We start from the raw sequence: 57,283 nt of genomic DNA, 5'->3' as shown, positions 1-57,283 counted from the left end.
ACCGGATCCTGGACGCCGCGCTGCGGTCGTTCGAGACCTACGGGCCCCGCCGCACCACGATGGACGACGTCGCCCGCGAGTGCGGGCTCGGCCGCGCCACCATCTACCGCCGCTTCCCCACCAAGGGCGACCTGGTCACCGGCGTCCTGCTGCGGGAGGCGCGGCGCTTCTTCGCCGAGCTGGACGAGGCCGTCGCGGCCCTGCCGACCCTGGAGGAGCGGCTGATCGAGGGCTTCGCCGTCACGCTGCGGATCAGCCGGGAGCAGCGCCTGATGACCCGCCTCATGGTCGTCGAGCCGGAGCTGTTCCTCCCGCACGCGACGGTGCAGGCCGGCCCGCTGCTGGCGGCGGCCCGCGGCTACCTCGCCGGGCGCCTGCGCACCGCCCAGCGGGCCGGCGCCGCGCCGCCGCACGTCGACCCCGAGGTCGTCGCCGAGATCCTCATCCGCCTCACCCACTCCCTCATGCTGACCCCCGACGGGCACATCCCCCTCGACGACGAGGGCGCCCGGACCTTCGCGCGCCGCTACCTGCTGCCCATCATCCGCGACGCGACCCCCTAGCCGTCGCCGCCTGGAACAGGGGCGGGGAGGATGATCGTCAGAGTGGTGCCCTCACCGGGCGGGCTGTGCACGGTGACGTCGCCGCGGAGGGCGCGGACGCGGTCGGTCAGGCCGGCGAGGCCGCCGCGGGGGGACGGGACGGCGCCGCCCGCGCCGTCGTCGCGGACCTCGGCGGCGATGCGGTCCGGCCCGGGGCGGACGCTCAGCTCGATCGACCCGGCCCCCGCGTGCTTGACGGCGTTGGTGAGGGCCTCGCACAGGGCGAAGTACAGTGTCGACTCGATCTCCCGCGGGAACCGGCCGGCGGGGATGTCGAGCGAGACCGGGACGGGAGCCCGGGCCGCGACGAGCTCCATCGCCGGGGCCAGGCCGGCGTCGGCGAGGATCGCCGGATGCACGCCGCGGGCGAGGTCGTCCAGCTCGGCGACCGCCTCGGCCAGCTCGCGGCGGCAGATCCGCGCCTGCTCGCGCGCCTGCGGGTCGCCCGCCGCGGACTCCAGTTCCGCGAGCAGCCCCTCCAGTGCCCGGAGCCGCTGCTGGGCGCTGCGCTGCAGGTCGGCGGCGAGCCGCTCGCGCTCGGCCGCCTGGACGCGGACGAGCCGCTCCCCGGCCTCGCGGGCCTGTTCGAGGGTGGCCTGGGCCTCGGCCTCCAGCCGCGCGGTCTCCAGCGCGCGGCCCCCGGCGGTCAGCGCGGCCTCGACGAGCGGCTCGTGGTCGCGGAGCGCGACGTCGACGTCCACGACGGCCAGGGGCCTGCCGCCGGACGTCCTGACCTCGTGCCGCCACCGTCCCGGGGCCTCGCCGGGCGAGGTGTCGACCCGGCGGCCGGTCACGTCGACGTAGCCGCCGCCGGCCCACAGCCACAGCTCCAGGGTGCCGTCGCGCAGGACGCTGCGCAGGGCGTCGCGGACGTTCTCCACCGAGACGGGGTCGGTGAGGCGCTGCATCCGCTCGGCGACGGTCAGCTCGGCCAGCCGGGAGCGCAGCGCCGTGCCCAGGAAGGCCAGCGGCACGGTCGTGGCGAAGACCCCCTGGACGAGGTAGACGCCCATGACGTCCTCCAGCGCCACGCCGTGGTCGATGAGCGTCCCCTGGACGGCCAGGGCGCCGCTGACGCCGACCGTCACGGTCACCGCGACCGGGACGGTCAGCGCGCGGTCCAGCGGCCCGATCCGCGGCAGCCGCGCCACCAGGATGACCACCAGCCCGCCCGCCAGCCCGGCCGACACGGCCGTCAGCCCGCGCTGGACCGCCTGGAACGCCGCGAAGTCGGGCGCCACCGACGGCCAGGCCACCGCGGCGGCGAACCCGTTCCATTCGGGATGCGAGAAGGCGCACAGCAGGGCCTGGCCGCCGACCATGACCACGACGGCCGAGCCCGTCCACGCCCGGGCGGCGAACCCCTCCAGGCGCCCTCCCGGGTACATCAGGACGCCGATCCCGATCGCGGTGAAGAACACCGACTGGGCGAACACCGACACCACCGGGCCCACGCCGGCGTCCCAGGCGGCAGACCAGGTGACCGCCCACGCCGCCGCGGCGGCGACGAACGCCGCGCCCGTCCGGCGGCCGAGCCTTCCGGCGGCCAGCAGCCCGCCCGCGATCGCGAACCCGCCGCAGCAGGCGAGCGTCACCACGGCGGCCGCGGGCGCCCCGCGCCAGTACGGCCAGCCGCACGCCAGCGCGCCCGCCGCCACGGCCGCGCCGGCGAGCAGGGCGCGGCGGACCCGCGCGCCGAGCCACAGGGGCGGCCGCCAGGGAACGGGCCTCACCGCGGTCCCTTCGTGTCGTCCTGGGCAGGGCGTGCCGGTCCTCCGGGCCGGTCCTCCGGGCCGGTCCTCCGTGCTGGTCCTCGGTGCCGGGCCGATCTTCCGTGCCGTCCCGGGCGGGCTCCGTGGTTTCCCCGGATGCGCGCGGCGCGGCCGGGCCGGGAGCATGGGCGTATGCCGGGCGCGGCCCCGGGAAGGGCGGGCCCGGGACGCGTCCCGGTGGCACGCGGGACCGCCCACCGGAACGCTGACGCGGTCCGACCGGCACGGTCAGTGTTCCGCACCCGGAGCGCCGGACGCGAGGGCCCGTTACCCGATTGATGCCCGCGGGCTCAGCGCGCGTCCGCGGCGCGCAGCCAGGTGAGGACGGCGAGCACCCGCTTGTTGCTGTCCTGCGGCCCCGGCGGCCCGCCCGACGAGACGATCTTCAGCTTGGTGAAGATGGCCCGGACGTGGTCCTCGACGGTGCGGGCGGACAGGTGCAGCCGCTTGCCGATCCCCGCGTTGGAGTGCCCCTCGGCCATCAGCGCCAGCACCTCCCGCTCGCGCTCGGACAGCCGGGCCAGCTCGTGCTCCCGGTGCCGGGCCTCGACGAGCCTGCTCACGACGTCCGGGTCGATGACGACCTCGCCGCGCATCACCCGCTCCAGCGCGGACCGCAGGTTCTCCACGTCGGTGACGTGGTCCTTCAGCAGGTACCCGACGCCGCGCGGCTGGTCGCGGAACAGCTCCATCGCCTGCGGCGTCTCGTTGTAGGCCGACAGGACGAGCACGCCGGTGCCCGGGTGCCGGTCGAGGAGGCGCCGCGCGGCGACGACGCCCTCGTTGGTGTAGGTCGGCGGCATGTGCAGGTCGATGATCGCCACGTCGGGCGGGTCGCCCGCGACGCGGGTGACGAGCTCGTCACCGGAGGCGGCGGACACGACGACCTCGATGCCGACCGTGGTGAGCAGGGTGACCAGGGCCTGCCGGAAGATCCCGCTGTCCTCGGCCACGGCTACTCGCATGGCAGGTCCATCCTCACCGTCGTGCCCCGCCCGGGGCCGCCGTCGAATTCCACGTGCCCGCGCAGCGCCCGGAGCCGGCCGGACAGCCCCGGCAGGTCGGCGGGACCGGCGGCCGGGCCGCCCGCGCCGTCGCAGCTCACCTCCGCGACCAGCCGCCCGCCCTCGGCGCCGACGCGCACCAGCACCTCTGACGCACGCGCGCGCTCGACAGCGTACGACAGCGCCTCGCAAAGCGCAGAGTAAAGCGTGGACTCGATCTCGCGGGAGAACCGGCGGCCGGTGACGTCGAGCTTGACCCGGGTGCCGAGCCGTTCGGCGACGACCTCCAGCGCGGGGCCGAGGCCGTCCTGCGCGAGCAGCGCCGGCTGCACCTCGCGGGCCAGCGCCCGCAGCTCGCCGAGCGCCTCCACCAGCTCGGCGCGGCAGGTCCTGGCGTGCTCCTTGACCACGGGGTCGTCGGTCACGGCCTCCAGCGTGCCGAGCATCGCGCCGAGCGCCAGGAGCCGCTGCTGGGCCCCGTCGTGCAGGTCCCGGGCGAGCCGCTCGCGCTCCACGGTCTCGGCGCGGACGAGCCTGCGGTAGGCGGAGCGGACCTGCTCCAGCCCCGCGTGCACGCTGGCCTGCAGCCGCGCGGTCTCCAGCGCCCGGCCGCCGGCGACCAGCGCGGCCTCGACCAGGGACTCGTGGTAGCGGAGCGCGCCGCCGAGCTCCACGACGGCGAGCCTGTCCCCCGAGGCGCTGACCACCCGGTGCCGCCAGCGTCCCGCCTCGCCGCCCGGGTCGATGTCCCGCTCGAAATCCGGGTCGATGTCGGCCGGACGCCCACGGGTGTCGACGTAGGTCTCCTCCATCGGCGCCCAGAACCATAACTCCAGCGTCGGGTCGTGCAGGACGTCGCGCAGCGCGTCGCGGACCCGCTCGACCGACACCGGCGCGGTGAGCCGCAGCATCCGGCCCGCGACGGTCAGCTCGCCGATGCGCAGGCGCAGCCCGGACGCCAGCAGCGTCAGCGGCACGAGGACGACGACCGCGCCCTGGACCACGTAGACCTGGAGGAGGTCGTCCAGCGGGATCGACGCCTCCATGATCGGCTTCTGGGTCACCGCGGCGGAGATGCCGACGAACGCCAGCGCGCCGGTCACCGGGAGGGTGAGCAGGCGCCGCAGCCGTCCCATCCGCGGCAGCCGCAGGAGCAGCACGACGGCGAACGACAAGGCCAGCAGGAGATACAGCACCGCGGAGACCTGGAGCACGGTCTGGAACAGCTCGAAGTCGGGGAACGGCGCGGGCCACCACACCGACTCGCCGCGAAACGCGGCCCATTCCGGTTTGGACGTCACCCACAGCGCCGTCGGGCAGACCAGCAGGATCACGCATGCCGCGGCCGTCCAGATCCGGTCGACCGGGTACTCCAGCCGCCCGCTCGGATACATCAGGACGCCGACGCCCAGCGCGAGGTAGAACTCGGCCTGCGCGTACGGCGACATGATCGGGCCGATGCCCGCGTCCCAGCTCGCCGCCCAGTTGGCCGCCCAGCACACCGACGCGGTCAGGAACAGCAGGCCGGTGCGCCGCGTCCGTCCGCCCGTCGCGAGCAGGACGCCCACCACCGCGAGCCCGGCGCAGCTCACCAGCGTGATCGCCGCGGCCCCCGGATGGTCACGCCAGTACGGCCAGCCGGCGACGAGCGCCAGCCCCGCCACCGCGAGCCCGGCGGCGAGGGCGCGCCTCGTCTCCGCGCCGAACCACGCCGGCGACCTGCGTCTCCGGGGGGCGGAAATCACCACGACCACCCTCTCCATGCTCGGACCTGCGGACACGTCCTGCCACCGGAAACCCACGGTGCGGGGGTCCGTGGTTTCCCGGGGCCGGTACGGCCGTGCGGACGGCGGAACCGGCCGCACGGGCAGTTTCCCCGACCGTCCCGCCTGACCACGGGGGCGTTATCCGATCGATGCGGGACTTCCCCTTACCCGAACGGAATTCACATTGCCGGGAAACGGTCCCGGGAAACCCCGGGACCGTATCCGGGCTCACCTGGATTGCCGATTCGATTCACGAATGCAAGGATCGTTTTCGCTCGGCAGGGGCGCAAGGGGGGAAAGGGGCGCGGGGGAAATGAACGGTGAGACGGTGGTGGACGGGGGGCGGGCGGGGGTCCGCCGCCCCGTCCTCGTCGACGCGTCGGGGCCGAGGCTGCCGGTCCTGGACAGGGCGCGGCTCCGGCCGCGCTACCGCACCATCCTGGCGGTCGACATCGAAGGCTCGACGACGCGCACCGACCCGGTCAAGGCGGAGTTGCGCCACGTGCTCTACCGGTTGCTGGAGGAGGCGTTCAACCGCGCCGGAATCGTGCCGGGACACCGGGAGGAGTACGTCGACCGCGGCGACGGGGTGCTCGTTCTCATCCCGCCGCTGGACGAGGTGCCGAAAACGCTGCTGCTGCACCCGGTCATGCCGCTCCTGTCCGCCCTGCTGGCGGAATACAATGCGGAGCGGCTGATCGCCCCGGGCGGCGACCGCCGAATTCGCATTCGCGTCGTCCTGCACGCCGGAGAGGTGCACAATGACGGGCGCGGCAATTTCGGCGAGGCGCTCGACGTCGCCTTCCGGCTACTGGACTCGCCGGAGGCGAAGCTCGCGCTGCGGCGCACCGCCGCGCCGCTGGTCCTGGTCGTGTCCGACGACATCTACCAGTCGATCGTGCGGCACGGCTACGAGGGCATCCGGGCGGAGTCGTACGTCCCGCTCGTCCGGCTGCGGGTCACCGGCCGGAGCCACCGGGGCTGGGTCCACAGCGGCACCGCGCTGGCGCCCGCCGCGCCGCCCGGCCTCGCCGCGCGGACGCGGCGCCTGCTGCACCGGCGCGCCGGCTGACGGTCAGCGCCGGCGGCCGACGCCCGCGAGGGTGAAGGTCCGCTCCGGATGCTCGACCGGGGGTCCGTACGGGTCGGGCCGCCACTGCGGCGTGTAGGTGAGGCCCGGTTCGAGGAGGTCGAAGGATCCGACGATGTCGAGGATCTCGGCGCGGCTGCGGCCCCAGAAGTGGCCGCTGGTCGGCTTGAACACCTTGCCGACGCCCTCGCCCGACTCCGGCTCCGGGTCCTGGGTGATGTGCGTGAACACCAGGTGGCTGCCGGGCGGCAGCGCGTCGTGCAGGCGCCGGACGGCCGCGGCGGCCTCGGCGTCGTCGTCGATGAAGTGCAGGACGCGGTCGAGCACGCACGCCACCGGCCGCTCGAAGTCGATGAGCGCGCGGACCTCCGGGGCGCGGGTCACGGTCTCGGGGCGCAGCGGGTCGCAGCTCGCCACCGCCGTGCGCGGCGTCCTGGCGAGCAGGGCCCGCGCGTGCACCAGCACGACCGGGTCGCCGTCGGCGAACACGACCGCCGCGTCCGGCGCCACCTCGGTGGCGACCTCGCGGACGTTCCCGCGGGCGGGCAGCTTGCTGCCGATGTCGATGAACTGGCGGACCCCCTCGCAGGCGAGGAGGCGGACCGCGCGGCCGATGAAGGCGTGGTTCTCCCGTGCCGCCAGCCGCGCCTCGGGGATGAGCTCGATCAGCTGCTCGGCCACCTCGCGGTCGGCGGCGTAGTTGTCCTTGCCGCCGAGCAGGTAGTCGTAGATCCGCGCCGTGTTGGGCGTCGTCAGATCGACCTCGGCGGGAGGCCACCTCTCATCGGCCATCGCTGCTCCACTCGTCCCCGGAGCACCGATGGTCTCACGGAGACCGGACGAATCGCCCGCGGGGGCGCGTATCTCAGTCCGGCGGCAGCGGGACGGACATGCCCTGATCACGGCCGAGGAGCACCGCGCGGGTGATCGCCGACGGCCCGAACCGGCCACGGACGCCGTCGACCGCGGCGTCCACCTCCCCCGCCCACGGGACCCCGTCCAGCGGGAGCGCGAGCTGCACGGCCCGGTCGTCGCGCAGGTCGCCGAGCGAGAGGCCGATCAGGGTGAGCCCGCGGCTCGCGATCAGCGGCCCGGCGGCGGCGAGCAGGCCGCGCGCCACGTCCAGGATCCGCGGCGTCTCGGCGGTCGCCTGCGGCAGCGTCCGCGAGCGCGTGGCCCGCGCGAAGTCGCCGAACCGCAGCCGGAGCGTGACCGTCCGGCACAGCCGCCGCGCCGCGCGCAGCCGGCCCCCGAGGCGGTCGGCCAGGCCGACGAGCATGGCGTCCAGCTCCTCCGGCGACCGGGCGCGGCGCCCCAGCGCCCGCTGCGCGCCCATCGACCGGCGCCGGACACCGGTGCGCACCGGGCGCGGGTCGCGGTTGCGGGCCAGGTCGTGCAGGTGGCCGCCGGCGCCGGGGCCGAGCAGCGACACGAGCGTGCTCTCCGGCATGTCGGCGACGTCCCCGACCGTCGTGACGCCGTACCGGGCGAGCCGGGCGGCGGTCGCGCGGCCGACGCCCCACAGGCTCCGCACCGGCAGCGGGCGCAGGAACTCCATCTCCCCTTCGGGCGGCACCACCAGCAGCCCGTCGGGCTTGGCGACACCGCTGGCGACCTTGGCGAGGAACTTGGTGCGCGCCACCCCGACCGTGATCGGCAGCCCGACCTCCTCGGCGACCTCCCGCCGCAGCCGCACCGCGACGTCCGCGGGCGGCGTCCGCAGCCCGTCCACGTCGAGGAACGCCTCGTCGATCGACAGCCCCTCCACCAGCGGCGTCGTGGCGCGGAAGACGGCGAACACCGCCTTGCTCGCCTCGGCGTAGGCGCTCATCCGGGGCTTGACGACGACCGCCCGCGGGCAGAGCCGCCGCGCCGTCCCGCCGCTCATCGCGGTCCGCACACCGTGCGCCTTGGCCTCGTAGCTGGCCGCCAGCACCACCCCCGACCCGACGATCACCGGCCGCCCGCGCAGCCCGGGATCGTCACGCTGCTCGACCGACGCGTAGAACGCGTCCAGGTCGGCATGCAAGATCACAGCACCACCCGACACGAACATATGTTCGCATAGTCCGCGTCCGTTCGCCCTTGCGGGGCCTGCGGCGGGGTGGCTCCGCCGCAGGCCCCGAAGGGGGTCACTCGTTGAAGAGGCGGCCGTAGTCCGCCATCGCCAGGGCGATGTCGGCCTGGGCCCAGAAGCGGTGGTAGGTGAACACCGGGGGTGTGGAGGTCTCGCCGTTGGCGTAGGCCCACACGCGGTCGAAATCGGGGTCGTCCTCGTAGAAGGAGCGGATGGACATGAACGTCGAGTTCGAGTTGATCGGGTCGCCGTTCGGCATGGTGCCGGTCCAGCCCGGCGGGATGTAGACCGGGTCGTTGACGCGGTCGTAGTCGCCCTTCGTCTCCTCGACGGTGACGCCCTTGCCGTCGGTGTGCCGCCACAGGGCGTCGAGGAGGTCCTTGGCGGTCTGCCTGGCGGCCTCGTCGCCGGACCTGGCCGCGTAGTACGTCAGGGTCTTGGCGTACGCGGCGGTGACGCCGACGTCGTCGGTGTGGTCCTCGACGGAGACGTGCAGGCCGGTGTTCGCCGACGGCATGCCGCTCGCGGACGACCAGTCGGCGTCGGGCGTCCCGGACCACCGCAGCGTGGACGGGATCTGGATGGCGCCCGTGGCCGGGTCCACCGTCGTCTCCGACAGCGCCCAGTCGACCCACTTGTCGAGGATCGCCTCGGCATCGGCGTTGCCGGTGACCTGGTACAGCTCGGCGACCCGCTCCATCGACCACGCCTGGAAGCCGAACCACTGGTTGCTCGGCGGGTCGTGGTAGACGGGCTGCCAGTCGTAGGCCATGCCGAAGAAGGTCGTCAGGTTCGAGGGCGGCGTGCTGTAGCTGCCCTCCCAGCTGTTCGCGACCCCGCCCGCGATGGCGCCCTCGGCGGACTGCAGCCACTTGTAGAGCTGCAGCTGCCGGGTGAGGCTGGTCTCCCAGTCGGCCTTCGCCGTCGCGCCCCGCGGGGCGAGCGCCGGGTCGTTCACCAGCGCCCAGGCGGCGAAGGGGTTCTGGTAGCCGAAGTGCGAGGCGCCGTCGCCGATGCGCCACGCCCAGCCGGCGCCGGAGTCCAGCGCACCGCCCCACGCGTAGTACCACGACAGGAGGTAGTGGGCGCTGCTCTTGCCGGTCCCGCCGGGGCAGGACGAGGCGGGGTGGCAGTCGCCGATCTCCTTGAAGTACTTGTCGAAGAACGCGTACCGGAGGTAGTCGCCCAGCTTGCCCGCCTTGGCGACGGTGGCCGAGACCTCGCCGGCCTTGCCCTGCTCGCCGGCCCAGACGTTGGCCCAGTACGCGGCCTGGATGGCGCGGGCGTCGGCGTCGGGCGCGTTGGTGAACTTCCACTGCTCGGCGTAGGAGTCGTCCTCGATGAACAGGTCGAGGAAGCCGTTGGGGCCGCCGTACTCGAACCTGTCGCACGTCGGCTGCGGGACGGTCTCGAACACCGATTCCTGCGAGCCGCGCTGGTAGGTGTTGATGTAGGACGGGCCGTCGGCGCCGGGCCCTTCTTCACAGCCGCCGCCCGGCGTGTTGCCGTAGCCGTAGACGTTGTCCACGTCCTGCAGCCAGTGCATGCCGTAGACGTCGTCGGTGCCGTACGCGGCCTCCAGTTCCGACGCGATCGGGTCCTGGCCGGTGGGGACGCTGTCGTCGATCGGACTCGGGTAGTCACTCGGGTCGGGATGCTCGGCGGCGTACGTGGCGGGCGAGGACGGGTCGTAGAACGAGTTCGTCGGCTGGTCCTCGCTGGTCGGGATCATGTACCTCTCCATCAGCGACCAGGAGTCGTTGAACGGCTGCCAGTTCTGCGTGACCTTGCCGTACATGGCCTCCAGCCAGATGAGGTAGCTGTACGCCTCCGACGTCGTCTGGTGCCCGTGGTCCGGGGCCTCGATCAGGAACGTCTCGACCGAGTGGTACGGGATGCCCTCGGGGCTGAAGTAGCCGTTCGCCGGGTCCTTGATCTTGTTGTACTGGTCGAGGAACCGCTGCGTGTAGGTGCCGCCGCCGGTCTCGACCTGCGTCGCCGTCACCTCGGCGGCCGCGTGGCCGGGCGCGGTGGAGGTGAACGTGGCGGTGCCGGTCCCGGTGTCGTTCGCGGTGATCTCCACGTTGCGGGCGGTGGACCAGTTCTGCGGCGTGAACGTGAGCGTGCCGCCGCCGGTGACCGACAGGCCGCTGTTGCCCGCGGTGCGGGTCGTCGTCACGGTCACGTCGCCGGACGGGGCCTCCGACAGCCGGACGCCGAACGTGGCGGTCGAGCCCTGCGCGACGGTCAGCGCGGCCGGGCTCGCCACGACGCTCGCCTCGGCGGTCACCGTGATGCCCACCGGGGTGGACTCGCCGGTCGCGCCGTTGCTGTCGGTCGCCCTTGCGTAGACCGAGTGGGCGCCGGCCTCGGACGGCGTCCAGTTCAGGCTGTATGGGGCGGTGGTGTCGGCCGCGCCCAGGCTCCCGTCCTGGTTGAAGAACTCGACCTTGGCGATGGACGCGCCGTCTGCGGCCTGGGCGGTCGCCGCCAGCGGCACCGAGGCGCCCACCGAGTACGTCGCACCGGCGGACGGGCTGGTCAGTGCCACGGTCGGCGCGGGCGCGGTCTCGTTGCAGCGCGTGCCGTTGAGGGTGAACACGGTGGGTTCGGCGTTCGTGCCGCTGTAGCTGAACTGCGCGCCCACGTTGACGGTCGCGCCCGTGCCCAGTGACCCGTTCCAGCTCTCGTTCGTGACGGTGATCTCCGAGCCGGACTGGGACCATCTGCCCGACCAGCCGCTGGTCAGCCGCTGGTTCCCCGAGTAGGAGTAGGTCAGCTCCCAGCCGTTGAGTGGGTCGCCCTGGTTGGTGATGTCGATGCTCGCCGTGAAGCCGCTGCCCCAGTCGTTGGCCGTGTAGGCGACCTTGCAGGACGCCGCGGCGGCCTGCGCGGGCACCACGGCGCCCAGGCCGCCGAAGAGCAGCGTCAGCACGGCGCCCGCGGCGGTGAGCGCGCGCCATCGTTGTCGTCTTCTCACCTGTGTTCCTTCCTGTAGAGCCCGTTCTCCGGGCACGGCGGGCTCCGCCACCGGCGGAGTCCGGTGGCGGTGCGGAGAGAGGCGGGACGAGCGGCCCGCGTCAGCCCGGGGTCGTCAGCCGGACTCCCGGATGATCAGCTTGGTGCGCAGCACGACGGCGCGCTCGCCGGCGGGCCGGCCCCCGGTGCAGGCCCGCAGCTCGCGGGCCAGCCGGGCACCGAGGTCCTCGGCCGGCTGCTGGACGGTCGTCAGCCGGGGCCGCACCTGCCGGGCGACCGGGGCGTCGTCGAACCCGACGACGGCCACGTCGTCGGGGACGCGGCGCCCCGCGCGGCGCAGCGCGCTGAGGGCGCCCACGGCCATCTGGTCGGACGCGGCGAGCACGGCGTCGACGTCCGGCCGCCGTTCCAGCAGCCGGCGCATCGCCCGCTCGCCGGACAGCCGCCCGAAGTCGCCCTGGCAGACGAGCCCGTTGACGCCCATGCCGGCCTCCTGTGCGGCGAGCCGGTAGCCGGCCAGCCGGTCCACGCCCGCGCCCATGTCGGGGGGCCCGGCGATCGTGCCGATGCGGCGCCGCCCGGAGGCGAGCAGGTGCCGGACGGCGGCCTGCGCACCGCCCAGGTTGTCGACGTCGACGTACGGGAGCGCGACGTCCTCCAGGGGCCGGCCGGCCAGCACGACCGGGGCGCCCGCGGCCGCCTGCACCAGCGGCGCGAGATGGTCGCGGCGGGCGCCGAGGAGCAGCACGCCCTCGGCCTGCCCGCCGCGCAGGTAGCCGGTGGTCGCCCGCCACTCCTCCGCCCGGCCGGCCATGAGGACGACGAGCGGCGCGCGCCCGGCGAGCTCGCGCCGCACGCCCCACAGCAGGCGCGCGAAGTAGGGGTCGCCGAGGACGCGGCAGCCGTCCTCGCACACGACGGCGGCGATCGTCCCGGAGGAGACGCGGTCGGGGGAGCCCGCCCGGCGGCGGACGTAGCCGAGCCGCTCGACGGCGGCCTCGACCTGGAGCCGGGCGGCCCGGCTCACCCGGGCGGATCCGTTGAGCACGCGGGACGCGGTCGCCGGGGAGACTCCGGCGAGCTGGGCGACGTGCGCGAGGGTCGGGGGGCGGGCGGGGAGGACGGGGTGGACGGGTTCTTCGGTGGGGTGGGTGAGGGTCACGCTTTGGCACTCCCTTCGGGGGTTCCCGGCCTTGCGAGGGGGTGGGGCCGGGTCGGGGAGTAGTGGGAGCGCTCCCAAGAATCCGTTCGGACGCGCGCCCTGTCAAGGGCCGCCGGGACACGGGTTCGCCGCCGCCGCGCGCGCACCCTCACCGCGTGCGCGAGGACCCCGTGAAAGTTCGTGAAAGGAATGGAACAGGTCTTCCCCACCCGCGCCAGACCGTTCTACGTTCACCGTCAGTCCAGGAGTGGGAGCGCTCCCAAGCCGATCGCACCGATGTGAGAGCGGAGATCCGATGAGATCGCTCACCCCCCGCACCGCCGCGGTGGCCGCGCTGGCCGGGGCCCTCCTCACGGCGGGCTCGCTGGTCACCGGCGCCGGCCAGGCCCTCGGCACCGCGCAAGCCGCGGTCGCCTGCGAGGTCGACTACACCACCAACGACTGGGGAACCGGGTTCACGGCCGCTCTCACGATCACCAACCTGGGACCGTCCGTGGACGCGTGGACGCTGACCTACGCCTACGGCGGGAACCAGCGGCTCGCGAACGGCTGGAACGGCCGGTGGTCCCAGTCCGGCGGCACGGTCACCGTCACCAACGAGAGCTGGAACGGCTCCCTCGCGACCGGCGCGGCGGTCCAGGTCGGGGCGCAGTTCACCTACAGCGGGACGAACACCGCCCCGTCCGGCTTCACCCTGAACGGCGCGGCCTGCGGCGGCGAACCGACCGATCCGCCCACCGACCCGCCGACAGACCCGCCCGACGGGACGGCCCCCGAGCTGAGCGTCTCGGGCAACAGGCTCGTGGACGCCGGCGGCGACACCGTCCGGCTCCGCGGGGTCAACAGGTCCGGCGGGGAGTTCGCCTGCGTGCAGGGCTACGCCTTCTGGGACGGCCCGATGGACGCCGCGTCGGTCGCCGCCATCAGGAGCTGGAACGTCAACGCGGTCCGGGTGCCGCTCAACTCCGACTGCTGGCTGGGGCTGGAGAACGTCGATCCCGCCTACCGCGGCACCGCGTACCAGAACGCGGTCAAGGACTACGTCGCCCTTCTCAAGGAGAACGGCATCACGCCGATCCTGGAGCTGCACTGGAGCCGCGGCCTGTGGACGGGTTACGACAGCCACTGCGAGACGGCGGCGGCCGAGTGCCTCAAGCCCATGCCGGACGCCCAGTACGCGCCCGAGTTCTGGAGGCAGCTGGCCAATGCGTTCAAGGGTGACAGGGCCGTGGTCTTCGACCTGTTCAACGAGCCGTACCCGAACAACCTCCAGGTCATGGACTACGAGCAGGCGTGGCAGTGCTGGCGGGACGGCGGGGACGCCTGCCCCGGCCTGACCTTCGAGGCGGCCGGGATGCAGGACCTGCTCGACGCCGTCCGCGGCACCGGCGCCGCCAACGTCGTCCTGGCCGGCGGCAACAGCTACAGCAACGACCTCAGCCGGTGGCTCGCGATGAAGCCGTCCGACCCGACCGGGAACCTCGCGGCGTCCTGGCACTCCTACAACTTCAACTACTGCAGCGACGAGGCCTGCTGGGACGAGCAGATCGCGCCCGTCGCCGCGCAGGTCCCGCTCGTCGCCGGCGAGTTCGGCGAGAACACCTGCGCCCACGGCTACGCCGACAGGCTGATGGCCTGGCTCGACGCGCACGGCGGGTCCTACCTCGGCTGGACGTGGAACACGTGGGACTGCTCCAGCGGCCCCTCCCTGATCAGCTCCTACGACGGCACCCCGACCCCGTACGGCGCCGGGCTCCGCGACCACCTGCTCGCCGCCCCCTGACCCCCACTGGCACGACGCCCACCCCCACCAGAGGAGGAAACCGGATGAAACACCCCCCAGCGCGCAGGAGCCGCGGCGCCCGCCGCGGCCTCGCGGCCGCATCGGCCGCACTCCTGCTCGCCTCAGGCACGGTCGCGCTGGCCCAGACCCAGGCCAGCGCGGCCGCCGGGTGCAGAGTCGACTACACCACCAACGACTGGGGCAGCGGCTTCACCGCCAACGTCGCGGTCACCAACCTCGGCGACCCGATCACCGGCGGCTGGACGCTGGAGTGGGACTTCCCCGGGAACCAGCGGGTGACGTCCGGCTGGAACGGGACGTTCTCGCAGTCGGGCGCGCACGTCACCGTGACGAACCCGAGCTGGAGCAGCACGCTCGGCACCGGCGCGTCCGTCACCCCCGGGTTCCAGGCGACCTACTCCGGCAGCAACGCGGCCCCCGCCCGGTTCACGCTGAACGGGACCGTCTGCGACGGGACGACGGGCCCGACCGACCCGCCGACGACGGATCCGCCCACCGATCCGCCGGGTGACCGCGTCGACAACCCGTACGCCGGCGCAGATGTGTACGTGAACCCCGAGTGGTCGGCCAACGCCGCCTCCGAACCGGGCGGCTCCGCCGTCGCCGACGAGCCGACCGGCGTCTGGATGGACCGCATCGCGGCGATCGAGGGCGCCAGCGGCCGGATGGGCCTGCGCGACCACCTGGACGAGGCGGTCGACCAGGGCGCCGACACGATCCAGGTCGTGGTCTACAACCTGCCCGGACGCGACTGCGCCGCGCTCGCGTCCAACGGCGAGCTCGGCCCGGACGAGATCGACAGGTACAAGGCGGAGTTCATCGACCCGATCGCGGAGATCCTCGGCGACGACGCGTACGCCGGCCTGCGGATCGTCACGGTCGTGGAGATCGACTCGCTGCCGAACCTGGTCACCAACGTGGGCACCGGGGACGTCGCGACCGAGAACTGCAACGAGATGCTGGAGAACGGCAACTACCAGAAGGGCATCGCCTACGCGCTGCAGAAGCTCGGCGCCATCCCGAACGTCTACAACTACATCGACATCGGCCACCACGGCTGGCTCGGCTGGGACGACAACTTCTCCTCCTCCGCCGACCTGCTCACCGAGGTCGCCCAGCAGTCCGGCTCACTGGGCAACGTGGCCGGGTTCATCACCAACACGGCCAACTACGGGGCGCTGAAGGAGCCCCACTTCACCATCGACGACTCGGTCGGCGGCACGTCCGTCCGGCAGTCCTCGTGGGTCGACTGGAACCGCTACGTGGACGAGCTGTCGTACGCGCAGGCGTACCGGCAGGAGCTCATCGGCAACGGGTTCGACCAGGGCATCGGCATGCTCATCGACACCAGCCGCAACGGCTGGGGCGGCTCCGAGCGCCCGGCGGGCCCCGGCCCGACGACGGACGTGGACGCCTATGTCGACGGCGGCCGGACCGACCGGCGCATCCACCTCGGCAACTGGTGCAACCAGTCCGGGGCGGGCCTCGGCGAGCGGCCGACCGCGAACCCCGAGCCGGGCATCGACGCCTACGTGTGGATCAAGCCGCCCGGCGAGTCGGACGGGGCGAGCGAGGAGATCCCGAACGAGGAGGGCAAGGGCTTCGACGAGATGTGCGACCCCGCCTACGGGGGCAACCCGCGCAACGGCAACAACCCGAGCGGCGCCCTGCCGGACGCGCCGATCTCCGGGCACTGGTTCTCCGCGCAGTTCCGTGAGCTGCTCGCGAACGCCTACCCGCCCGTGCAGTAGCAGGTAGCCGGCCACCCAGGGAAACGGCCCCGTGATCCGCTCCGGTCACGGGGCCTCTCCCTGTCCGGGCCGGGATCGGCCGCCCGTCCCCCTTCGCGGCCTGCCGGGAAAAGGGAGCGGCCCGCGGCATCCCCTGTCGGATGCCGCGGGCCACATTCTCTTGTCTTCGGGAGCTTCCGTCTTCGGGAGCCCGGTCCTGGAGCAGTTCCCTTTCAGCGGTGCCGGTAAAACAGCGGCCGGCGGATCAGGTGGTCATGCAGTGCGGGTCGAGGCCGGCCGCCGCGCCGGACGTGTTCACCGTGAACCCGAACGTGGTGGACTGGCCGACCCCCAGCGCGCCGTTCCAGCCGGCGTTGGTGACGGTGAGGTCGGATCCGGACTGGGTGTAGGTGCCGTTCCAGAGGCTTCCGATCGTCTGCCCGCTGGGGAGGGTGATGTGGGCCATCCAGCCGTTGATCGGGAGCGTGCCGGTGTTGGTGACCGTGACCTCGCCCTGGTAGCCGCCGCCCCAGCTGTTGACGGAGCGGAAGGCCGCCGTGCAGACCATGCCCGGGGTGTCCGGCGGATCGGTGGGCGGGTCCGTCGGCGGGTCGGTGGGGTCGCCGTTGCCGGGGCCGACCCCGGTGACCTCGCCGTTGCCGCCGTCGAAGACGACGTCGGAGCAGCTGTAGAAGGTCTCCCGGCTGTCGGAGCGCTCCCACACCGTGTAGATGATGTGGCGGCCGCTCTTGCCGGACGGGAGCCGCGCGTTCCAGTGGTAGTAGGCGTTCTCGTTGCCGGGCGACCCGACGCTGGGCGGGTCGGTGGCGCTGTAGAAGGGCTGCGCTTCGAGGTCGCTCCAGGCGAGCGGCCGCGTCGGGCTCCAGGAGTCCTTGGTGATGTAGGTACGGAACGTTCCCGGGTGCGCGGCCCACTTGTTGTACCGGAACTCGATGTCCGCGCCGGCCGTGAGGTGCGTGACGGGCCAGTCGTTGCGGGCCAGGTCGTAGCCGCTGAAGTCGTACACGACCGCGCCGCCGCTGCAGAGCTCCCCGTCGGGGATGAAGCCCTCGGTGCGGCCCTCGCCGTCCGAGCGCAGCACCGCGAACCAGTTGTACAGCGAGCTGGTGCCGCTCTGCGCGACGGCCGCGGCGCAGGCGGGGTTGTTCGGGATGATCTGCCCGGTCTGGGTCAGGCCGTCCTTCCAGCACAGGTAGGTGCGGCTGCCGGGCACCATCGGCGCGCCGTGCGCGGCCGCCTGCGGCGCGGTCAGCAGCGACCCGGCCACGATCGCCGGGCCGAGGACGGCGCCGGCCAGCAGGGCCTTGTTCTTCCTGGCGGCCCGCTTGCCGGCGGCCCGCCTCCGGAGGGCCGGTCTTCGCGAGGTCGCTCTTCGGGGGGTTCGTGTCCGGGTCGACATCGTCCTCCGTTCACGGGGGTCGGAGAGATAGGTCCACCCGGACGCTAACCCCGGCCGGTGAGGCCGGTGAACAGCCTTTTCACCCTTTCACCGCCGTGTTTCCGCACGCCCGCGCGTGCCGGGCGGCCCCGGTCCTCAGCCCTTGGTGGCGCCCGCGGTGAGACCTCCGATCAGCTGGCGCTCGGCCACGGCGTAGAACAGCAGGGCGGGGATCATCGCCAGCACGATGTAGGCCATGACCATGGCGTAGTCCGTCGAGTACTGCCCCTGGAACTGCTGGATGCCGACGGGGATCGTGTGCCACTTCTCGTCGGCCAGCACCAGCAGCGGCAGGAAGAAGTTGTTCCAGCTCGTCACGATGGCGAGGACGGACACGGTGCCGATGGCGGGCCGCGCCATCGGCAGCAGGATGCGCCAGAAGAAGCCGAACCTGGTGCAGCCGTCCATGATCGCCGCCTCCTCCAGCTCGGCCGGGATCGTCCGGAAGAAGGAGCGGAGGATGATGATCGTGATGGGCAGCGCGAACGCGGCCTGCGGCAGGATCACGCCGAGGGGGTTGTTCAGCAGCCCGAACTGGCGCAGCAGGACGAACAGCGGCAGCACCGCCACCGCCGGCGGGAACATCAGCCCCGCCGCGAACGCCGTGAAGAAGACCTCGCGGCCGCGGAAGGCGTAGCGGGCGAACGCGAACGCCGCCAGCGCCGACACCGCGACCGTGATCGCCGTGGTGAGGACGGCGATCATGACGCTGTTGCCGACCTGCTGCCAGAAGGCGCCGGACGACAGGACGGTGCCGTAGTTGGAGAACATCCACTCGTCCGGCAGCCCGATCGGGTTGGTGGTGAGGGCGCCCGTGGTCTTGAGGCCGGCCAGCACCGCGTACAGCAGCGGGACGACGATGAACGAGCCGAGTACCCAGACCAGCGTGTGCCGGGAGATGCTCCGCGCGATCGCCTGGCGGGTCATCGGCGGCCTCCCGCGGAGGTGACCGCGCCCTGCAGGTCGCGGCTGAGCGCGTAGCGCTGGTACAGCAGGGAGAAGACCATGCTGATCACGAACATGGCCACGCTGATCGCGCTGGCGTAGCCCATCTGGTACCGCTTGAACCCGAACTCGTACATGGTGACGGCCATCGTCTCCGTTGCATGCGTCGGCCCGCCCGTCGTGGTGACCCACACGAGGTCGAACAGCTGGATCGTGCCGATGACGGACAGGAACACGCTGATCCGCAGGGTCGGTGCCAGCAGCGGCAGCGTCACGCTGCGGAACCGCCGCCAGGCCCCCGCCCCGTCGATGGACGCGGCCTCCAGGACCTCCTTCGGGATGCCCTGCAGCCCGGCGAGGTAGATCATCATGTGGAAGCCGAAGTACTTCCACGTCATGACGGCGATCAGCGTGGGCAGCGCGGTGTCGGGGTCGGAGAACCACTTGCCGGCGAGGCCGCCGAGCAGCGGCAGGTCCTCGACGAGGGTGTCGGCGAGCCCGTTGCCCGGCAGGAAGATGATGCCGAACAGGACGCCCGCGATCACCTCGGACAGGATGAAGGGCGCGAAGAAGATCGCCCGGTAGACCGCCCGGCCGCGCATCCGCTGGTTCAGCAGCACCGCGGTCGCGAGGGCCAGCGGGAGCTGGAGGACCAGGGTGAGCACGACCAGCAGGAAGCCGCGCCACAGGTCGCCGCGGAAGACCTCGTCGCCGGCCAGGCCCCGGAAGTTGTCCAGGCCGACGAAGTCGTCGGGGAAGCCGAAGCCGCCCCACTTGAAGAAGCTGGTGAAGAAGGCGACGAGGATCGGCGTCAGGACGAAGCAGAGGAACAGCAGCAGCGCGGGGACGAGGAACCAGGTGCTCGCCAGCCAGCCGCGCAGCCGGGTGCCCGCGGACGCCTTGGGGCCCCGCTCGCGCGGGGCCCGTGCAGCGTGCCGCGGCCGGTCATCGGTCGTGGCGGACAGGGTCATTGGCTCTTGGCCACCTTGGTGACCGCCTGCGTGACCTCCTGGGCCGACTTCTTGCCCGCGATGAGCGAGGCGACGCTGTCATTGACCTCCTGGCCGACGGCGGGCGGGAACGCCTGGTCCAGGTAGAGCTGGAAGCCGGCCGAGGTGTTCAGCGCCTCGGCGACCATCTTGCGGTTCGGGTCGTCCAGCGCGCTCTCGGCGCCCTTGACGACCGGCATGGACGCGCCCGAGGTCACCTGCTCGCGCTCGTTCGCCTCGTTCATGAAGAAGGTGAGGAAGTCCAGGGCCTCCTTCGGCGCGTCCTTGCTGACCGCGAAGCCGTTGCCGCCGCCGAACACGTCGGTCACGGCGCCCGGCCCGCCCTCGACGGTCGGGAACGGGAACCAGCCGAGGTCGTCGCCCAGCTCGTTGCCGGACGCGTCCACCTGGACGGCGGGCGCCCACTGGCCCATCAGCTCCATGGCCGCCTTGCCGGCGCCCATGGTCGCGGCCTGCCCGCCGGGCGTGTCGTAGCCGGCGTTCTGGAACCCCTGCTGGAAGGGCTGCAGGTCGGACAGCTCCTTCAGCTTCTCACCGGCCTGGACGAACGGGGCGCCGCTGAAGTCGTTGCTCTGTGCGGCCTGCTCCATCGCCTGCATGCCGCCGATGCGCATCGCGAGGTAGGACCAGTAGTAGTGGCCGGGCCACTTGTCCTTGCCGCCGAGCGCGATGGGTGTGACGCCGGCGTCCTTGAGCTTGCGGACGGCGTCCATGAACTCGGCCCAGGTCTTCGGCGGCCCGTCGATCCCGGCCTTCTCGAAGTGCTTCTTGTTGTACCAGAAGCCGACCATCCCCATGTCGTAGGGGACGGCGTAGGTCTTGCCGTCGAACTGGTACGGCTTCTTGGAGACGTCGGTCATGGTCCCGAGGACCTTGGACCCGTCGGAGGTGATGTCCTTGACCAGCCCGGCGTCGATCTGCTGCTTCAGGACGCCGCCGCCCCAGGTCACGTAGATGTCGGGCAGGTCGCCGGAGGCGACGAGCGCGGTCATCTTCGACTTGAACGCCTCGTTCTCCAGGTTGGTGGTCTTGACGGTGACGTTCGGGTTCTGCGCCTCGAACGCCTTGACGATCTTCGGGTACAGGCTCTGCGACGGCTCCGTCGTCGCGATGTTCATCCATTCGATCGTGACCTTGCCGCCCGACCCGGAGTCGTCCCCGCCGCAGGCGGCCAGCATGGGCGCGGCCGTGATCAGCACGGCTCCCGCGGAGACTGCGGTGAGGAAGGAACGGCGCGGTAGGTGAGGGATGCCCATGGTGGTCTCCTGGATCGGGGGTGGAGGCCGGTGGCCTGGACGTGCCGACCGGATCGATCTCGGCTCGAAATATTTCGAAAGTCTTCGGGGCTCCGTTGACGTGGAACTCTAAGAACGCGACCCCCTACGGTCAACCCCTCAGCGGCGGTTGACCGCAATTAGGTGCGGAAGAGTTATCGATACTGGGGGCTAGGAGTCTGCGAAACATTGCGATACTGTTCGCAATCGTTTCCTCGGCAAGGAGAAGAGCGTGCCCGTGCGCACCACCGACGAGATGCCGGACCGGCCGTCCCGGCCGACGCTGGCGCTCATCGCCGCCGAGGCGGGCGTCTCCCCCGCCACGGTGTCCAAGGTCCTCAACGGCCGGACCGACGTCGCCGCCGCGACCCGCGAGCGGGTCGAGGCGCTGCTGCGCACCCACAACTACCCCGGGCCCGGCGGCGCCCGGCGCGCCCGCCGGTCCGGCCTGATCGACCTCGTCCTCGCCGGGCTGGACAGCCCCTGGGCGGTGGAGATCCTGCGCGGCGTGGAGGCCGAGTGCGCCGAGCACGGCACCGGCGTCGTCGTCTCGCTGGTGCGGGAGGACGACGCGCGCCCGCCCAGCTGGGCGAACCTGCCCGCACTGCACCACAGCGACGGCGTCATCCTGGTGACGTCCCGCATGACCCGCCGCCAGCGCGACCAGCTGGCGCGGGCCGGGGTGGGGCTCGTCCTCGTCGACCCGGTGAACATCCCGGACAACGACATCGCCAGCGTCGGCGCCACCAACTGGGCCGGCGGGATGTCCGCCACCGAGCACCTGATCGAGCTGGGCCACCGCCGCATCGGCATGATCGGCGGCCCGGAGGACATGCTCTGCACCCAGGCCCGGGTGGACGGCTACCGGACGGCGCTGGAGCGCGCCGGTATCGCCGTCGACAAGGACCTCGTCCGCTACGGCGACTTCCACCACCGGGGCGGGTTCGCCCGCACGCGCGAGCTGCTGGAGCTCCCGGAACCGCCGACGGCGGTCTTCGCCGGCAGCGACGAGCAGGCGATGGGCGCCTACCAGGCGGCCCGGCTCGCCGGCCTGCGCATCCCCGAGGACCTGAGCGTCGTCGGCTTCGACGACCTGCCGACCTGCGAGTGGCTGTCGCCGCCGCTGACGACCGTCCGGCAGCCGCTGGAGGAGATGGGCCGCGTCGCGGCCCGCACCCTGCTCCAGCTGCTCGACGGGCGGCCGCCCCTGACCCCCCGCGTGGAGCTGGCCACCGATCTGCGTGTCCGCGCCTCCACCGCACCACCACCCTCGGAGGAGCGATGACCGAAGCCGTCCCGGCCCCGAGCGCGAGCGCCACCCGTGAACCCTGGCGCGACCGCGGGCTGCCGGTCGCCGAGCGGGTCGCCGACCTGCTGGCCCGGATGACGCCGGAGGAGAAGGCGGGCCAGCTCGCCGGGTACTGGGCGATGCCCGCCGAGCCCGGCGCCCCCGTGGCCCCGATGGAGGACGACTCCCACGAGCTCGCCCCGACGCTGGACGAGGTCATCGACCGCGGCCTCGGCCAGCTCACCCGGGTGTACGGGACCGTGCCCGTCCCGGCCGCCGAGTCCGCCGCCCGGCTCCGCGAGCTGCAGCGCCGCGTCGCCGCCGCGAACCGGTTCGGCATCCCGGCGATCGCGCACGAGGAGTGCCTCAACGGCTTCATGACGTGGGGCGCCACCGTGTTCCCCAGCCCGCCGGCCTGGGGCGCGACGTTCGACGCCGGCCTCGTCGGCGAGATGGCCGCGGCGATCGGCGCGAGCATGCGGGCGGCCGGCGTCCACCAGGGCCTCGCCCCGGTGCTGGACGTCGTCCGCGACCCGCGCTGGGGCCGGACGGAGGAGTGCATCGGGGAGGACCCGTACCTCGTGAGCGTCCTCGGCACGGCCTACGTCCAGGGCTTGGAACGATCCGGCATCGTCTCGACGCTCAAGCACTTCGCCGGCTACTCCGCCTCCCGCGCCGGCCGGAACATGGCGCCCACCCCGATCGGGCCGCGCGAGTTCGCCGACGTCATCGTCGAGCCGTTCGTGATGGCGCTGCGCGACGGCGGCGCCCGCTCGGTCATGCACTCCTACACCGACGTGGACGGGATGCCCGCCGCGGCCGACGAGCGGCTGCTGACCGGGCTGCTGCGCGACCAGCTGGGCCTGACGGGCATCGTCGTCGCCGACTACTTCGGCATCTCGTTCCTGCAGACCCGGCACCGCGTCGCCGCCTCCCGCGGCGAGGCCGCGGCGCTCGCCCTGCGGGCCGGGATCGACATGGAGCTGCCGACCGTGCGCTGCTACGGCACGCCGCTGATCGAGCAGGTCCGGCAGGGCGCCGTGCCCGAGGACCTGCTGGACCGCGCCGCCGCGCGCGTCCTCACCCTCAAGGCCGAGCTGGGCCTGCTGGACGGGCCGCCGGCCGACGGGGACGGCGCGGCCCTGGACCTCGACCCGCCCGAGCACCGGGCGCTGGCGCGGCGGCTGGCCGAGGAGTCGGTCGTGCTGCTGGCCAACGACGGCGGCGCGCTGCCGCTGCGCTCCGGTTCCGGGGTCGTGCTGGCGGGGCCGCTCGCCGAGGACCCGTTCGCGATGATGGGCTGCTACACGTTCCCGAGCCACGTCGGGCGGCAGCATCCGGAGCTGCCGCTGGGCGTGGAGATCCCGACGCTGGCGGAGGCGCTGCGGGACGAGCTGCCCGGCGTGCGGGTGGCGGGGTCCGAGGACGTCCTCGTCGCCGACGACGCCGACATCGACGCGGCCGTGGCGGCGGCGCGCGATGCCGGGCTGTGCGTGCTGGCGCTCGGCGACCGCGCCGGGCTGTTCGGCCGCGGCACGTCCGGGGAGGGCTGCGACGCCGAGACCCTGGCGCTGCCGGGCCGGCAGGCCGAGCTGGCCGCCGCGGTGATCGGCACCGGCACGCCCACGGTCGTCGTCCTGCTCACCGGCCGCCCCTACGCGCTGGGGGACATCGCCGACCGGGCCGCGGCCGTCGTGCAGGCGTTCCTGCCGGGCGAGGAGGGCGGCCGGGCGGTCGCCGGGGTCCTCGCGGGACGGGTCGAGCCGTCCGGGCGGATGCCGATCAGCGTGCCCCGCACCCCGACCGGCCCGCCCGTCACCTACCTGCGCTCGAAGATGGACGGCCCGCACGACTGGAGCGAGGTCGACCCGGCCCCGCTGTTCCCGTTCGGCCACGGCCTGACCTGGACGCGGTTCGAGTACGGCGGCCTGCGGGTCGGCGGCCCGGCCGGCACGGACGGGTCGGTCACGGTCAGCGCGGTCGTCCGCAACACGGGAGACCGCCCGGGGACCGAGGTCGTGCAGCTGTACCTGTCCGACCCGGTCGCGTCGGTGGTGCGGCCGGTGCGCTGGCTCGCCGGATGGGCCCGGGTCCGCCTGGAGCCCGGCGACGCGGCGCGGGTCGAGTTCGACGTGCACGCCGACCGGACCTCGTTCACCGGGCCCGACCTGCGGCGCATCGTCGAGCCCGGCGAGATCGGCGTCCACGTCGGCGGGTCGAGCGCCGACACGCCCCTGGAGGACTCGTTCACCCTGGAGGGCCCCGTCCGCGTCCTCGGCGCGGACCGGGTCCTGTCGGTCCCGGTGGAGGTGACGCTGCTGTGACGTCCGCCGCGCGATTCGAGAACCCGGTCCTGCCGGGGTGCCACCCCGATCCGTCGATCTGCCGGGTGGGCGACGACTTCTACCTCGTGACGTCGACGTTCGAGTGGTTCCCGGGCCTGCCGGTGTTCCACAGCCGCGACCTGGTGCACTGGCGGCAGATCGGGCACGCGCTGGACCGGCCGGACCAGCTCCCGCTGCAGGAGGTCCCCGCGTCCGGCGGGCTGTACGCGCCGACGCTGCGGCACCACGCGCCCCCGGGCGGGGAGGGGCGCTTCTACCTGATCTGCACGCTGGTGGACAGCCCGGAGTGGTCGGGGCACTTCGTGCTGACCGCGTCCGATCCGGCCGGGCCGTGGTCGGACGCGCACCGGCTGGACGGCGAGGGCATCGACCCGTCCCTGTTCTTCGACGACGACGGCCGCGCCTGGTGCACCGGCACCCGGCTCACCGGGCGGTACGAGGGGCACACGGAGATCTGGCTGCGCGAGTTCGACCCGTCCGCCCTCGCCCTCACCGGCGAGGAGCACGTCATCTGGGACGGCGCGGTGAAGGACGCGATCTGGTCGGAGGGCTCCCACCTCTACAAGATCGGCGGGCGGTACTACCTGCTCACGGCGGAGGGCGGCACCGCGCTGGACCACGCCGTGATGGCCGCGCGGGCCGACGAGGTCACCGGCCCGTACAGGGGGAACCCGCGCAACCCGGTGCTGACCCACCGGAACCTCGGCGCCGGCCATCCCATCGTCGGGACCGGCCACGCCGACCTCGTCGAGACGCCGGACGGCGATTGGTGGATGGTCCTGCTCGGGATGCGGCCGCACCACGGCGACCGGTGCGTCCTCGGCCGGGAGACGTTCCTGACCCCGGTGACCTGGGAGGAAGGCTGGCCGGTGACCGGCGGCCGGGTGGAGCCCGACCCGCCGGTCCCCGCCCTCCCGCCGCACCCGTGGCCCGCGGTGCCGCAGTGCGACCAGTTCGACGGGCCGGAGCTGGCGCCCGTCTGGAACGTGCTGCGCGCCCCGCGGGAACGCTGGTGGAGCCTGGACGAGCGCCCCGGGCACCTGCGGCTGCGCGTCCGGCCGGAGAGCCTCGCCGACGTCGCCAGCCCCTCGTTCGTCGGGCGGCGCCAGCAGCACCGCGACTTCGCCGCGTTCACCTCGCTCGACTTCGCCCCCGCCGACGAGGAGTGGGCGGGTCTCGCCCTGGTCCAGAACAACGACTTCCACGTCGTGCTCGTCTCGGCCGCCGACGGCATCCGCCTCGTCAAGCGGGAGCAGGGGATCGAGACGGTGCTGGCCGCGGCGCCGGCCGTCTCCGGGCCGGTCCGGCTCGGGTTCGAGGCCCGCGGCCGCTGGTACCGGGCGTCCTACGCGCCCGGCGACGCGGCCGGGCCGGACGGCTGGACGCCGCTCGGCGACCCCGTGGACGGCGACATCCTGAGCAGCCAGGTCGCGGGCGGTTTCACCGGCGTCTACATCGGCCCGTACGCCACCGCGAACGGCCGCGCGAGCACCAACCACGCGGACTTCGCCTGGTTCGAGTACCGCCCCCTCTAGCGCCCGCCGGATCCGGCCGGCGCTAGAGCAGCAGGGCGGGGTCGGCGATGACTCTTTCTATGACGAGGCCGGCGGCGCCCAGGACGGCCGCGCCCTCCGCGAGGCCGGAGACCTCGACCGGCGGCGCGCCGCGGCGCAGGGAGCCGGAGCCGCCGGCGAGGACGGCCTCGATCGGCGGGCGGATCCAGGCGGCCAGCGGGGAGAACACCCCGCCGAGCACGACGGTGTCCGGGTCGATCAGGTTGACGACGGAGGCGAGCGCCCCGCCGAGCGCGCGGCCGGCCCGGTCCACCGCGTCCCGGGCGGCCGGGTCGCCGGCGTCCAGGCGGCCGGCGAGCGTCCGCACCGGGTCGTCGGGAGCGGTTCCGGGCCCGGCCACCGGCAGCCCCGCCGCGCGCAGGATCGCCTCCTGCCCGGCGACCTGCTCCAGGCAGCCCCGGCCGCCGCAGGAGCAGGGCGGGCCGGCCGGGTCGGCCACCAGATGCCCCAGCTCCCCGGCGAAGCCGTGGGCCCCGCGGAACACCCGGCCGTCCACGACGATGCCCGCGCCGATCCCGATCTCGCCCGAGACGTGCACGAAGTCGCCGAGCCCGGCGCCGCCGCCGAACCACAGCTCGCCGAGGGCGGCCAGGTTGGCCTCGTTGTCGTACTCGGTGGGCAGCGCCAGGTCGAGGCCGGGCGCGCCGGTCACGGGGACGTCGGTCCAGCCGAGGTTCGGGGCGTGCCGCACGACGCCCTCCTCCCGGTCGAGCAGGCCGGGGAGCGCGACCGCCGCGCCGGCGACGGCCAGGCCCTGCGCCGCGACGGCGGAGACGGCCTCGGCCGCCAGCGCGGACAGCGCGGCGAGGACGGCCCCGGGCTCGCGCCCGCGGTGGTCGGTGCTGAGCACGTGCCGGTAGCGCACCCGCTTGCCGAGGTCGAGCACGCAGGCGGCGAGGTAGTCGACGTTGACCTCCAGGCCGAGCCCGGCGGCGCCGTCGCCGCGGACGGACACGCCCACGCCCGGCCGCCCGCGCTCCCCCTCGTGGACGGGCGCGCCGCCCCGCACCAGCCCCGCGCCCTCCAGCAGGCCGACGAGGTTGGAGACGGTCGTCTTGGTGAAGCCCGTCAGCTCGGCGAGCCGCGCCCGGGTCACGGGCTGGTGGCGGGCGATGTGCTCCAGGACGACGGCGAGGTTCCGCTCGCGCATCGTCGCGTGCCGGACGGGGGCGTTCGCGGACTTCGTCATGAATGAACCCTAATTGAAACCGGTGTATAGGCAGGATCGTGCCCCTCTGCTACGTTAATTAGTCCACGCTTTTTACGAAAGGTGGGCGGATGACCGGGAACCTGGTCGCGGGCGTCGACTCCTCGACCCAGTCGACGAAGGTCGTCCTGTGCCGCGCCGGGGACGGCGCGGTCGTCGCCGAGGCGACGGCACCGCACCCCGACGGCACCGAATGCCATCCCGACCACTGGTGGAACGCGCTGTCGCGGGCGCGGGAGCTCCTCGAACGGGCCGACGCGGTCGCGGTCGCCGCGCAGCAGCACGGCATGGTCGCCCTCGACGGCGCGGGCGAGGTCGTCCGGCCCGCCCTGCTGTGGAACGACACCCGCTCGGCGCCGCAGGCCCGCGCCCTCGTCGAGGAGCAGGGCGGCGCCAAGGCGTGGGCGGAGCGGACCGGCAGCGTGCCGCGCGCCTCGTTCACCGTCACCAAGCTGCGCTGGATGGCCGAGCACGAACCCGCCAACGCGCGGCGCACCGAGCGGGTGCTGCTCCCGCACGACTGGCTGACGCTGCGGCTCGGTGCCGCCGAGCCGGTCACCGACCGCGGTGACGCGTCCGGGACCGGCTACTGGTCCCCCGCGGCCGGCGGCTACGTGCCCGGCCTGCTGCGGGCCGCGCTCGGCCGGGACGCCGAGCCGCCGCGCGTCGCCGCGCCGGGCGAGCGGGTCGGCGAGACGGCGTGGGGCGCGGCGCTCGGCGCGGGCACCGGCGACAACATGGGCGCGGCGCTCGGCCTCGGGCTGCGGCCCGGCGACGTCGTGGTGTCGATCGGCACGTCCGGCACGGCCTTCGCGGTCGCGGACGAGCCCGCCGCCGACCCGTCCGGCCTGGTCGCGGGGTTCGCCGACGCCACCGGCCGGTTCCTGCCGCTCGTCGCCACGCTGAACGCCGCCCGGATCCTGACGGCCGCCGCGGCGATCACCGGGGCGGCGCTGGACGAGCTGTCCGCGCTCGCCCTCGCCGCCGCGCCGGGCGCCGGCGGCGTGACCCTGCTGCCCTACCTCGACGGCGAGCGGACCCCGGACCGGCCGGACGCGACCGGCGTGCTCGCGGGGCTCACCACGGCCAACGCGACGCGGGAGAACGTGGCGCGCGCCGCGGTGGAGGCGCTGCTGTGCTCGCTCGCCGACGCCGTGGACCACCTCGCCGCGCAGGGCGTCCGCCCCCGCCGCACCCTGCTGATCGGCGGGGGCGCCCGCTCGCGGGCCGTCCGGACCCTCGCTCCGGCGATCTTCGGGACGCCGGTGGCCGTCCCCGAGCCCGCCGAGTACGTCGCGCTCGGGGCCGCCCGCCAGGCGGCCTGGGCGCTCGCCGGGACGCCGGAGCCGCCCGCCTGGCCGGCGCCGCCGGCGACCGAGCACACCAGCGAGCACACCGGGCAGGAGATCCGCGAGCGCTACGCGGCGCTGCGCGATTCCGCCCCGCAGATCTGAGGAGGTCTCCCATGAGCGACTACACGCCCACGCCCGAGGACAGGTTCTCGTTCGGCATCTGGACGGTCGGCTGGCAGGGCGTCGACGTCTTCGGCCCCGGCACCCGCCCGCCGATGCCCGCCGACCGCGCCGTCCGCAAGCTGGCCGAGATCGGCGCCTACGGCGTGAACTTCCACGACAACGACGTGTTCGACTTCGACGCCGCGCCCGCAGAGCGGCAGGGGGCCGTCGACGCGTTCCGCAAGGCCCTGGACGAGACGGGCCTCGTCGTGACCACGGCCACCACGAACCTGTTCGGCCACCCCGTCTTCAAGGACGGCGCGTTCACCGCCAACGACCGCGACGTCCGCCGGTTCGCGCTGCGCAAGGTCATGGACAACCTGGACCTGGCCGCCGAGCTCGGCGCGAAGACCTACGTCTGCTGGGGCGGGCGCGAGGGCGCGGAGAGCGGCGCGGCCAAGGACGTCCGGACCGCGCTGGACCGCTACAAGGAGGCGTTCGACGTCCTCGGCGCCTACGTCGCCGACCAGGGCTACGACCTGCGGTTCGCGATCGAGCCGAAGCCGAACGAGCCGCGCGGCGACATCCTGCTGCCCACCGTCGGGCACGCGCTGGCCTTCATCGAGACGCTGGAGCGCTCCGAGATCGTCGGCCTGAACCCCGAGGTCGGGCACGAGGAGATGGCGGGGCTCAACTACGCGCACGGCCTGGCGCAGGCGCTGTGGCAGGGCAAGCTGTTCCACATCGACCTCAACGGGCAGCACGGCCCCCGCTACGACCAGGACCTCCGGTTCGGCGCGGGCAACACCCGCGGCGCGTTCTGGGTCGTCGACCTGATCGACCAGAGCGACTACGACGGGCCCGTCCACTTCGACTTCAAGCCGCCCCGCACCGAGGACGACCAGGGCGTGTGGGACTCGGCCGCGGCGTGCATGCGCAACTGGCTGATCCTGCGCGAGAAGGTGCGCGCGTTCCGCGCCGACCCCGACGTCCAGGCCGCGCTGCGCGAGGCCAAGGTGGCGGAGCTGGCGCGGCCGACCCTCGCCGACGGCGAGGACTGGCGGTCCGTGCGGGACGCGACCGTCGACGCCGAGGCCCTCGGCGGCCGCCGCACCGCTTTCGAGCACCTCGACCAGCTCGCCCTCGAACACCTCTACGGCGTCCGCGCCTAGGCCGCTCCCGGTCCGCTCAAGTCCCACCCCACGGAAGCCCGTCCCCACCTCCCAGGGACGGGCTTCCGCCTTCACCGGCGCGTCACGGTGCCGCGATGGCCTCGGCGGGCGCCAGCCGGGCGGCGCGGACGGCCGGGTACAGGCCGGCGGCGCCGCCGATGACGAGGGTGGCGAGGAGACCCCCGGCCATCGCCCAGACCGGGACGACGACCGGCCAGTCCTGCGACACCGCGAAGACCGCGGTGACGGCGGCGCCGAGGACCACGCCGCCGGCGCCGCCGAACGCGGCGAGCAGTTGCGACTCGGTGAGGAACTGCAGCCTGATCTGGCCCCGGGTCGCGCCGAGGGAGCGGCGCAGGCCGATCTCGGCGCGGCGCTCCAGGACCGAGATCACCATCGTGTTCGCGACGCCGACTCCGCCGACCAGCAGCGCGACCCCGCCGAGGCCGAGCAGGAGGGCGGTGAACGTCCGGTCGGCGGCGTTCCGCGCGGCCAGCGCGTCCGAGGGGCGGCTGACCTCGACCTCGTTCGGCGCCTGCGGGTTGGCGGTCGCGGCCAGCCGGTCGCGCACCTCCGCCACCGCCTCGTCCCGGGCGCGGGTGTAGACGGTGGTCGGGCGCCCGTCGAAGCCGAGGCGGTCCGCGGCGGCGTCCCAGCCGACGAGGGCGGCGGAGTCGAGTTCGGGCACCAGCTCGTTCGGGTCCAGGACGCCGACGACGGTGAACCACTGCGAGCCGAGCCACACCTGGACGCCCGGTGCCGCCACGCCGAGCCGGCCGGCCGTCTCCGAGCCGAGCACCACCGCCGGGTACTTCGCCGTGCCCGCGTTGAGCCAGGTGCCGGCGGCCATCGTGAGGCCAGCGGTGCGGGGCAGGTCGAGGCGGGCCGCGAGGACGCTGATCCCGCCGCTCTGCCCCTCCGGGATGCGGTCGTTGCGGTAGACGTTCGCGTCCACCTTCCCCGTGGCCGACGCCGACTCGACGTCCGGCATCCGCGCCACCATGCCGACCGACTCCGCGGGGAGCCGCGAGTCGTCCCCGAAGAAGCTCCGGCCGGGCCCGGCGGTGAGCAGGTCGGTGCCGAGCCGGTCGAGGGTCGTCTGGAGCTGGGCGCGGCTGGACGCCGAGATCCCGACCACGCCGATCATCGCCGCGATGCCGATCGCGATGCCGAGCGCGGACAGGAACACGCGCGCCGGCCGGGAGCGCAGGCCGGCGGCGCCGACCCGCAGCACGTCGCCGGGTCCGAGCCGCGCCGGCGTGCCCCGGGGCGGCCTCTCCGCGGTCACCGTGCGGCCTCCGCCCGTGCGCCGTCGTGGACGATCCGGCCGTCGCGCATCCGGATCTGGCGGGGCAGCAGCGCGGCGACGTCCCGGTCGTGCGTGATCAGGACGACGGTCGTCCCGGCGCCGGACAGCTCCCGCAGCAGTTCCAGGACGCCCGCGCCCGACGCGGAGTCCAGCGCGCCGGTCGGCTCGTCGGCCAGCAGCAGCGCGGGCTCCCCCACCACGGCCCGGGCGATCGCGACCCGCTGCTTCTCGCCGCCGGACAGCTGGTGCGGCAGGTGCTCCAGGCGGTGCCCGAGCCCGACGCGGTCCAGCGCGCGGCGCGCCCGGTCGCGCCGCCGCGCGGCGGGGACGCCCGCGTACAGCAGGCCGTCGGCGACGTTGTCCAGCGCGCGCACGCCCGCGGCGAGGTGGAACTGCTGGAAGACGAAGCCGATCCGCCGGGCGCGCAGCGCCGACAGCCGCCGGTCCGGAAGCCGCGACACGTCCCGGCCCTCGATGAGGACGGTCCCGGTGCTCGGCCGGTCGAGGGTGCCGATCAGGTGCAGCATCGTCGACTTCCCGGACCCTGACGGGCCGACGATCGCCACGGACTCGCCCTCCTCGACGGTCAGGGACACCGCATCCAGCGCGATGACGCCGCCCGGGTAGGTCCTGCCGGCCTCCCGGAGCTCCACGACCGGGCTCATGCGGGGACCCCGACCTGCATGCCCTCCGCGAGCCCCGCTCCGGAGACCTCGACCATGCCCGCGGTGAACACGCCGGTCTCCACGGGGACCGTCCGGACGCGCCCGTCCCGGACGACCTGCACGGCGTAGCCGCCGTCGCCCCGCGCGAGCAGCGCGCCGACCGGCACGGCGAGGACGCCGCGGTGCCGGTTCGCGGTGAGGCGCACCCGGACGGGCGCCTTGTCGTAGGAGCCGAGGGACCTCTGGTCGCCGACCGCGATCGTGACCGCGATCGTGGTCGGCCGGTCCGCGCCGCCCTCCTTCGCGACCTTCCCGACAGAGGTGATCCTCCCTTCGGCGGTGCCGCCGGACGGCAGTTCGATCCCCACCTCCGCTCCCTTCTTCGCGAGCCGCTGGTACCGGACGTCGAGGTCGACGCTCACCACGCGCCTCGTCCCGGTGCAGGTGAGGATCGTGCCGCCGGGCCCGCCTCCGACGTGGGCCTTGCGTTCGGCCACCCGGATCCGCCCGGACGCGACGACCGCCGCTCCCGGCGCGACCCTCCCGGTCTCCCGCATGCCGAGGTCGTCCTGCCAGCGCCGCACGGCCGCGGCCGTCGCGGCGCTGTAGGCGTCGTCGACGGTGAATCCGGTGTGGCCGAGTGCGTGGAGGTTCCGTTCGAGCTGCTCGACGTCCGCGCCCTCCGTCCCGGGCGCGAGGGTCCGGTACAGGGGCAGCCTCCCGTACAGCAGCGGTACCGGCTCGTCGTCGACCTTGTACACCGGCTCTCCTCTGGAGATCACGGAACCGGCGCGGGGCAGCCAGGTGAGGGTGCCGCGGCCCGCACCGGCGACCGTGCGGGTGCCGCCGTACCCGAGCGTGCCGTCCACGTCCTGCGTCTCGACCAGCGTCGTCCGCTCGACCGGCGCCGTCGCGGGCGGCAGGGAGCCGCGCGCGGCGGCGGGGTCTCCGCCGCCGCCGAGACCGATGGTCGCGAGTCCGGCGCCGCCGACCACCGCGACCCCCGCGGCGCTCAGCACGGCGGTGCGCGCCCTGGCCACTAGCCGCCGTCCTTGCCCGTCGTGCGCCTGTGCTCGCCGCCGCCCGGGGCGTACTTGGCGCACGCCTTGTGCGCGGCCTCGAACTCCCGGCTCCCCGGCTCCGTTCCGCCGCCCGGTTCGGCCCTGGTCAGCATGCCGCCGTCGGGGTTGGGGTCGGGGAAGTCGGCGATGCCGTGCTCGCGCATGCACTTGGCGTAGGCGCGCAGCTTCGCCACGTCCTCCGGCTTCATCTTCGGGGGCTTGCCGCCGTTCGGCATCAGGTGCCGGCACTTCTCCTGCGCCGCCGCGATCTCATCGTCGCCGCCCGGGCCGCCGCCCCGGCCGGGGCCGCCGCTCTTGCGGATCGTTACCCTGCCGTCATCCGACGGGTCCGGCATGTCCACCCCGTTGTCGCGCATGCACTGGGCGAACTCGCGCATCTTCTCCTGGTCGCCCGCCGCCCCGGCGGCCGCGGCGGAGCCGCGCCCGTCCCCGCAGGCCGGCAGCCCGAGGGCGAGCACCGGGACGAGGCCCAGCGCCGCCAGCGTCTGTCGTCGCATCGATCGGTCTCCTTCTCGCCGCCGCCGGCATCGCGCCGGCGGCGACCGCAAGTCCAGCGCCCGGCCGATAACCCCGCCGTAACCGGATCGGGTTACGCCGGCGTTACGCCCGCTGCCCCAAGCTGGGCGGGCAGGACGGCAGGGGAGGACGGACGTGCGGGTACTGATCGCCGAGGACGAGCGGATGCTCGCCGATTCGATCGCGGAGGGGCTCCGGGCCGAGGCCCTCGCGGTGGACGTCGTCTACGACGGCGACGCGGCCCTCGAACGGCTCGGCGTGCACGACTACGACGTCCTCGTCCTGGACCGGGACCTGCCGGTCGTGCACGGCGACGACGTCTGCCGCGCCGCCGTGGAGTCCGGCGCGCTGGTGCGGGTGCTGATGCTCACCGCGGCCGTCGCCGTCCCGGCGCGGGTCGAGGGCCTGCGGATCGGCGCCGACGACTACCTGACCAAGCCGTTCGCGTTCGAGGAGCTGGTGGCGCGGGTCCAGGCGCTCGGCCGCCGCGCCCGCCCGGCGGCGCCGCCGGCGCTGGAGCGCGCCGGGATCCGGCTCGACCCGTCCCGCCGGGAGGTTCTCCGCGACGGGCGGTACGTGCACCTGGCGCGCAAGGAGTTCGGGCTGCTGGCCGAGCTGCTGCGCGCGGACGGGACGATCGTGTCGGCCGAGCGGCTGCTGGAGAAGGTGTGGGACGAGCACACCGACCCGTTCACCAACACCGTCCGGGTGACGCTGATGAAGCTGCGCCGCAAGCTCGGTGATCCCCCGGTCATCGAGACCGTCCCGGGAGCGGGGTACCGGATCAGATGACGGGGGTCGCCGAACGGCTGCGGCCGACGATCCGGATGCGGCTCACGCTCCTGTACACGGGCCTGTTCCTGTGCGCCGGCGTCGTCCTGCTGGGCCTGACCTACATCCTTGTGCAGAACAATCTCCAGCGGCAGAGCGAGCCGGTCAGCGGGGAGAAGGTGCTCGACGTCAGCCGTGCCCCGGGCACGCCGGACGCGGGCACGCCGGACGCGGGCACGCCGGACGCGGGCGCGTCGTGGGTCTCGTCCCAGCGGTTCGAGGGGGCCCTGCTCAAGGCACGGCGGGAGTCGCGGCACGAGACGCTCGGTGCGCTGCTGACCCAGGGCGGCATCGCCCTCGGGCTGGTGGCCGCGGCGGGGCTGGGGTTCGGCTGGCTGCTCGCCGACCGGGCGCTGCGCCCCGTCCACAAGATCACCGAGACGGCGGGGCGGGTGGCGCGCAGCCACGACCTCACCGAGCGGATCGCCTACGAGGGCCCGCGCGACGACGTCAAGGAGCTGGCCGACGCCTTCGACACGATGCTCGGCCGGCTGGCCAGGGCGTTCGACGGCCAGCGCCGGTTCGTCGCGAACGCCTCGCACGAGCTGCGCACCCCGCTCGCCATCAACCGGACCCTCGTGGACGTGGCGGTGCGCCGCCCCGACGCCACCGACGACGTCAAGCGGCTCGGCGAGTCGCTGCTGGTCGTGAACGGGCGGCACGAGCGGCTCATCGACGGGCTGCTCACCCTCGCCGGCACCGAGAACGTGGTCGCGGACGCCGGCCCGCTGGATCTGTCCGACGTGGCGTCCCACGTCCTCGACCAGGCCGGACCGGAGGCCGGGGCGCGCGGGGTGACCGCCGGCCACCGCCTCGCCCCGGCCGTCACCTCGGGCGATCCGGTGCTCGTCGAGCGGCTGGTGCAGAACCTGGTCGAGAACGCGATCCGGCACAACCACGACGGCGGCGACCTGTCGGTCACCACCGGGGAGAGCGGCGGCTGGGCCGAGCTCCGCGTCACCAACACCGGTCCCGTGGTGCCCGCCTACGAGGCCGAGACGATCTTCGAGCCGTTCCGCCGGCTCGGCACGGACCGGGCGCACTCCGACCGCGGCTCCGGGCTGGGGCTGTCGATCGTCCGCGCGACCGCGACCGCCCACGGCGGGACCGTGACCGCCGTGCCCCGGCCCGGCGGCGGGCTGGCCGTCACCGTCCGGCTGCCCGCCTCGCCCGACGCGGCGGCCGACGAGACCGCCTCCGGCCCGAACCCCCGGGCCGCCACGCCGATGACGGTGAGCACCGAGCGGAATGAGGGGGCTCGTCCGGGGTAGCGTCTGCCAATGACCAGCGCGCAACTGCTCACCGACGCGTTCGGCCGGATCCGTGAGACGGTCCACGAGGCGGCCGGCGGGCTCACCGCTGACCAGCTCGCCCACCGCGTCGGCGGCCGGGCCAACTCGATCGGCTGGCTCGTCTGGCACCTCACCCGCATCCAGGACGACCACATCGCCGACGCCGCCGGCACCCCGCAGGTGTGGCCGGGCGACGGCTGGGCCGACCGGTTCGGCCTGCCCTTCGACCCGTCCGACACCGGGTACGGGCATACCTCGGCCGAGGTCGCGGCCGTCCGGGTCGAGTCGGCGGACCTGCTGACCGGCTACCACGACGCCGTCCACGAGCGAACCGCCGAGTACGTCGGCTCGCTGGCCGACGGCGACCTCGAGCGGATCGTGGACCGCGCGTGGGACCCGCCCGTCACGCTGGGCGTCCGGCTGGTCAGCGTGATCTCCGACGACCTGCAGCACGCGGGGCAGGCGGCGTTCGTCCGCGGCCTCCTCTAGCGGGTCACCCGCTCCCCGAGACGCTCAGATCGGGATCTTCCGAGATTTCCCCGGGAGGCGGGGCAGCGCCTCTGTCTGCGGCCGGCCGCAGCCCGGAGATCAGGCGGGACCACCGCGCGCCGATGTGCGCCAGGTCGTAGGCCCGCGCCGAGCGCACCGCCTCCTCGCCGAGCCGGTCGCGGAGGGCGGGGTCCTCGATCAGCTCGCGGAGCGCGGCGGTGAGCGCGGCCACGTCCCCGGTGGGGACGAGCAGGCCGTCGCGGCCGTGCTCGATCAGCTCGGGCGGGCCGAAGGGGCAGTCGAACGACACGACCGGCAGGCCCATGCCCATGGCCTCGATGATGACCATCGGCATCCCCTCGCGGCGCGACGACAGCGCGTAGACCGACGCGCGCGCCATCTCTCCGTGCAGGTCGCGGGTGAGGCCGCACAGCTCGACCCGCCCGGTGAGGCCGAGTTCGGCGATCAGTGCGCGGAGCCGGTCGCGGCGCGCCCCCGAGCCGAAGATGCGCAGCCTCCAGTCGGGATGCCCGGCGGCGATCGGCGCGTAGGCGCGGATGAGCAGGTCGAAACCCTTGTTCAGCACGAGCCGCCCGGCCGCCAGCACGACCTTGTGCTCGCGCGTGGACGTCCGGTCCGGCAGGGCCGGCGCGGCGTTGGGGATCTTGACGATGCGGACGCCGGATCCGGCGAGGGCTGCCTCGTATCCCGCGCGGGCGGGCTCGGTGAGGACGCTCAGCACGGTGAGCCGGGGGTAGGCGCGGACGATCTGCCGCCGCAGGGAGGGCTGGTAGGCCTCCAGGCTCATGTGGTCCTGCCCGATCGTCGCCGTGCCGGCCGGTGCCAGCTCGGCCGCCACCAGCACGAGGGACGGCCGGGTCGCGATGAGCACGTCGGCGGGCGAGCGGTGGATCGCCCGCAGCAGGCACACGTCCGACCACAGGCTCATGAGCCGGAAGGACGCCTCCTCGGCCGGGACCAGCAGGCTCGGGAGCCGCGCCAGGAGGCGGGCCGTCCTGCCCTTGGGGGCGAACCGGTCGTCGGCGTAGGTGAGCGCGGCGTCCGGGGGGACCGCGAAGAACGGCTTCCTGCTCCGCCTGATGACGCTGACGATCTCGACGTCGTGGTCGCGGGCCAGGTGCCCGCACAGGTTCAGGACGGTGCGGATCGTGCCGCCGGTCCCGTGCGCGTTCTGCAGGAGCACGCGGACCCGCAGCCGCTCCCCCGGCGGCGGCACGCGCCGCCGCCGCAGCGGGCGCAGCGCGGACAGCGCCGCCCGGCGCAGCGCGCGGTGCGCACCGCGCCGGAGGCGGCGCCGCAGTCTCGGTCTCCTGGGCCTGGGCTCGGGCCTGCCCTTCGGGTCGTCCACCGGGTCCCCCTATCGAAGGCGGAGGTGTGGTGCCCCCTTCCCGCCGACGGGCCCGGTCAACATCATCCCGTGGTCACGGTACGGTCGAGGGCGCTTCCCTTGACCCACCGGTTCCAGGACATCTCGTGGTAGCTCCAGCCGTTGAACGGGTCGAGCGGGCGCTTGCTGCCGACGACGTTCACGGGGTCGCCGCGGTAGGACCACTTGTAGAACCAGCGGGCGTCCTTGGGCGGCGAGTTGATGCAGCCGTGGCTGACGTTCTGGCGGCCCTGCGCCCACACGGTGGCTGCCATCTCGTGGACGTACTCGCCGCTGCTGGAGATCCGCACGGCCCAGGGGATGACCTCCTTGTAGCCGCCGTTCTCCTTGTCCTCCGGGTCGACGCCCATCCACTCCGACGTCATGACCGCCGGGTTCTCCTTGCCCATGGTCAGGTGGATGCCGCTGGCGGTGAGGTAGGTGTCGACGCCGTTGACGACGCGGCCGCCCCTGCCCGCGCTGATGGGCCAGGTCCGGACCGTCTTGCCGTTCTGCTTGGCGACGGCTTTCTTCTTCTTGGTGCTGATCGTGGTGATGTGCGAGTCGCCGATGCGGAAGCCGCGGCCGAAGTCGGACGTCCCGTAGGTCTTCTTGCCCGCCTTGACCCCTGCCAGCCGGGCCCGGAACGCCACCTTCTGGTGGGGCTTCCAGTACTCGCCGTTCTTGGTGCGGAAGATCGCCGTGGTGTCGTTCTGCCAGTGCCACGCCCCCGTGGCCGGCTTGGTGGACTTGACCTCCAGGACCTTCTCCACGGCCTTCTTGTCCTCCACCGCCCGGTTGAAGACGACGATGATCGGCATGCCGACGCCGACCGTCTCGTTCTTGGCCGGCGTGACGTCGAGGACCGAGAGCTCCTGGGGCGCCTTGTGCGTGGCGAAGCTGGCGTTGACCGTCGTCGACTTGCCCTCGGGGCTCGTCGCGACGGCGGTCACCTGGTACTTGGCCCCCGGCCGGAGCGTGCGCGACTTCCAGGTGGTCTTGTCGTCGGCCATCCGGCCGTCGACCGGCTTGCCCTTGAGGGTCACGGTGACCTTGTCGAGGGTGCCGCCCGCGGCGGTGACCGTGACGCCTTTGTCCGGGCGCGCCTTGACGTTCCCGTCGCCCGGGTCGATCGTCACCTGGGGCGCCTGCGCGTCGGCCTTCTCCCCGACGGTGACGCCGCCGCTGCCCTTGTCTCCCCCGCTACAGGCCGTCGTGAGGAGTAGCACGGCCGCCGCCAGCGCCGTGCCCGCCCGAACTCCTGCGGATAGCCTCCGCTGCACCTCTACCTCCAGTAACCCCGCCGTCTCCAGGGAGACATTAGCGACAAAAGTCGACGATCATGCCAGGACCCGAGGGTTTTGGCGGCGGCCGAGATCAAAGCGTTGTACGCGCGCGCCGGACGGTGCCGCACCCGCATCAGCGCAGCGCACTGCCCTCGCGCCACTTGCCGAACGGCATCTGCCAGAAGCCCCAGCCGTTGTCCCATTCGACCTGCCGGTCGGTGCCGGTCAGCTCGATGACGTCGCCGCGCTGCATGATGTCGTAGTACCAGCGCGCGTTCTCCGGGCTGAGGTTGAGGCAGCCGTGGCTGACGTTCGCCGAGCCCTGCGAGCCCACCGACCAGGGCGCGGAGTGCGCGTACTCGCCGCTGTTGGAGAAGCGGACCGCGTAGTCGACGACCGTCTTGTAGTAGCCGGAGTCGCCGGGCTTGCGGCCGGGCGCCGTCATCGTCACCGGGTTGCCCTTCTCCATGAGGAGGTGGACGCCGCTGGTGGTGGTGTACTCGCGCGTCTGGCCGTTCCCCGCGCTGAACGGGACGGTCCGCAGCTTCTTGCCGTCCCGCGTGACCGTCATGTGGTGCTTGCGGATGTCGCCCTTGGTGATCTGCTCGGCGCCGATGGTCAGGGTCGCCTGCGCGTCCTCGGCGCCGTAGGCGCCGCCGCCCGCGTTGACGCCGGCGAGCCGCGCGTGGAGCCGGACCGTCTGGTGCGGCTCCCAGTACGTCTTCGTCCGGTAGATCGCCTTGTCCTGGCCGACCCACCGCCACGCGCCCTCGACCGGCTTCTCGGGGGTGACGCGCAGCGCCCGCTCCACGGCCGCCCGGTCGGTGACCGGCCCGTCGAACGTGACGATGATCGGCATGCCGACGCCGACCTTCTCCCCCTTGACGTTCGGGGTCACGTCGGCGATCTTCAGCGTGCGCTCCGCCTTGAGCGTGGTGAACGAGCTGGTCGCCGTGCGGGTCTCGCCGCCGTCCCGGGCCTGCGCCGTGACGGTGTAGGCGGTGCCGGGCGTCATGGTCCGGTCGGAGCGCCAGACCTTGCGGTCGTCGCCGAACTTTCCGGTGACGGTGGCGCCCTCCCCCTTGACGGTCACGTTCTGCAGCTTGCCGCCCCCGGCCTTCACCTCGATCGTGCCGTCCGGCTTGACCTGCGCGGTCCCGTTGGCCGGGGTGATCGTCACGGGCTCGCTGGACCCGCCCGACGCGAGCTTCCCCACACCCCCGACCGAGCAGCCGGCCAGACCGGCCGTGAGCATCGCCAGCACGGCCGTGCCGCCGGTCAGCGCCAGCCTGAAACGGCCTCCAGTCACCACAGACTCCCCCAAAACCAAAGATCTCACCCTGTGTCGGGCTATCTAGTAATGGAGACGCCGCGTGCGGGCCGGAAGTTCGGCAAGCCGGGCGGTTATCCGCCGCTCGGACCCGGTTCGTCGCAGGTCGAGGGGCCGCTCAGGCGGCGGCGGCGTCCTCGGCGGGCTCGCGGTTGACGTGGCGCACCACGCGCTTGAAGCCCCACACCGAGGCGGCGATCCCGGCCGCGCCGAGCCCCGCGACGACCCCGGTCCGGATCCACAGGTACATGCTGATCGACTGGCTGAACAGCATCCAGAGGCTGACGCCCACGTTGGCCATCAGCACCGCCGACCACAGCAGCGAGATGCGCAGGAAGAAGCGGCGGACCCTGTCGTGCTTGTAGAAGGCGTCCGGGATCGGCGCCATGTCCTTGGCGAGCTTCATGGCCAGCGGCTTGCCGAGGGGCACCGAGGCGAGGAAGGCCATGCTCACGCAGAGCGTCCCCAGCGTCGGCTGCAGGAAGTACACGACCGCGCTCCCCGTCGCGGCCGACAGCCCCGCGCGGACGGTCACCCCGACCGCGGCCAGCAGCAGCATCCCCGAGACCGGGTGCCCGCGCACGTAGCGGTAGACGATGCCGCCGTACACCCAGGCGACGGCGGCGACGAGCGCCCCGGTCAGTCCGAGGAGCATGAGCGCCACGTAGAACACCACCACCGGGGCGATGACGCCCTCGACGAAGCGCGGGAGGGCGTGCATGAGCAGCGCGGGGATCCGCGGCAGCTCGAAGACGTGGTGCCCGCCGCCGTGGCCGTCCTCCGGCTTCGGCGCGCGCGTCAGGCCCGCCGGGCGGTCCGCGGCGCGGTCATCGACGGTGGAACCGTCAACGGTGGCGTCCTCAACCGTGGATCCTTCAACGGTGAAGGTCTCGAAGGCGGACGCTTCAGCGGTGGAGCCGTCCACCGCGGAGGGGACTGTCCCGTACCCGTCCGCCTGGAGGCTGGGGGTTCCCGCCGCCCCGGAGGCCGGGGCGGGCATGATCGCCGGTCGATCCATCGAGCGTTGTGCTCCCCGATCGGTGTACTTGAACTCGGATTTGCTCACGATTGCGCCCCACGGTACGTGATGGTCCGCACCCGTCCGTCCGTTTTCGGATGATTCGGGCCGGGCGGCCGTCCTCCGGTCGGTTCGGCTCCGCCTCTCTGTTAGTTCGGCTGCGCCGCTGGATTGGTTCGGTTCGCGTCCGGTTCGATCCGGCTTTCGTTTCCCGAGGTGAGGCCAGGAAACCGCCCGAAACGGACATGGCACGGCCAAGCCTCCGGCTCCCGCCGCGGGGCCGGCCCGCTCAGCCCTCCGGACGGGCGGGCTGGGTGTCGCGGGCGGCGGCGTAGATGGCCCGGAGCGTGACCGCGACCGACGGCCTGCGGACGCTCGCGGCCCTGGTGACGGCGTAGACCTCCCGGGCCAGCGTGCACTCGGGGATGCGCCGCACCGCGACGCCCCGGTCCCCGGCGGCGAGGGCCAGCGCCGGGACCACGGTGATGCCGATCCCCCGAGCGACCAGGCTCAGGATGGTGTGCAGGCCCTCGAACTCCCACGGCACCGGCCTGGCCCCGCCGACGGTGTCCAGGAGCCGCTCGGCGGCCTGCCGGGACGGCTCGCCGGGCGGCGCCGCCATCCAGGGCTCCTCCCGGAGCCGCTGCAGGTCCACGGGCCGCGCGGGGTCCGACATGGGGTGCGTGGACGGGACGACGAGCACCAGCGGGTCCCTGCGCAGGTGGAAGAACTCCAGGGCGGCGGGCGACTGGTCGGGGACCTTGCCCGTCCAGTCGTCGATGAGGGCGATGTCGACCTCGCCGTTCTGGACCTGCCGGATGCCGTCGCCGGGCCGGGTCTGCCGCAGGACGAACGTCAGCCCGGGATGCTCGCCGAGGCTCTGCGCCAGCGCGGGCGCGAAGGCGACGGCGGCCGTGGGGAACGCGGTGACGACGACGCGCCCCATGGGGGTGTCGGAGTGCGCCGACAGCTCCGCCTCCGCCGTCTCCACGAGCCCGAGGATCTCCTCGGCGCGCTCGGCCAGCCGGCGGCCGGCATCGGTCAGCTCAGCGCTGCGGGCGGTGCGGTCCAGCAGCGGGACCCGGGCCTCCCGCTCCAGCGCCGACAGCTGCTGGGAGACCGCCGACGGGGTGTAGCCGAGGGCGGCGGCCGTCGCGGCGATGCTGCCGCGGCGGGCGAACTCGGCGAGCAGCCGGAGGCGGCGAAGTTCGAGCATCAGTCCACCTTATGGTCACCATCGATGAGAGTCGCTTGTGATGATGCTTTGTGCGGGCAAGTATGAACCCGAGCCCGGCCGGGTCGCACAGGGGGATTGCGCGGTCACCCACCGCGACGTCGCCCGCCCTTTCCCTGAATGCCTTCATACGCCATGCCCTGGAGCGTTTCGATGCCTGCCCAGAGAGTGTCCGCACCCGTCCGGCCGCTGCCCTTCAGCCCGCGCCCCGTCCCGCTGTCGGCGACGCTCGCGGTCAACGAGGTGATCGCCCGCATGCGCAGGGAGGGCCGGCGCGTCCTCCCCCTCGGCTTCGGAGAGGCCGGGATACCGATACATCCCGTCCTGGCCCGCGAGCTCGGCGCGGCCGCGGGCCGGGGCGGCTACGGCCCGGTCGCCGGGTCCGCCGCGCTGCGCGCCGCCGCCGCCGGGTACTGGACGCGGCGCGGGCTGCCCACCGACCCGGCCACGGTCGTCGCCGGCCCCGGCAGCAAGCCGCTGCTGTACGCGCTGCTCACCGCGCTCGGCGGGGACGTCGTCGTCCCGGCGCCGAGCTGGGTGACCTACGCCGCGCAGACGGCGCTGGTGGGCGCCGAGCCGATCCGGGTCGCCACCCCGCCCGGCGAGGGCGGCGTGCCGAGCCCGGCGCTGCTGGCCGACGCCGTGGTGCGGGCCCGCGCCCGCGGGCGGGACGTGCGCGCCGTGGTGGTGACGCTGCCCGACAACCCGACGGGGACGATCGCCTCCGAGGAGACCGTGCGGCGGCTGTGCTCGGTCGCGCGCCGGCACGACCTGGTGGTGATCTCCGACGAGATCTACCGCGACCTGGTGCACGCGCCGGACCGGACGGTCCCGAGCCCCGCCCGGCACGCGCCGGAGCGGACCGTCGTGACGACCGCGCTGAGCAAGAGCCTGGCCGCGGGCGGCTGGCGGCTCGGCGTCGCGCGGCTGCCGGACGGGCCGTTCGGCCGGGCGCTGCGCGACAGCCTGCTGGGGGTGGCGAGCGAGATCTGGTCCAGCGCCCCGGCCCCGATGCAGCACGCCGCCGCGTACGCGTTCGCCGAGCCGCCCGAGCTGGTCGAGCACATCGACCGCAGCCGGCGGCTGCACGCGGCGATCACCGGTGCGGTCGCCCGCCGGTTCGCCGCCGCGGGGGCCCGCGTCGCCCGCCCGGAGGCCGCCTTCTACCTCTACCCCGACTTCGGGCCGCTCCGGGACGGGCTGCGGGAGCGGCACGGCGTCCGGACGGCCGGCGACCTGACGCACCTGCTGCTCGAACGCCACGGGGTCGGCGTCCTGCCCGGCAGCTCGTTCGGGGACGCGCCGGCGTCGCTGCGGATGCGGGTCGCGCCGAGCCTGCTCTACGGGGAGGACGACGAGCAGCGCCTCGCGGCCCTGGCGTCCGCGGACCCGGCGTCCCTGCCCTGGATCGCGGACGCCCTGGACCATCTGAGCGGCGTCCTCGCCGGCCTGACCGAGTCGGTCACCGTCAGCGAGCCGGCGCCGGTCTGACCGCGGCGGCGGGATTCCCGCGGAGGGTAAGGGAGTCGAACCCCTTCGAGTGTCACCTCGACGTCAGTTTTCGAAACTGCTGCCTTACCGTTCGGCCAACCCTCCGGGCGAAAGGCGGGGTCGTCCGCGACCGGACGGCCCCGCCCCGTGAAACGCGTGGACCAGCAGGGAGTCGAACCCTGATCGCTTCCTTGCAAGGGAAGCGTGCTCCCGTTACACCACAGGCCCATCGTCCGTGCTCGGCAGGGGCGGTAGGAGTCGAACCCACTTTCCGCCGGTTTTGGAGACCGGCCGCCTAACCGGTGGCTCGCCCCTTCGTGCTTTCGCCTCCGTTCGACGTGATCAATGGTGCGCCGCGTTCCCGGCGGCGCACAAAGTATTTTCTCCGTACCGGCTCGGATGCGCACCGTCATCGGTGTCCGGGAGCGGCCGCGCAATCGATCCAGCCCCGGCCCGACCGGCACGTATAAGCGTGGTGTAAGGTCCAACGACGCACGAGGCGAACGTCACGAATCCACCACCGGCAGGTCAGAACGCGCCCTGCCGGTCTGGCCCGTGATAAACCCTAGATCAGCACGAAGTCACGCAAGTGATGAAAGAAAGGCGAGGGGGCCCGCCATGAGGCATGCACGGGACGGGGCTGCCGCGGCGATGAGCGCCGCCTCCAGGATCCTCGTCGCGCGGGGCAAGAACGAGCCTCAGGAGCTGGAGAACCCGGAAGTCGCCTGGGGCCAGCGCGCCCGCGACGGCGTGTGGGTGCCGACGCGGGACGGCCAGCGGATCCACCTCGGCATCGACGTGGCGGCGGCGGACACCGTCGCCCAGATCCTGCGCCCCAGCCTCCGGGTGTTCGTGGGCGTGGACGTCGACACCGACATCGTCGCGCAGACGACGGCCGGCGGCGTGCGGCTGCTGACGGTGATCCACGGACCCGACGCCCCCTCGGAGTTCCGGTTCACGGTGTCCCTGGCCGACGGCCTCACCCTGGAGTCGATGCCGTCCGGCGGCTACGACGTCGTCCACCTGCGGTACGGCGCGACCGTGGGCCGCCTCTACAACCCGTGGGCGAGCGACTCGATGTTCCGCCAGGTCAAGGCCGACTACACCCTGGAGGGGTCGGCCGTCACCATGCGGGTCCAGCACACCGACGCCTACTACCCGGTCGTGGCCGACCCGCACTACGAGCGCTGACCCGGCCGCCCGGCCGGGCACCCGCGCTCGCCCGCCCGGACCCGCCGCCGCACTCCCCCGCGCAGACCCTCCGGCCGGATCAGGCCGCCGTTCGCCAGCGCGTCCTGGCGGGGTTGGCCGCAGCCGGGTGCCGTCCGCGTCATATGGTTGTTGCCCCACGGGCCGCGTTCCGGCCCCGGCGGCGCGGCCGGGCACACGATCGCCCCGGTCCCGGAGACTGGAGTCATTGTGATCTTCACCCATGACACCGAGCACGCGCTCGCCGTCGTCGTCGACCTCATCAACACCGGCGCGGCGGCGTCCGGCACCGAGCGCCTCGGCGGGCTGCCCGGCCTGCAGGCGTTCGTGGAGCGCAACACGTTCAGCGACGTGGGCCGGCTCACCGACGCCGACCTGCTCCGGGTGCTGGACCTGCGCGCCCGCTTCCACGCGGTGTTCCGCGCCGACGACGTCCAGGCCGCGGTGGACCGGATCAACGAGGTCGTCGGGGAGGTCCGCACCACCCCGCACCTGACCGACCACGACGGCTACGACTGGCACGTCCACTTCTTCGCGCCCGGCGCGCCGCTGGGCGAGCACCTGGCGGCCGACTGCGGGATGGCGCTGGCGTACGTCGTGGCGGCGGGCGAACTGGACCGGCTGCGCACGTGCGAGGCGCCCGACTGCTCCCGGGTCCTGGTGGACCTGTCCCGCAACCGCTGCCGCCGCTACTGCGACAGCCGCACCTGCGGCAACCGCATGCACGTCGCCGCCTACCGGGCCCGCCGGCGCGAGGGGGCCGCCCCCTCCCCGCGGGCCGCCGCGGCGAAGAAGGCGCCCGCGACGCGCTGAGCCGCGGAGCTAGCGCCCGGCGCCGAGGGCGCCGCACCGGTCCAGCGCCTGCCGGGCGGCGCGGACGTCGTGGACGCGGAAGACGCGGGCGCCGAGGAGGGCGGAGACGCCGAGGACGGCCATCGTGCCGACACCGCGCCCGTCCACGGGGCGGCCGAGGGTCTCCCCGATGAAGTCCTTGTTGGACACCGCGACCAATACCGGCCATCCGGTGCCGGTGAGCTCGCGGAGCCGCCGGGTGATCTCCAGCGAGTGCCGGGTGTTCTTGCCGAAGTCGTGGGCGGGGTCGATCAGGATGGCGTCGCGGCGGACCCCGAGGGCGGCGGCGCGCTCGGCCAGGCCGGTGATGTGCGCGACGACGTCCGCGACGACGTCGCCGTACCCGATCCGGTGCGGGCGGGTGCGGGGCGGGAGGGCGCCCGCGTGCGAGCACACCAGGCCGATGCCGTGCTCGGCGGCGACCTCGGCGAGCCGCGGGTCGGGCCCGCCCCAGGTGTCGTTGAGCAGGTCGGCGCCCGCCCGCGCCACGGCGTCGCCGACCTCGGCGCGCCAGGTGTCGACGCTGATCACCGCGGCGGGATGGCGCTCGCGGACGGCGGCGACGAGGTCGACGACCCGGCGCAGCTCCTCCGCGACGCCGACGTCCTCGCCGGGACCGGCCTTCACCCCGCCGATGTCGACGATCTCGGCGCCGTCGGCCACGGCCCGGTCCGCGGCGGCGAGGGCCGCGTCGAAGCCGTAGGTGGCGCCGCGGTCGAAGAACGAGTCGGGTGTGCGGTTCACCACGGCCATGATCGCGTGCGGGCCGATCTCGCGCCCGTTCAGCCGCAGCGGCGGCACGTCCGGTGAGGTCATGATGCACTCACCGTGGCACATCGCGGGCCCGGCGGGCCAACCAGAAGCGAATTCGGTCCAAACGGCGCCCTCTCTCGTCATCGGCCTGGAGTGGTCGGTAATCTCATATGTCACGCTCGTTGCGGGATTCTCCCGTGGTGGGCCCGCGTCGGACCTATTTCAGCCATGGAGGATCCGCTGTCCAGGCGAGCACTCATCACCGGCATCACCGGACAGGACGGCTCGTATCTGGCCGAGCATCTGCTTGAGCTGGGATACGAGGTCTGGGGCCTGGTGCGGGGGCAGGCGAACCCCCACGTGTCGCGGCTGCGCAAGCACATCGGCGACGTGCAGATCACCACCGGGGACCTGCTGGACCAGGGCAGCCTGATCTCGGCGGTGGAGCGGGTCCAGCCCGACGAGGTCTACAACCTCGGCGCGATCTCCTACGTGCCGATGTCGTGGCAGCAGGCCGAGCTGACCGCGGAGGTCACCGGCATGGGCGTGCTGCGCATGCTGGAGGCGATCCGGGTGGTGTCGGGCATCAGCCCGTCCCGGACGCCGGACCGCGAGCAGATCCGCTTCTACCAGGCGTCGTCGTCGGAGATGTTCGGGATGGTGCGGGAGACCCCGCAGAACGAGAAGACGCCGTTCCACCCGCGCAGCCCGTACGGGGTGGCCAAGAGCTACGGGCACTACATCACGCAGAACTACCGCGAGTCCTACGGCATGTTCGCGGTCAGCGGGATCCTGTTCAACCACGAGTCGCCGCGCCGCGGCGCCGAGTTCGTGACCCGGAAGGTGTCGCTGGGGGCGGCGCGCATCAAGCTGGGACTGGCGGACGAGCTGCGCCTCGGCAACCTCGACGCGCGGCGCGACTGGGGCTACGCGGGCGACTACGCCCGCGCGATGCGGATGATGCTCGCGCAGGACTCCCCCGAGGACTACGTCATCGGAACGGGCCAGACGCAGTCGGTGCGGGAGCTGGTGGAGTTCGCGTTCCGCACGGCGGGCCTGAACTGGGAGGACCACGTCGTCCTGGACGCCCGCTACACCCGGCCCGCCGAGGTCGACCTGCTGTGCGCCGACCCGAAGAAGGCGCGCGAGCAGCTCGGCTGGGAGCCCGCGGTGACGTTCGAGGAGCTCGTGACGATGATGGTCGAGTCGGACCTGCGGCTGCTGTCGCGGTCCGCGCGGCCCGAGGACGAGCCGTTCAGCCCCGACCACTGGTGACCGCCGCGCCGGACGCGTGACCCGGCGGGACGCATGACCGCGCGCGAACGTGGCACGATGCAGGCATGTTCGCCGATGAGCCGGCCGCCTGATGGCGGACGTCCGGCTGGGAACCGGGCCCGGACGCTGGATCCTGCTGGCGACGGTCCTCGGGTCGGGCGTGGCGCTGCTCGACGCCACCGTCGTGAACGTGGCGCTGCCCGCGCTGGCGGACGACCTCGGCGCCGACATGGCCGGGCTCCAGTGGACGGTGAACGCCTACACGCTGACGCTCGCCGGGTTCATCCTGCTCGGCGGATCGCTGGGCGACCGGCTCGGGCGCCGGAGGATCTTCCTGACCGGCGTCGTCTGGTTCGCGGTCGCGTCGGCGCTGTGCGGCCTCGCCCCGAACATCGAGATGCTGGTCCTGTCGCGGGCGCTGCAGGGGGTGGGCGGGGCCCTGCTGACCCCGGGCTCCCTGGCGATCATCCAGGCGTCGTTCACCGCCGACGACCGCCCCCGCGCGGTGGGCGCCTGGTCGGGCCTGGCCGGGGTCGCCGGCGCGGCCGGGCCGTTCGCGGGCGGCTGGCTGGTGGAGGCGGCCGGATGGCGCTGGGTGTTCCTGCTGAACGTCCCGCTGGCCGCCGTGGTGGTGCTGGTGGCGGTGCGGCACGTCCCCGAGAGCGCCGACCCGGAGGCCCGCGGGCGCTTCGACGTGCTCGGCGCGGTGCTGGCGGCGCTCGCGCTGGCGGGGACGACGTACGCGTTCACCGAGGCGCCCGCGGCCGGCCCGAGCCCGCTGGTCGCCGGCGCGGCCGCGGCGGGCGCCGCGGCCGCCGTCGCCTTCGTGCTCGTCGAGCGGGCCCGCGGCGCGGGAAGGTCCCGCGGCGGCCGGCGGCCGGGCCGCGAGCCGCCGCCGCGGCCGATGCTGCCGCTGGACGTGTTCGCCTCCCGGCAGTTCAGCGCCGTCAACCTCGTCACGTTCATCATGTACGGCGGGATGGGCGTGCTGTTCTTCCTGTTCGTCCTGAACCTGCAGGTCGTCGGCGGGTTCTCGCCGATCGCCGCGGGGACCGCGCTGCTGCCGGTCACGGTGCTGATGCTGCTGCTGTCGGCCCGGGCGGGCGCGCTCGCGCAGCGGATCGGCCCGCGGCTGCCGATGACGGCCGGGATGCTGGTGGCGGCCGCGGGGATGCTGCTGGTCGCCCGGGTCGGCGAGGGCGCCTCGTACCTGCGCGACGTCCTGCCGGCGGTGGTGGTGTTCGGGCTGGGGCTGTCGGCGGCGGTCGCGCCGCTCACCGCCACCGTGCTCGCCACCGCGCAGGTCCGCCACGCGGGCGTGGCGAGCGGCGTCAACAACGCGGTGGCGCGGGCCGCCGGGCTGCTGGCGGTGGCGGCGATCCCGCCGCTGGCCGGGCTGACCGGCGACGCCTACCAGAACCCCGCCGAGTTCTCGCGCGGGTTCGGGATCGCGATGGTGGCGTGCGCCGCGCTGCTGGCCGCCGGGGCGCTGCTGACCTTCCTGACCGTCGCCGACGACGCGCTGCGGACCCCGTCCGGGGAGAAGGTCGCACCGGAGTGCCGGACCCAGTGCGGCGTCGGCGCCCCGCAGCTGCAGCCCCGGCCGGAGACCGTCGCCGCGGGCCCGCGCGGGGACGCGCCGCCGGGCACGCGGCCCTGACCACCTGGCCGGACGGGGCCGCGGGCATCGATTCTCGGTCCGATTCCGGCTATGTCCAGGACCGAATCGGTTCGTTGTCATACGGTCGAGGGCATGAATCTGCGGCAGCTGCGCTATGTCGTGGCCACCGCCGACCACGGCACGATGACGTCGGCGGCCCAGGCTCTCTACGTGGCCCAGCCCGCGCTCTCGCGGGCCGTCCGCGAACTCGAGCGCGAACTCGGCGTCGAGCTCTTCGCGCGTTCCGGCCGCGGCGTCGTCCTCACCCCCGTCGGGGAGCAGGTCGTGCGGGAGGCCCGCGTCGCGCTGGACGCCGTCGAGGCCATCGAGGCCCTGGCGGTCACCCGGGCCAACGGGCGCGGCGCCGACCTGCGCATCGCCGTCACGGCGTCCCTGGAGCCGGAGCTGACCGGCCGGCTCATCCCCCGCTTCGCCCGCGACCAGCCGGCCGTCCGGGTCCGGGTGATCCGCTGCGAGGACCGCGACCAGGTCGCGGCGGCGCTGCGCGCGGGCCGCGCCGACCTCGCGCTGACCGACCTGCCCGTCCCCGGCGACATGTCCGCGCACCCGTTCGAGCAGCGGGAGGTCGTGCTGATCTCGCCGCCCGCGCTGCAGGTGCGCGAGCCGGTGCCGCCCGCGGCGCTGGACGGGATGCGGCTGGTGCTGCCCGCCCGCGGCAGCGCCCGGCGCGCCGAGATCGACACGCTGCTGCGGCGCATCGGCGCCGTGCCGGTGGCGGCGGTCGAGTCCGACGAGCGCGGCGCCTGGCTCGGCTGGGTCCGCGCCGGGATGGGCTCCCTGCTGTGGTACCGCAACCAGATCGAGGACACCGAGGGCGTGACCGTCCGGTCGTTCATGCCGCCGCTCACCCGCATGATCGGGCTCGTGCACGCGCACCGGAGGCTCCCGCCCGCCGCACGCGATTTCCTCACGTTCGCCAAGGAGACGGCCCGCGAGGACCACTGACCCGGCGGCCGCGTGCGGTGCCCCGGCCACGAGCGGGCCGTGACCGGGGCGGGGAGGTCAGGACGACCCGTTGAGGGGGTAGGCGGGGAGCTCGACGGCGTAGGACTCCTTGACCACGTCCAGGTGGTGCCAGGACTCCCGGACCGTCACCCCGGGCACCGAGCGGATCGCGTCGAGGACGCCGACCAGCTCGCTGCGGGTGGCCGCCTCGGCCTGCCCGACGATGTCGTAGCGGCCGAAGCCCGTCGCGAGGTAGCGGACGCCGTCCTGGGCGGCGACCGCCTCGGCGGTCTTCCGCAGCCCGCCGGTCACCACCAGCCCGAAGCCGCCCAGCTCGGCGGCGCCGAGGGCCAGCGGGTCGGCCAGGCCGGTGACCTGGATGACGCCCGAGCGCATCAGCCTGACCACCCGGGCCCGGGTGGCGGCCTGCGACAGCCCGATGACGTGCGCGAGGCGCGTGTAGGGGGCGCGCCCGTCGCGCTGCAGCTCGTGCAGGAGCCGCCAGTCGATGTCGTCCAGGCTGATCTCGCCGAGCTCGCGCACCACCGCGTGCTTGTCGCGCACGGTGGCCACCGACCGGAACACCTCGGCCGCGCGCACCCCGGGGATGGACCGGATGTGGTCCACCTCGGCGGCGAGGGCGGCGTCGTCGCGGGTGCGGACCTGCGCGACGAGGTCGTGCGGCCCCGCGGTCAGCGCGGCGAAGCTGACGGCGGGACGCTCGGCGACGGCCGCGGCCGCCTCCCGCGCCGACCCGTCCACCGCGACCGACACGTGCCCGATCGCCTCCGCGCCGACGACGGCGGCGTGCACGATGCCCACGACGCGGACGACTCGCGTCTCGAGAAGGTGCTGCACCCGTGCCCGCACGGCCGTGCGGGAAAGCCCGACGCGGTCGGCGAGCGCCTGGAACGTCGCCCTGCCATCCCGCTGGAGCTCGCGGACGAGCACGGCGTCGACCGCATCCAGCACGGCTTTCCTCCTCGACATCTGATGACCAGTTCTGCCAGCTGCAAGATCATTCCATTTCGGGACGGTATGACGTCAAATATTGATCTTGCTCGTGTTCGCGGTGCCCGGGGGCCGTCGATGCGTCTGCTCCGGGTTCGGGGCGGCGCCGTTTCCGACGCCCGGCGAACCCCGCCGAGAGCGCAACGCTGCCGGGGACGGGGCGGGCGGGCGGCGGCCGGGCGGGGGGACGGCGTCCGCCGCGGTGGTCGCCGCCCGGACCGGGCGGCCCGCGGCGCGGGCGAGCGCGGCTGACCGGGCCCAAGTGCGTGACCTGCATGCGCTTCTCCCGGTGTTCTGCTGTCACGCCCCTGCGGCGGGTTCCGCCGTCCGCGCGAGGCACATGTAAGAAAAGTGCATCGGGGGCGCAGTTACGTCAAGAGGTAACTTTACAGAGAGCCAAGCCCTACGTTGCACCGTTTTCAGGCACGTAATCCAGTTCACTTCGATCACGCCTGGAAGGGGCGGGAATCGGCGTCCGGGGATCGCGCCGCGGCGCCGCGCGGACACGGCGGGCATCGCCCCTGGGTACGGGCCCGGAGGGGCGGCGTGGCCGGAGCACGGCCGGGTATAGCGGACAATGTACGCTGCCCCAGCCCGCCCGGAACCGTGATTGGTGTGTAGTACAGCCGTGCACCTGCTGAACGGTGAGCGTTCCGCTCACGACCTCACCTACAACGACGTCTTCATGGTCCCCCGCCGCTCCTCGGTCGGGTCGCGCCTGGAGGTCGACCTGTCGACCACGGACGGCAGCGGGACGACCGTGCCTCTCGTGGTCGCCAACATGACCGCCGTCTCCGGGCGCCGCATGGCCGAGACGGTCGCCCGGCGCGGCGGCATCGCCGTGCTCCCCCAGGACATCCCGGCCGACGTCGTCGCCGAGGTCGTCGGCTGGGTCAAGGGACGCGACCTCGTCGTGGACACGCCGATCCGGCTGGCCCCGTCCAGCACGGCGGGGGACGCGCTCGCGCTGCTGCCGAAGCGCGCGCACGGCGCGGTGATCGTGGTCGAGGACGACCGGCCGGTGGGCGTCGTCACCGAGGCCGACTGCCAGGGCGTCGACCGGTTCGCGCAGCTGCGCGACATCATGTCCCGCGACCTGGTCACGCTGCCGGCCGGCGTGGACCCGCGCGAGGCGTTCGACCGGCTGCACGAGCGCGGCCACCGGCTCGCCCCCGTCGTCGACGGCGGCGGGCGCCTGGCGGGCATCCTGACCCGTACCGGCGCGCTGCGCGCCACGCTGTACAAGCCCGCCGTGGACGGCGGCGGCCGGCTGCGCATCGCCGCGGCGGTGGGGGTGAACGGCGACGTCGCCGGCAAGGCGAAGGCGCTGCTGGAGGCGGGGGCCGACCTGCTCGTCGTGGACACCGCGCACGGCCACCAGGACAAGATGATCAGCGCGCTCGCCGCCGTCCGGGGGCTGGACCCCGGCGTCCCGGTGGCGGCCGGGAACGTGGTGACGGCCGAGGGCACCCGCGACCTGATCGAGGCCGGCGCCGACATCGTCAAGGTCGGGGTGGGACCCGGCGCGATGTGCACGACCCGGATGATGACGGGGGTCGGCCGGCCGCAGTTCTCCGCCGTCCTGGAGTGCGCCGCCGAGGCCCGCCGCCTCGGCCGGCACGTGTGGGCCGACGGCGGCGTCCGGCACCCCCGCGACGTGGCGCTGGCGCTGGCGGCCGGGGCCGCGAGCGTGATGGTCGGCTCCTGGTTCGCCGGCACCTACGAGTCGCCCGGCGACCTGCAGCGCGCCGCCGACGGGCGCCTGTACAAGGAGAGCTTCGGGATGGCGTCCGCGCGGGCCGTGCGGCTGCGCACCGCCGACGACTCCCCGTTCGACCGCGCCCGCAAGGCGCTGTTCGAGGAGGGCATCTCCACGTCCCGGATGTTCCTCGACCCGAAGCGCCCCGGCGTGGAGGACCTGATCGACTCGATCGTGGCGGGGCTGCGCAGCTCGTGCACCTACGCGGGCGCCCGCACGCTGGAGGAGTTCCACGAGCGGGCGACCGTCGGGATCCAGAGCTCGTCCGGCTACGCCGAGGGAATGCCGCTGTCCACCAGCTGGTAAAACCTTCCGGTCCGCCGCCCGCCGCGCGCACCCGCGCCGGCGGGCGGGCGGCGGCGGGGCGCGGCACGGGCGGCCCAAGATCCGGGGGTCGGGCTGCCAACTGATCACCGGATTGCATATCCTGGGCGGCGGCTGTGCCTGAGGTCACACGCGCTCGCACGCGGACGGCTCCCAAAAGCAACTTTTGACCGGTCCCGCGCGTCCATAGGGTGAACCAGGCTTAATTCACCGTGGGTGGGAATCGGAGCGTACATGGGTCGGTCGGCGAGTCGGCGCGCCGGGGAAGGGGACGGGGATCGCTCCTCCGGCGGTGCCGTGGGCCTCCCCCGCGCGCTCGCGCTGACCCTCGCGTCCGCCCTGGTCTGGGGCGTCGCCCACCTCGTCACCGGCCGCCGGGTGGCCGGGAGCCTGCTGCTCGCGCTGTACGTCGCACTCCTCGCCGCGGTGGGGGCCGCCGGCACCGTCTACCGGCCGGACCTGCTGCAGCTCGCCGTCCGCCCGGAGGTCGTGGAGCGGCTCTCGGTCGGGCTGCTGGCGCTCGGCGTGGTGTGGGTCTTCATCGTGATCCGCTCCTACCAGATCCTGCGTCCCCTGCGGCTGTCGGCCGCGGCCCGCACGCTGGGCGCCGCGGCCGTCGCCGTGATGTGCTTCGCCGTCGCGGTGCCGGTGGCCTGGTCGGCGCACGGCACCTACGTCTACCGCGACGCGCTGACCAGCATCTTCCGCAGCGGCGGCGGGAACGGCAAGCAGGTCGACGCCGACGACCCGTTCGACGGGCAGGCCCGGGTCAACATCCTGCTGCTCGGCGGCGACGCCGCCGAGGACCGCACCGGCGTGCGCACCGACAGCATGACGGTGGCGAGCGTCGACACCGACACCGGCGACACGGTCCTGCTGAGCCTCCCCCGCAACCTGGAGGGCTTCCAGCTGCCGCCCGGCCCCGCCCGCGACCGGTTCCCCTACGGCTTCACCGGCGACGGGCCGCAGACGCCGGGCCTGCTGAACGAGGTGTTCCAGTACGCCGAGGAGCACCCCGACGTGGTGCCGGGCGTCCCGAAGAACGAGCGCGGCCCCGAGCTGCTGAAGGCCACGATCGCCGGCATCCTCGGCCTCCGGGTCGACTACTACATCCTCGTCGACATGTTCGGCTTCGCCGACATCATCGACGCCATGGGCGGCGTCAAGATCAACATCGAGCAGCCCATCCCGTACGGGCTGGAGGGCGCCGTGCTGGAGCCCGGCTACCGGACGCTCAGCGGCAAGGAGGCGCTCTGGTACGGCCGGTCCCGGACCAACAGCAGCGACTACGTGCGGATGGGCCGGCAGAAGTGCCTGCTGGCCGCGATCGCCGAGCAGGCCGACCCGCAGACCGTCCTGACCAGCTTCGACAAGCTCGCCGCGGCCGCCAAGCGGACCCTGTCCACCGACATCCCGCAGGAGCTGCTGCCCGCGCTGATGAAGCTGTCGGAGGGCGTGAAGGGCGGCGCGCAGATCAACAGCCTGCAGTTCGTGCCCCCGCTGATCTACACCGGCAGCCCCGACTTCGACCTCATCCGCAAGCTGGCGGCCGAGGCGGTCAACACCGATCCCCGCAAGGTCAGCGGCGATCCGGACGGTGATCGGGGCGACGGCTCCCCGAACGCGGCGGCGAGCACGGCCCCGCCCGAGACCGGCGGCTCGCCGAGCGGCACCCCGACCGCGTCGAAGCCGCCGAGCAAGCCGGTGTCGCTGGAGGCCAGCTGCCCGTGATCCTCCGCCCCGCCGCGGCCCCGGCACGGGCCCGGAGGGGGGATCATTGAAGGAGACCACTTCCTCTAGGTCCTCGAAGGGCGGGTGCGGGTGCCTCGGATCCATGGCTGCGACGTCTACCGCGTGGCGATGCCGCGCGGGCGGCGGCCGGAGAGCGTGCTCGTCCGCCTCGCCGGCGGTGACGCGGTGGGGTGGGGCGAGATGGCCGTCCCCGGCGGCTCGGGCGATCCCGGCCGCGGCTGGGCCGACATCGAGGAGCGCATGGCGCCCGCGGTGGTCGGGCTGGAGTGGGACCGCCCCGAGGACGTCTCCGCCGCCGCGGACTTCGGCGCCCCGGAGGCGGCCGCCGCGATCGACACCGCCTGCTGGGACCTGTGGTGCCGGACGCGCGGCCTGCCGCTCGCGCACGCGCTCGGCGGGACCCGCACGTCCATCGTGACCGGTTCGCGGATCTCGCCCGAGCCGGCGCTGGACACGGTCGCGGCCCGGGTCAACCGCGCCGTTGGAGCGGGCCACACCCGCGTGACGCTGGACATACGGCCCGGCTGGGACATCGAGCCGGTCCGCACGATCAGGCAGGCGTACCCGGCGCTCGCGCTCGTCGCGGACGCGGGCCACGCCTACACCGAGTCGCCGGAGCACATGGCCGTCCTGGAGGGGCTGGACGCCTACGGCCTGGCGGCGATCGAGCGCCCGTTCCCCGCCGGCGACCTCGCCGCGCATGCCCGGCTCCAGTTGCGGGTCGGCACCGCCGTCGCCCCGGCCGTCGGCGACCTGGAGACCCTCGACGCGGCCCTGACGCTGGAAGCGGGCCGCGCCCTGCACCTGCGGCTCGACCGGCTCGGCGGGCTGACCGCGGCCCGCAGCGCCCACGACCTGGCGTACGCGGCCGGCTGGGACGTGTGGTGCAGCGGCTGCGGCGCGTTCGGCATCGGCCAGGCCGCGGCGGTGGCGCTGGCGGCGCTGCCGGGCTGCACGCTGCCGAGCGACGTGACCGACCCCGCGGGCGGGCCGGTGTTCGTGACGCCGCCCGTCCGGTCGTCCGGCGGCGTGGTCGGCGTCCCGCTCACGCAGCCGGGCCTCGGCCACGAGGTCGACGAGGAGCGCATCGAGCGGCTGGCGACCCGCCGGCTGCGGCTGTCGGCATGAGCGCCGCCCCGGCCTGGGTGGTGGCCGGGCCGCCCGGCTCCGGCAAGAGCACGGTGTCCGACCTGCTGCTGGCGCGGCTGCGCCCCGTCCCGGCGCTGCTCGACAAGGACACCATGTACGGGCCGTTCGTGGAGGCCGCGCTGGCGGCGTCCGGCCGCGACCCGGGCGAGCGGGAGGGCCCCTGGTACGACGCGCACGTCAAGCCGCACGAGTACGCGGGGATGACCGCGACGGCCCGGGAGGTCCGCTCCCACGGCTGCCCGGTGCTGCTCAGCGGCCCGTTCACCGGCCAGATCCGGGACGCGGACCGCTGGGCGGAGTGGACCGCCGCGCTGGGCGGCCCGCCCGTGCGGCTGGTGTGGATCCGCACGGACGCCGCGACGCTGCGGCACCGCCTGGAGGGGCGCGGGTCGCCGCGCGACACCGGGAAGCTGGCCGGGTTCGCCGCGTTCGTCGCGCGGATGCGGCCGGACGAGGCGCCGCCCGTCCCGCACGCGGCCGTCGACAACCGGCTGGCCGCGCCCGTCCCGCTGGAGGCGCAGCTCGACGCGCTGGCCGCCGGGCCCTGAGTACGGGGACCGGTCAGTACGACTTGGGCAGGCCCAGGGAGTGCTGCGCGACGAAGTTGAGGATCATCTCGCGGCTGACCGGGGCGATGCGCATGAGGCGGACCACCCCGGCGAGCATCCCGACGCCGTACTCGGTCGTGAGGCCGTTGCCGCCGTGGGTCTGGATCGCCTGGTCGACGCAGTGGATCGCGGCCTCGGCGGCGGCGTACTTGGCCATGTTCGCGGCCTCGCCGGCACCGGCGTCGTCGCCCCCGTCGTACAGCCAGGCGGCCTTCTGCCCCATCAGCCGCGCCAGCTCCAACTCGATCTTCGCGGCGGCGAGCGGGTGCGCGAGGCCCTGGTGGGCGCCGATGGGCGTCTTGAAGACCTGCCGGTCCTTCG

At 73.9% G+C, this 57,283-nt stretch carries 46 protein-coding genes and 3 tRNA genes (1 of these 49 cut by a window edge); 22 read left to right on the top strand and 27 right to left on the bottom strand.

The genetic code is table 11. The annotated features are described in order from the left end of the window. A protein-coding gene (locus tag IEZ03_RS03640) for a TetR/AcrR family transcriptional regulator (RefSeq protein WP_184884060.1) crosses the window boundary here: on the top strand, positions 1-563 show its 3' portion. Its footprint begins 67 nt before the window's first position; only the last 563 of its 630 coding nucleotides appear in the window; its start codon lies off the left edge, out of view; it ends in the stop codon at positions 561-563. Here IEZ03_RS03640 and IEZ03_RS03635 read toward each other — a convergent pair. The 3 genes from IEZ03_RS03635 to IEZ03_RS03625 form a co-directional block, all read right to left on the bottom strand. Continuing rightward, entirely contained in the window at positions 560-2,335 is a 1,776-nt protein-coding gene (locus IEZ03_RS03635; protein ID WP_184884058.1) for a sensor histidine kinase, read from the bottom strand. The two genes, IEZ03_RS03640 and IEZ03_RS03635, sit on opposite strands and share 4 nt — an antisense overlap. Positions 2,336-2,664: 329 nt before the next feature. After that, positions 2,665-3,339, bottom strand: coding sequence for a response regulator transcription factor (locus IEZ03_RS03630; RefSeq protein WP_184884056.1), 675 nt, complete (start codon positions 3,337-3,339; stop codon positions 2,665-2,667). Next, on the bottom strand, positions 3,330-5,141 hold the full coding sequence (locus tag IEZ03_RS03625; RefSeq protein WP_184884054.1) for a sensor histidine kinase: 1,812 nt from the start codon (positions 5,139-5,141) through the stop codon (positions 3,330-3,332). Before IEZ03_RS03625 ends, IEZ03_RS03630 begins: the two co-directional genes overlap by 10 nt. A 316-nt stretch (positions 5,142-5,457) precedes the next feature. Here IEZ03_RS03625 and IEZ03_RS03620 point away from each other — a divergent pair, with 316 nt between their 5' ends. Continuing rightward, entirely contained in the window at positions 5,458-6,216 is a 759-nt protein-coding gene (locus IEZ03_RS03620; RefSeq protein WP_221480706.1) for a nucleotidyl cyclase domain-containing protein, read from the top strand. Between the two features lie 3 nt (positions 6,217-6,219). On the opposite strand, the gene IEZ03_RS03615 is transcribed toward IEZ03_RS03620, so the two are convergent. From IEZ03_RS03615 to IEZ03_RS03600, 4 genes are all read right to left on the bottom strand, one after another. Continuing rightward, the gene (locus tag IEZ03_RS03615) at positions 6,220-7,026 is read right to left on the bottom strand and encodes an SAM-dependent methyltransferase (protein WP_184884052.1); all 807 of its coding nucleotides are present in this window, start codon (positions 7,024-7,026) and stop codon (positions 6,220-6,222) included. Positions 7,027-7,099: 73 nt separating this feature from the next. Then, positions 7,100-8,290 (bottom strand): DNA polymerase IV, encoded by a 1,191-nt coding sequence (dinB, locus tag IEZ03_RS03610; protein ID WP_184884050.1) that lies wholly within the window; start codon positions 8,288-8,290, stop codon positions 7,100-7,102. A gap of 76 nt (positions 8,291-8,366) precedes the next feature. Beyond that, positions 8,367-11,291: a glycoside hydrolase family 48 protein gene (locus tag IEZ03_RS03605; protein WP_184884048.1), complete on the bottom strand. Its 2,925-nt coding sequence runs from the start codon at positions 11,289-11,291 to the stop codon at positions 8,367-8,369. A gap of 114 nt (positions 11,292-11,405) precedes the next feature. After that, positions 11,406-12,452 (bottom strand): LacI family DNA-binding transcriptional regulator, encoded by a 1,047-nt coding sequence (locus tag IEZ03_RS03600; RefSeq protein WP_184884047.1) that lies wholly within the window; start codon positions 12,450-12,452, stop codon positions 11,406-11,408. A gap of 295 nt (positions 12,453-12,747) precedes the next feature. On the opposite strand from IEZ03_RS03600, the gene IEZ03_RS03595 reads away from it, so the two are divergent. Further along, positions 12,748-14,235 carry a cellulase family glycosylhydrolase gene (locus IEZ03_RS03595; RefSeq protein ID WP_184884045.1) on the top strand — a complete coding sequence of 496 codons (1,488 nt, stop codon included), beginning with the start codon at positions 12,748-12,750 and terminating at the stop codon, positions 14,233-14,235. Positions 14,236-14,279: 44 nt separating this feature from the next. Beyond that, on the top strand, positions 14,280-16,007 hold the full coding sequence (locus IEZ03_RS03590; RefSeq protein WP_184884043.1) for a glycoside hydrolase family 6 protein: 1,728 nt from the start codon (positions 14,280-14,282) through the stop codon (positions 16,005-16,007). A gap of 244 nt (positions 16,008-16,251) precedes the next feature. Here IEZ03_RS03590 and IEZ03_RS03585 read toward each other — a convergent pair whose 3' ends face one another. From IEZ03_RS03585 to IEZ03_RS03570, 4 genes are all read right to left on the bottom strand, one after another. Continuing rightward, positions 16,252-17,406, bottom strand: a complete 1,155-nt coding sequence (locus IEZ03_RS03585; protein WP_184884041.1) for a lytic polysaccharide monooxygenase auxiliary activity family 9 protein — start codon at positions 17,404-17,406, stop codon at positions 16,252-16,254. A 135-nt stretch (positions 17,407-17,541) separates the two neighbouring features. After that, positions 17,542-18,372: a carbohydrate ABC transporter permease gene (locus tag IEZ03_RS03580; RefSeq protein ID WP_184884038.1), complete on the bottom strand. Its 831-nt coding sequence runs from the start codon at positions 18,370-18,372 to the stop codon at positions 17,542-17,544. Next, positions 18,369-19,361 (bottom strand): carbohydrate ABC transporter permease, encoded by a 993-nt coding sequence (locus IEZ03_RS03575; RefSeq protein ID WP_184884036.1) that lies wholly within the window; start codon positions 19,359-19,361, stop codon positions 18,369-18,371. The genes IEZ03_RS03580 and IEZ03_RS03575 overlap by 4 nt, the downstream gene beginning before the upstream one ends. Continuing rightward, positions 19,358-20,656 carry an extracellular solute-binding protein gene (locus tag IEZ03_RS03570; RefSeq protein ID WP_184884034.1) on the bottom strand — a complete coding sequence of 433 codons (1,299 nt, stop codon included), beginning with the start codon at positions 20,654-20,656 and terminating at the stop codon, positions 19,358-19,360. Before IEZ03_RS03570 ends, IEZ03_RS03575 begins: the two co-directional genes overlap by 4 nt. Positions 20,657-20,930: 274 nt before the next feature. On the opposite strand from IEZ03_RS03570, the gene IEZ03_RS03565 reads away from it, so the two are divergent. The 3 genes from IEZ03_RS03565 to IEZ03_RS03555 are packed head-to-tail and all read left to right on the top strand — an operon-like array spanning position 20,931 to position 25,842. Next, complete coding sequence (locus IEZ03_RS03565) at positions 20,931-21,959, top strand: LacI family DNA-binding transcriptional regulator (protein ID WP_131986898.1); 1,029 nt, start codon at positions 20,931-20,933, stop codon at positions 21,957-21,959. Beyond that, the gene (locus IEZ03_RS03560; RefSeq protein ID WP_184884032.1) at positions 21,956-24,286 is read left to right on the top strand and encodes a beta-glucosidase family protein; all 2,331 of its coding nucleotides are present in this window, start codon (positions 21,956-21,958) and stop codon (positions 24,284-24,286) included. The genes IEZ03_RS03565 and IEZ03_RS03560 overlap by 4 nt, the downstream gene beginning before the upstream one ends. After that, positions 24,283-25,842: a glycoside hydrolase family 43 protein gene (locus IEZ03_RS03555; protein WP_184884030.1), complete on the top strand. Its 1,560-nt coding sequence runs from the start codon at positions 24,283-24,285 to the stop codon at positions 25,840-25,842. The genes IEZ03_RS03560 and IEZ03_RS03555 overlap by 4 nt, the downstream gene beginning before the upstream one ends. Before the next feature lie 22 nt (positions 25,843-25,864). On the opposite strand, the gene IEZ03_RS03550 is transcribed toward IEZ03_RS03555, so the two are convergent. Further along, on the bottom strand, positions 25,865-27,070 hold the full coding sequence (locus tag IEZ03_RS03550; protein ID WP_184884028.1) for an ROK family transcriptional regulator: 1,206 nt from the start codon (positions 27,068-27,070) through the stop codon (positions 25,865-25,867). 89 nt (positions 27,071-27,159) lie between these two features. Between IEZ03_RS03550 and xylB the strand changes: the two genes are divergently transcribed. Then, entirely contained in the window at positions 27,160-28,542 is a 1,383-nt protein-coding gene (xylB, locus tag IEZ03_RS03545) for a xylulokinase (protein WP_184884026.1), read from the top strand. A gap of 11 nt (positions 28,543-28,553) precedes the next feature. Beyond that, a complete protein-coding gene (xylA, locus tag IEZ03_RS03540; protein WP_184884024.1) occupies positions 28,554-29,714 on the top strand; it encodes a xylose isomerase in 1,161 nt (386 codons plus the stop codon). An 82-nt stretch (positions 29,715-29,796) separates the two neighbouring features. Here the strand turns inward: xylA and IEZ03_RS03535 are convergent, their stop codons facing one another. From IEZ03_RS03535 to IEZ03_RS03520, 4 genes are read right to left on the bottom strand one after another with little or no spacing between them, the layout of a single operon-like run. Further along, positions 29,797-31,002: an ABC transporter permease gene (locus IEZ03_RS03535; RefSeq protein WP_184884022.1), complete on the bottom strand. Its 1,206-nt coding sequence runs from the start codon at positions 31,000-31,002 to the stop codon at positions 29,797-29,799. Further along, entirely contained in the window at positions 30,999-31,688 is a 690-nt protein-coding gene (locus IEZ03_RS03530; RefSeq protein WP_184884020.1) for an ABC transporter ATP-binding protein, read from the bottom strand. Before IEZ03_RS03530 ends, IEZ03_RS03535 begins: the two co-directional genes overlap by 4 nt. Beyond that, positions 31,685-32,728 (bottom strand): peptidoglycan-binding protein, encoded by a 1,044-nt coding sequence (locus IEZ03_RS03525; protein WP_184884017.1) that lies wholly within the window; start codon positions 32,726-32,728, stop codon positions 31,685-31,687. The genes IEZ03_RS03530 and IEZ03_RS03525 overlap by 4 nt, the downstream gene beginning before the upstream one ends. Continuing rightward, complete coding sequence (locus tag IEZ03_RS03520; RefSeq protein WP_184884016.1) at positions 32,728-33,267, bottom strand: hypothetical protein; 540 nt, start codon at positions 33,265-33,267, stop codon at positions 32,728-32,730. The genes IEZ03_RS03525 and IEZ03_RS03520 overlap by 1 nt, the downstream gene beginning before the upstream one ends. Positions 33,268-33,421: 154 nt before the next feature. On the opposite strand from IEZ03_RS03520, the gene IEZ03_RS03515 reads away from it, so the two are divergent. The 3 genes from IEZ03_RS03515 to IEZ03_RS03505 are packed head-to-tail and all read left to right on the top strand — an operon-like array spanning position 33,422 to position 35,898. Next, a complete protein-coding gene (locus IEZ03_RS03515) occupies positions 33,422-34,078 on the top strand; it encodes a response regulator transcription factor (RefSeq protein WP_184884014.1) in 657 nt (218 codons plus the stop codon). Continuing rightward, on the top strand, positions 34,075-35,388 hold the full coding sequence (locus IEZ03_RS03510; protein WP_184884011.1) for a sensor histidine kinase: 1,314 nt from the start codon (positions 34,075-34,077) through the stop codon (positions 35,386-35,388). Before IEZ03_RS03515 ends, IEZ03_RS03510 begins: the two co-directional genes overlap by 4 nt. A gap of 9 nt (positions 35,389-35,397) precedes the next feature. After that, positions 35,398-35,898 (top strand): mycothiol transferase, encoded by a 501-nt coding sequence (locus IEZ03_RS03505; RefSeq protein WP_184884009.1) that lies wholly within the window; start codon positions 35,398-35,400, stop codon positions 35,896-35,898. A 4-nt stretch (positions 35,899-35,902) separates the two neighbouring features. Here the strand turns inward: IEZ03_RS03505 and IEZ03_RS03500 are convergent, their stop codons facing one another. The 5 genes from IEZ03_RS03500 to IEZ03_RS03480 form a co-directional block, all read right to left on the bottom strand. Continuing rightward, entirely contained in the window at positions 35,903-37,267 is a 1,365-nt protein-coding gene (locus IEZ03_RS03500) for a glycosyltransferase family 4 protein (RefSeq protein WP_184884007.1), read from the bottom strand. 62 nt (positions 37,268-37,329) lie between these two features. Continuing rightward, complete coding sequence (locus tag IEZ03_RS03495) at positions 37,330-38,568, bottom strand: L,D-transpeptidase (RefSeq protein ID WP_229807986.1); 1,239 nt, start codon at positions 38,566-38,568, stop codon at positions 37,330-37,332. Positions 38,569-38,704: 136 nt separating this feature from the next. Next, positions 38,705-39,880, bottom strand: a complete 1,176-nt coding sequence (locus IEZ03_RS03490; RefSeq protein ID WP_229807985.1) for a L,D-transpeptidase — start codon at positions 39,878-39,880, stop codon at positions 38,705-38,707. A 139-nt stretch (positions 39,881-40,019) separates the two neighbouring features. Next, positions 40,020-40,967, bottom strand: a complete 948-nt coding sequence (locus IEZ03_RS03485; RefSeq protein WP_229807984.1) for a VC0807 family protein — start codon at positions 40,965-40,967, stop codon at positions 40,020-40,022. A gap of 241 nt (positions 40,968-41,208) precedes the next feature. Next, complete coding sequence (locus IEZ03_RS03480; RefSeq protein WP_184884005.1) at positions 41,209-42,135, bottom strand: LysR family transcriptional regulator; 927 nt, start codon at positions 42,133-42,135, stop codon at positions 41,209-41,211. 171 nt (positions 42,136-42,306) lie between these two features. Here IEZ03_RS03480 and IEZ03_RS03475 point away from each other — a divergent pair, with 171 nt between their 5' ends. Then, positions 42,307-43,644 (top strand): pyridoxal phosphate-dependent aminotransferase, encoded by a 1,338-nt coding sequence (locus IEZ03_RS03475; protein ID WP_184884004.1) that lies wholly within the window; start codon positions 42,307-42,309, stop codon positions 43,642-43,644. Positions 43,645-43,664: 20 nt separating this feature from the next. On the opposite strand, the gene IEZ03_RS03470 is transcribed toward IEZ03_RS03475, so the two are convergent. From IEZ03_RS03470 to IEZ03_RS03460, 3 genes are all read right to left on the bottom strand, one after another. Continuing rightward, positions 43,665-43,749 (bottom strand) — tRNA-Ser (locus IEZ03_RS03470). Between the two features lie 52 nt (positions 43,750-43,801). Then, positions 43,802-43,872, bottom strand: a tRNA-Ala gene (locus IEZ03_RS03465). Between the two features lie 15 nt (positions 43,873-43,887). Then, a tRNA-Trp gene (locus tag IEZ03_RS03460) sits at positions 43,888-43,959 on the bottom strand. 303 nt (positions 43,960-44,262) lie between these two features. Here IEZ03_RS03460 and IEZ03_RS03455 point away from each other — a divergent pair. Continuing rightward, positions 44,263-44,835 (top strand): hypothetical protein, encoded by a 573-nt coding sequence (locus tag IEZ03_RS03455; protein ID WP_132047768.1) that lies wholly within the window; start codon positions 44,263-44,265, stop codon positions 44,833-44,835. A gap of 228 nt (positions 44,836-45,063) precedes the next feature. Beyond that, on the top strand, positions 45,064-45,666 hold the full coding sequence (locus tag IEZ03_RS03450; protein WP_184884002.1) for a CGNR zinc finger domain-containing protein: 603 nt from the start codon (positions 45,064-45,066) through the stop codon (positions 45,664-45,666). Positions 45,667-45,675: 9 nt separating this feature from the next. Here IEZ03_RS03450 and folP read toward each other — a convergent pair whose 3' ends face one another. Beyond that, positions 45,676-46,521 (bottom strand): dihydropteroate synthase, encoded by an 846-nt coding sequence (gene folP, locus IEZ03_RS03445; RefSeq protein WP_184884000.1) that lies wholly within the window; start codon positions 46,519-46,521, stop codon positions 45,676-45,678. 177 nt (positions 46,522-46,698) lie between these two features. Here folP and gmd point away from each other — a divergent pair, with 177 nt between their 5' ends. The 3 genes from gmd (at position 46,699) to IEZ03_RS03430 (ending at position 50,359) form a co-directional block, all read left to right on the top strand. Further along, positions 46,699-47,733: a GDP-mannose 4,6-dehydratase gene (gene gmd / locus IEZ03_RS03440; RefSeq protein WP_184890598.1), complete on the top strand. Its 1,035-nt coding sequence runs from the start codon at positions 46,699-46,701 to the stop codon at positions 47,731-47,733. Between the two features lie 91 nt (positions 47,734-47,824). Further along, complete coding sequence (locus tag IEZ03_RS03435) at positions 47,825-49,393, top strand: MFS transporter (protein ID WP_184883997.1); 1,569 nt, start codon at positions 47,825-47,827, stop codon at positions 49,391-49,393. A gap of 93 nt (positions 49,394-49,486) precedes the next feature. Continuing rightward, on the top strand, positions 49,487-50,359 hold the full coding sequence (locus IEZ03_RS03430) for a LysR family transcriptional regulator (RefSeq protein WP_132047776.1): 873 nt from the start codon (positions 49,487-49,489) through the stop codon (positions 50,357-50,359). A gap of 57 nt (positions 50,360-50,416) precedes the next feature. Here the strand turns inward: IEZ03_RS03430 and IEZ03_RS03425 are convergent, their stop codons facing one another. Beyond that, the gene (locus IEZ03_RS03425; protein ID WP_184883995.1) at positions 50,417-51,331 is read right to left on the bottom strand and encodes an Lrp/AsnC family transcriptional regulator; all 915 of its coding nucleotides are present in this window, start codon (positions 51,329-51,331) and stop codon (positions 50,417-50,419) included. A gap of 667 nt (positions 51,332-51,998) precedes the next feature. On the opposite strand from IEZ03_RS03425, the gene IEZ03_RS03420 reads away from it, so the two are divergent. The 4 genes from IEZ03_RS03420 (at position 51,999) to IEZ03_RS03405 (ending at position 56,902) form a co-directional block, all read left to right on the top strand. Then, a complete protein-coding gene (locus tag IEZ03_RS03420; RefSeq protein WP_184883993.1) occupies positions 51,999-53,435 on the top strand; it encodes a GuaB1 family IMP dehydrogenase-related protein in 1,437 nt (478 codons plus the stop codon). A 315-nt stretch (positions 53,436-53,750) separates the two neighbouring features. Next, positions 53,751-55,184 (top strand): LCP family protein, encoded by a 1,434-nt coding sequence (locus IEZ03_RS03415; RefSeq protein ID WP_229807983.1) that lies wholly within the window; start codon positions 53,751-53,753, stop codon positions 55,182-55,184. A 90-nt stretch (positions 55,185-55,274) separates the two neighbouring features. Further along, positions 55,275-56,333 carry an enolase C-terminal domain-like protein gene (locus tag IEZ03_RS03410; protein WP_184883990.1) on the top strand — a complete coding sequence of 353 codons (1,059 nt, stop codon included), beginning with the start codon at positions 55,275-55,277 and terminating at the stop codon, positions 56,331-56,333. Further along, entirely contained in the window at positions 56,330-56,902 is a 573-nt protein-coding gene (locus IEZ03_RS03405; protein WP_184883988.1) for a P-loop nucleotide/nucleoside kinase family protein, read from the top strand. The genes IEZ03_RS03410 and IEZ03_RS03405 overlap by 4 nt, the downstream gene beginning before the upstream one ends. A gap of 13 nt (positions 56,903-56,915) precedes the next feature. On the opposite strand, the gene IEZ03_RS37515 is transcribed toward IEZ03_RS03405, so the two are convergent. After that, the coding region (locus IEZ03_RS37515) for an acyl-CoA dehydrogenase family protein (protein ID WP_268248516.1) at positions 56,916-57,283 on the bottom strand (368 nt) is incomplete at its 5' end.

It is taken from the genome of Actinomadura livida (assembly GCF_014648675.1).
Lineage (GTDB): Bacteria > Actinomycetota > Actinomycetes > Streptosporangiales > Streptosporangiaceae > Spirillospora > Spirillospora livida.
The sequence above is the reverse complement of the archived record's forward strand: the minus strand, read 5'-3'. Positions and strand labels throughout refer to the sequence as shown.

Excerpts from the sequence above, each read along its gene's own strand:
- xylB (WP_184884026.1), top strand. The coding sequence starts at position 27,160 with ATGACCGGGAACCTGGTCGCGGGCGTCGACTCCTCGACCCAGTCGACG.
- IEZ03_RS03625 (WP_184884054.1), bottom strand. The coding sequence starts at position 5,141 with ATGGAGAGGGTGGTCGTGGTGATTTCCGCCCCCCGGAGACGCAGGTCG.
- IEZ03_RS03510 (WP_184884011.1), top strand. The coding sequence starts at position 34,075 with ATGACGGGGGTCGCCGAACGGCTGCGGCCGACGATCCGGATGCGGCTC.
- IEZ03_RS03550 (WP_184884028.1), bottom strand. The coding sequence starts at position 27,070 with ATGACGAAGTCCGCGAACGCCCCCGTCCGGCACGCGACGATGCGCGAG.
- IEZ03_RS03580 (WP_184884038.1), bottom strand. The coding sequence starts at position 18,372 with ATGACCCGCCAGGCGATCGCGCGGAGCATCTCCCGGCACACGCTGGTC.
- IEZ03_RS03560 (WP_184884032.1), top strand. The coding sequence starts at position 21,956 with ATGACCGAAGCCGTCCCGGCCCCGAGCGCGAGCGCCACCCGTGAACCC.
- IEZ03_RS03595 (WP_184884045.1), top strand. The coding sequence starts at position 12,748 with ATGAGATCGCTCACCCCCCGCACCGCCGCGGTGGCCGCGCTGGCCGGG.
- IEZ03_RS03480 (WP_184884005.1), bottom strand. The coding sequence starts at position 42,135 with ATGCTCGAACTTCGCCGCCTCCGGCTGCTCGCCGAGTTCGCCCGCCGC.
- IEZ03_RS03430 (WP_132047776.1), top strand. The coding sequence starts at position 49,487 with ATGAATCTGCGGCAGCTGCGCTATGTCGTGGCCACCGCCGACCACGGC.
- IEZ03_RS03520 (WP_184884016.1), bottom strand. The coding sequence starts at position 33,267 with ATGCGACGACAGACGCTGGCGGCGCTGGGCCTCGTCCCGGTGCTCGCC.
- IEZ03_RS03615 (WP_184884052.1), bottom strand. The coding sequence starts at position 7,026 with ATGGCCGATGAGAGGTGGCCTCCCGCCGAGGTCGATCTGACGACGCCC.
- IEZ03_RS03475 (WP_184884004.1), top strand. The coding sequence starts at position 42,307 with ATGCCTGCCCAGAGAGTGTCCGCACCCGTCCGGCCGCTGCCCTTCAGC.
- IEZ03_RS03575 (WP_184884036.1), bottom strand. The coding sequence starts at position 19,361 with ATGACCCTGTCCGCCACGACCGATGACCGGCCGCGGCACGCTGCACGG.
- IEZ03_RS03505 (WP_184884009.1), top strand. The coding sequence starts at position 35,398 with ATGACCAGCGCGCAACTGCTCACCGACGCGTTCGGCCGGATCCGTGAG.
- IEZ03_RS03585 (WP_184884041.1), bottom strand. The coding sequence starts at position 17,406 with ATGTCGACCCGGACACGAACCCCCCGAAGAGCGACCTCGCGAAGACCG.
- xylA (WP_184884024.1), top strand. The coding sequence starts at position 28,554 with ATGAGCGACTACACGCCCACGCCCGAGGACAGGTTCTCGTTCGGCATC.
- folP (WP_184884000.1), bottom strand. The coding sequence starts at position 46,521 with ATGACCTCACCGGACGTGCCGCCGCTGCGGCTGAACGGGCGCGAGATC.
- IEZ03_RS03590 (WP_184884043.1), top strand. The coding sequence starts at position 14,280 with ATGAAACACCCCCCAGCGCGCAGGAGCCGCGGCGCCCGCCGCGGCCTC.
- IEZ03_RS03620 (WP_221480706.1), top strand. The coding sequence starts at position 5,458 with ATGAACGGTGAGACGGTGGTGGACGGGGGGCGGGCGGGGGTCCGCCGC.
- IEZ03_RS03405 (WP_184883988.1), top strand. The coding sequence starts at position 56,330 with ATGAGCGCCGCCCCGGCCTGGGTGGTGGCCGGGCCGCCCGGCTCCGGC.
- IEZ03_RS03570 (WP_184884034.1), bottom strand. The coding sequence starts at position 20,656 with ATGGGCATCCCTCACCTACCGCGCCGTTCCTTCCTCACCGCAGTCTCC.
- IEZ03_RS03455 (WP_132047768.1), top strand. The coding sequence starts at position 44,263 with ATGAGGCATGCACGGGACGGGGCTGCCGCGGCGATGAGCGCCGCCTCC.
- IEZ03_RS03565 (WP_131986898.1), top strand. The coding sequence starts at position 20,931 with ATGCCGGACCGGCCGTCCCGGCCGACGCTGGCGCTCATCGCCGCCGAG.
- IEZ03_RS03630 (WP_184884056.1), bottom strand. The coding sequence starts at position 3,339 with ATGCGAGTAGCCGTGGCCGAGGACAGCGGGATCTTCCGGCAGGCCCTG.
- IEZ03_RS03435 (WP_184883997.1), top strand. The coding sequence starts at position 47,825 with ATGGCGGACGTCCGGCTGGGAACCGGGCCCGGACGCTGGATCCTGCTG.
- IEZ03_RS03530 (WP_184884020.1), bottom strand. The coding sequence starts at position 31,688 with ATGAGCCCGGTCGTGGAGCTCCGGGAGGCCGGCAGGACCTACCCGGGC.
- dinB (WP_184884050.1), bottom strand. The coding sequence starts at position 8,290 with ATGTTCGTGTCGGGTGGTGCTGTGATCTTGCATGCCGACCTGGACGCG.